We start from the raw sequence: 57,671 nt of genomic DNA on the forward strand, positions 1-57,671 counted from the left end.
CACAAGGACCTGCTTGGTCATCTAGTTCAGGTCGCTATCCAGATAGCCGCAACGGAGAAACTCACGCACGGTTACCGGGCAGTGATTAATACTGGCCCCGATGGGGGACAGACGGTAGACCATCTGCACCTGCATCTGCTCGGAGGGCGCGCCATGGGATGGCCGCCAGGTTGAGATCTGCAATGGCGCAGAAGCTCGTGAGCGATACAAATGTCTATCCGCTTGGCGAGGAGACTTAAGTGAATGACCTAAGCCTCGGCGGCTTCTAATTCTTCTTCTAGACCGTGACGGCGGAGCAGATTCGGAAGATTCTGGGAAAACGCCGAGCGGGGCATGACCATATCGCAGCCTGCTTCTGTCGCTTTGACTTTGAGGTCGCCCTGCAGATGTGACAGGAAACCGATCACCGAAGTTCCACGCTTCAACTTGGCCTTGATTTTGGGAATCAGGGTCAGAGGTTTTGCTCCCGCGTTGTTCAAGTCGAAGACGATCAGGGATGGCTTTTCATCCTCGGGAACGCCGCTGAGGCGGGCGACTATATCCTTGTCCGCCTTAAGAAATCCTACCTTGACGCCCAGTTTGCGGGCGGTTTCCTGAATCTTTGCCAGGAAGAAAAGGTCTTCAATGAAGAAGAAAATCCGCGTCGGAGCGTCGGGCCGGATGGGCGCTGGCGCCGGATCGGGAAGGATTGTCTCGTGGTGATAGCCGTTACCGTTCCCATTGCGAAATTCGATAGTTGAGGGGGGACCGTCGGCCAGATTGCCGTTCGCGACCCGGTAGCTGTGATCCATGGGGCCTACGAAAACCTGCTGACGCCGGGGCTTGCTCTTGCGCCGCGAACCGCTGCCCTGACCATTGCCGCCGTTATTTCCGCCACCATTGTTGTTCTTGCCGCTAAAGCGGCCCTGGTTTGAGGATTTCTGCTTCTGGGTGGGGGCTCCCTGGCCATTTGACTGGCCATTGGCTGGCGCGGTCGCTTGCCCATTGGGCTGCGGGGAAGGTTGACCCTTGATGGCATTGCTACCACTCTGGGCCTTACGTCTGCGTCTGCGGCGACGATGTCCCTGGGACGGTCCCTGCGGCGCTTGCCCCTCTTGCTGCGGCCCTGAGGCCGCCTGGGGCTGGTCTTGTTCTGTTGTCATGCGTGCACTTCCTGGTGCGTTGCGATTGTTGCAGCTTTCATCCGGCTTGAGTGCTGCTGGTTCTCGTTGAAAAACTACCGGCAAACTTAAACAGCCTATCTAGGCTCGGCCGTAGCCAAAGCTTCTGGAGAGGAAGCGAAATCGACATGCTTTGGGCGGTACCTTCAACCAAAAGGTTCAACTCGAAGGAATCTGTGGCCTTACCACAAGCGTTCGCCAGCAATCGTAAACGGGCGATAGGAGCTAAGGGTGAAGACGCTGTCGTTGAAGCGTTTCATTTTAGGTAGTGGCAGCGGGTAATCAAACTCAAGGATTTTCGGCCTGGGATACCGCTGGCTACATTCGCTCGACGAGCAAATCCAATATTACTCATAACCCGCAAATGTTGCAAGTGGACTTTCGGCCGGGAGATCCGGCCATTCTGAAATCGGGCTGGGGAAGTCTCCGTTAGGAAGACTTTAAGGTCCTCAGGCAGATGTAATGGCCAATCACTGGCCTCCCATGAACTACTACCTTGATCGAACTTCCGGGTGACGAGACTGGCTCGTTCTAGGGCGGAGTTCGTACCCGGCGGGCGGCTTGTCCTCTTAGGAACTTGCTCTTCCCGCACCGGGCTATATTTTGAGAGCGATCTTAAACTCGATCACTCCGGTGCATCGCTGGCAATCTCTTAGTAGCAATCGAAGCACCGCGAGACACGATCAATGGAATGAGCGGTTTACCTCCGCCAATTCCTCTGCACTCTTCATTTTCTGGAAAAGGAACCTGCCAAGTCTTCGTAAAACCATAGCTTTCCGTTGTGAAAGTCATTTCATGGTCGCTCGAGATTCACCTTTGGCAATGGGGGCAATAATGAGTACTTCTTCCTCCCAGCACTATTTTGCGAATCGGAGTGCCGCACACCAGGCAAGGTTGCCCCGTTCTCATGTAGACGCGGTGCTGCAGTTGGAAGAAACCACGCACCCCGTCCGCGTCGACATAGTCCGAAACTGAGGAACCGCCGAGCTTAATCGCTTCGCGCAGAACCGTTTGAATACTGACGTGTAGTCGCTCCAACTCGGCCTTACGAAGTCGGCCAGCGATCCGTTTCGGCCGAATTCCTGCACGGAATAGACTTTCGTCGGCATAGATGTTGCCCACGCCATGGAGCAGCTTCTGGTTCAGGAGTGCGGATTTAATTGGCAGATGGCGGCCCCGAAATAGCTTCTGGAAGTCGGCTAGCGCGATGCTCAGCGGCTCCTGACCGGGACCCTGGAAGCCTTGCGCGGTACTCTGATGCGAGGGTTCGACCGACTCGTTTTCCATCCGGAAGATGGCCAATCGGCCAAATCGACGCGGATCGACGAAGCGTAACTCCCGGCCCGACGACAGACCCAACACAGCATGGGTGTGAGCGGGAAGTGGAACCTCCGGCGAGCAGACCAGCAGCCGTCCAGTCATACCGAGGTGCACGATCCACTGCAGCAGGACGCCGCTTCTGGCATCGCCGTTTTCCAGGTCAAAGACGATGTGTTTGCCCACCCGTCGCACCTGAATAATCCGGCAGCCGGCAAGGTCCTGCTCCATCTCAGCAGCGGGCGTCTTGAAGGTTTGCGGTTTTGAACTCAACCAGACCGACTCAATCCGCTGACCGCGGACTCGGTCGTTCACGCCATTGGCGACGGTTTCTACTTCGGGCAGTTCCGGCATGAAATCCTATTTTCTCAAATGGGGCTCCGACCTTCTTATCTGCCCCAAAAAGAGCCACGCGCGCTTTGTCGTTGCCCGGCAGCCGTTATATCATCAGGCGGGCAACGGTCGGATTTTCGAGGATTGATCTGGAAGTTCATGCGAGCTAAAACAGCAGTGGTAGTCGGCGCTCAATGGGGCGACGAAGGTAAGGGAAAGATCGTCGACGTGCTCTCGGAGCGCTTTTCCGTTGTTGCCCGGTATGCGGGCGGCCACAACGCTGGACACACGGTCATCATTGGCGGGCAGAAATTTATCTTGCAGTTGGTGCCCTGCGGCGTGCTGCGCCCCAACTGCCGTGGCGTCATCGGCAACGGCGTTGTTCTGGATCCGGCGGCTTTCCTCAAGGAGATTGGCAAGCTGCGCGAGCTCGGGATTGACGTTGACCGGCAACTGTTCATCTCAAATCGCGCTCAGGTGATTCTGCCATACCACCGCATGATCGAACTCGCGGCGGAAAGCGCTCCAGGACGTCAAAAGATCGGCACCACCAGCCGGGGAATCGGACCGGCATATGAGGACAAGATGGCGCGCAGTGGCCTGCGCGTCGTGGACCTGCTGAATTCCTCGCTGCTCCGGACTCATATTCACAATGCCTGTCACGAGAAGAATGCCATCGCTCATGCGCTTTTTGGCACCGACCCTCTTGATCCGGCAAAAATGTACGAGGAGTATGCCCGCCTGGCCGGGCAGATCGCTCCGTTTGTCACGGACACGGAAGTGCTGCTCAATGCGGCCATTCGTGAAGGCCAAAGCGTCATGTTTGAGGGCGCGCAAGGAACCCTGCTCGACATCGATCATGGAACCTATCCTTTCGTCACCTCATCCTCCGCGACCGCCGGCGGCGCGGTGACCGGCACCGGAGTCGGCCCTACCAAGATCGGCACGGTAATCGGCGTGACCAAGGCCTATGTCACCCGCGTGGGGGAAGGCCCGTTCCCGACCGAGATCCACGACGAGGCTGGTGATTCCTTGCGGGCGCGCGGCCATGAATATGGCGCCGTCACTGGCCGCCCTCGACGCTGCGGCTGGCTCGATCTTCCTTTGCTACGCTACTCAAATCAAGTGAATGGAAGCGAGTGGCTGGTGGTGACGAAGCTCGACGTTTTGGATGAACTTGCGGAAATTCCGGTCTGCACTGGCTACAAGATCGGCGGCAAGCTCATTGATTCCATTCCTGCTGATGTCCGCGGCCTGGAGTCCATTGAGCCGGTCTATCGGACTCTGCCCGGCTGGCGTCAACCGACAGAAGGCATCACAGATTTCGATCGGCTGCCCGTGGCCGCCAAGGAATACCTTCGCTTTCTCGAGAGTGAATCCGGAGCAAGGATCGGGATGGTCTCTACTGGGCCCGATCGCGACCAGACGCTTACTTTACCCGAGTTCTTTGCGGCGTTTGAAGAGCTCCATGCGGCGGTGACAAGCTGATGCGTCGCGAAGATATCAGAAATGTAGTCGCCGGCCTCAGCAACGGAAGATTTATTGACGCCAAGCCGGCGGGGCAGGGAGCAGCATTGTTTCTATGGTGACCTTTACAGTTCGCATGCGTTTCTCTCATGATGATCGCGACAAAGTCGCCGAGATTCTTCGCAACCTCGCACACGCCTCCCGGCAGGAACCTGGCTGCGTAGCCTATGTCCCTCATCAGGTGGATGGCGACGCAGAGACCATCCTGATCTATGAGCAATACCGGGACCAGGCAGCTGTCGATGCTCACCGGGCGACTCCTCACTTCCAGCAATATGCGGTTGGGGGCCTTTATCAGCTCATGAAAGATCGAGCGATCGAGACGCTTGACGCGCTCGTTTGAGCAGAATGACAAAAGATCGCGGACTGGACCTGTCTGCGAAATCTCGAGGGCGGAGACCAAATTTTTTGATGCTTGAGCGCTTCAGGCAGAGAGTCTGTTCGACTTCGCCCGCGCTACCGGATTCCGGGGTCGGAGCAGGTTTTCTCATTGCTGGATCAGTTCGACTCGCGTTCTTCGCAGCCGAACGCCCTGTTCAAGACGACTGAAGATATTTGGGATACCCTACAGTTGAAGTGGGAGCCCCCTCTGCCGATGCGCCTCCGAGCTAAGGACCGATCGCCTGCAGTCTACTCGCGAATCTCTCTGGCGGCAGCATGTACCGTCCTTCCTGTGTTGTTGATCTTCGCCACGCCATCTCGCGCGGGAACTCCTGTGAATGCCGAACTGCCTAGCCTCCCTTTGGTTCCGAAGCGCGAGTCCCGCGCCGTCCACAAACAAATCGAGACGCTGGAGATGCAGTGGCGGCAGGCTCAGATCGACAACGACATCACGGTCATGGACCATTTACTTGCAGACGACTACGTCGGTATCTCGGCGAATGGCACAATCGAGACGAAATCGCAGGTAATTGCGCAGCGGAAAGCCGGAACCCTCAAGATCACACAACTCGATCTGGATGATCTGAAAGTGCGTCTTTACGGGGACACCGCCGTTGTGACTTCCAAAGCAGAACTGCAGGGAGTCAATGGCCAAAGCGATATCAGCGGAAAATATCGATACACTCGCGTTTACAACCGCCGACTCGGACAATGGAAGATCATCAGCTTTGAAGCCAGCCGTATCCACGATGCGGACGAACGGCCCGGTCGCCACCAATAGGCAGTGCCCCGGGCTTTCGACCCTGTAGCATCGACGATGACGGCTGCATCTCGATATTCGCCAAAGGAGGCCATCAAGCTGCTACGCCAGGTTGCGGAACTCCTATCCAGGCGGAGGGTCTTTCGTCGCCGGTTTCCTGCGAAATACGGCAGCGCTCAGCTTTACGTCACCCCCGAATGCGGACTCCGCTATCTTCGAGGGAATCTGGAATCGGTCGATCCCATGCTCCTGGATCTCGCTGCAGAGCTGGTTCAGCCGGGCGCTGTCGTGTGGGATGTCGGCGCGAACCTTGGACTCTTCTCCTTTGCTGCAGCCGGGCTCGCGGGCGTCGATGGCCAGATCTTCGCGCTTGAACCGGACACCTACCTGGTAGGCCTGTTGCGACGTTCGGCACGCTTGAAGAACGCTCATGCTGCGCCGGTAAACGTCATCCCCTGCGCGGTTGCGGATACGATGTCACTGGCTACCTTCCACATCGTGCAGCGGGCGCGGGCAGCCAACTACCTGGCCGGTCACGGAGCCTCCCAAACCGGTGGAGTTCGAGAAACTCAGCGGGTCCTGACCATTACTCTTGATTGGCTCGCCACCCAGATCCCCACACCGGACGTGATCAAAATCGACGTCGAAGGGGCCGACCTTCGCGTCCTCTACGGAGCGGAGGAGTTGTTGCGAGCGAAGAAACCAGACCTTGTCTGCGAAGTGTACGAGGCGATCGCCGACGATTTCACTGCCTTTTTGTCGGATCTTGGTTATACGCTTTTCGATGGGAACGTACCCCGGGAGACGAGGCGACCGATCAGCCGCGCCGTCTATTCCACCCTGGCGATCTCGAAGCACAAGGCGTCACTGCATCGCAAATCGATCTGATCGGCTCATGCTGCTCGATCTATTCAGAACGAGAGGCAGCAAGTATGGCGTCCGCGATTGCCGCCGCCTCGACGGCCGCCGGTACTTCGTGCACCCGAACGAGGTCAGCTCCCGCCAGGACCGATGCCGTGACCGCGGCGAGCGTCGCGTTGCTCCGATCGATGACCGCTGCATCGACCCTGCCATAGAGGGCCGCGAGAGTTCTGCCTAGAAAGGATTTGCGCGAAACCCCGCAGAGTAGCGGCTTTCCCAATTCCCGCAGTTCATCCAGACGCGCGAGTAGCGCGTAGTTGCTCTCATAAGCTTTGCCGAAGCCGATTCCGGGATCGAGGACGATCCGTTCGCTTCGAACCCCCGCGGTCATTGCGGCTTGGAGCCGACAGGACAAATCCGCTTTCACCATAGGCGCGACATCCTCGGCGCTCAGCCGGGGCAGCGTCTTCCATTCGTCTGGCCGGCCGCGTGTATGCATCAGGACCACACCGCACTGCAGGTCGGCGCAGGTCTCGGCCATCTCACTATCCCAGAGGAAGCCGCTGACATCGTTCACGATCTGCGCTCCTGCTGCGACCGCAACCCGGGCGGTCTTTGCCTTGTAGGTGTCGATCGAGATCAGTGCGTCGGGACGTGCTTCAAGCAAGGCTTGGATGACGGGCAGGACGCGATCGATCTCCTGCTCTGCGGAAAGCGCCTCGTGCTTGCCCGGGCGGGTCGACTCGCCGCCGACGTCGAGGATGCCGGCGCCTGCGTTCAACATCGTCAGCCCGCGTTCAACCGCTTTCTCTTGGTCGCCGGCCAAGCCGTCTCCGGAGAACGAGTCGGGGGTGATATTCAGAATTCCCATGACCGTGGTTTGCACGCCCAGCGAAAGCCTGCGGGTGCGTAGTTCCCAGGACGATGTAGCTCGCCGAGTGAATGCCATAGCGTGATTTTAGGGCAGGCGAAACCAGGGCGGCTTTCGATGAAAGATGGGCAATGCTACACTCCGGCCAACGATGAACCTCCGCAAACTGTTCCTGTTCGTCTTCATTTCTGCGCACATGGTTGCGGGGGCGCCCCACAAATCTGCAGCCGCGAGGAGCCGCACTTCTCTCGCCAAGGCCATTGACGTCATTCTCGAGGATCCTGCAATCTCCCGCGCTCACTGGGGCATCTCCGTTACGACTTTGGAAGGGAAACCCCTCTATGCTTTCAACGACGGCCAGTCGTTTGAACCAGCTTCGAATGCCAAGCTCTTTACCACCGCGGCTGCTTTCGCAGTCTTCTCGCCCGCTACCCGTTTCACAACTAAGGTGATCAGTCGCGGCTCCATCGATCCGCAAGGGACGCTCGATGGCGACATCATTCTAGAGGGTGCGGGCGATCCTTCGATCTCGGGGCGCTCCTGGCCTTATGCGGGAAAGACGGAACGTCCAGATCCGCCACTGCAGGCGCTCGACGCGTTAGCCGATCAAGTGGTGAAATCCGGCATGGTTCGCCGGGTGACCGGCCGAGTGGTCGGCGACGACCGCTGGTTTCCTTTCGAACGCTATGGCGCCGGCTGGGGATGGGACGATCTGCAATGGGAATATGGCGCGCCAGTCTCCGCGCTCAGTGTCAACGACAATGTCGTGTATCTGGATCTGATGCCAGGCGAGAAGCCGGGCGATCCCATCGCCGCCACCTGGAATCCTCCAGTTCCTTACTATGCTTTGGAAAACGGCGCCCTTACCGGGCCCGCTGCTCCGAAGCCTGAACTCGGTCTGGACCGCCAGCCCGGCTCTAAAATTGTTCGGCTCTATGGCGTTCTTCCGGTGAATAGCAAAGGCGTTCACCTTGCGCTAGCCATCGAGGATCCGGCGGAGTTTGCCGCCCTCGCCTTCCGCCAGATCCTGATCGATCATGGCATCGCAGTAGTCGGAGCCTCGGCTGCCGAGCATAGTTTTCCGTTTTCAACCACCGAGTTTCTTAAGGAGGTGAAGATGCCACTGCCCTCGAACCTGGCATCGGGCCGGCCGCTCGCGGCTCCGGTCGAGGCATCCGCAGAGCGCGTGCTGGCCACCTATGCCTCGCCTCCGCTGAGCCAGGACCTGATGGTGGTGAACAAGGTTAGCCAGAACCTGCATGCCGAGTTGATTCTTCACGATCTCGGCAGATCGGTTCTCAACGATGGATCGACTGCCGCCGGAGCGCGAGTGGTGCGCCAGTTCCTGATGCAAGCCGGGGTCGATCCCTCCGACTTCTTGTTCTTCGATGGATCGGGTTTGTCACCTCAGGACTTGATTACTCCACGGGCGGCAACCACTCTGCTCGTCTATGCCGCTCGCCAGCCTTGGGGAGGCGAGTTTCGTGCTACCTTGCCCATCGCCGGGGTGGATGGCACTCTAGCGGCGCGCTTTCAGCAGTCGCCGGTTAAGGCCAAGCTTCTGGCCAAAACCGGAACGCTCGCCGAAGTCAATACTCTGAGCGGCTATCTCACCACTCGCAGTGGCAAGACAGTCGTACTCTCGATCCTCTGTAATGATCATGACCCGGCCGGCGACGGAGCTCGCAAAGCCACCGACAGGATTATCGAGGCCATCTATGCGGCGCTTTGAGCTGACCCAAACGCGGGTTTGACCTCGTCAGCCTGATAAACTCCACAAAGAGAGCGAAGCGCATTGACCTATCCCCAATTGACCACCTCATCTAGCCATTCAGAATGACCATCAGACTTTTTAATACTCTCAGCTCGACCATCGAGGACTTAGTTCCAGCGGGCGCCAAGACTTTCGGCATGTATGCCTGTGGCCCTACCGTCTACGACTATGGCCATATCGGCAACTTCCGGACCTTCCTCCAGGTCGATGTTTTGCGGCGTTTTCTCAAGCAGCAGGGAATCACTGTTCGCCACGTCATGAATGTGACCGACGTGGACGACAAGATCATTCGCAACGCCGCGCTTGCAGGGCTTCCGATCGAGGAATATACGCCTCGCTTCGAACAGGCATTCTTTGAAGATCTGGATTCGCTCAACGTGGAGCGACCTGAGGTGATCGCGCGGGCCACGGAGAACATCGCGGAGATGGTTGCGTTGATCGATCGGCTGGCTGCCCAGGACCTGGCTTACCGGACCGAAGACGGTTCCTGGTACTTCCGGATCGCCGGATTTCCCGAATATGGAAAGCTCTCGAAGAAAGACTTCAATGGGATCAGCGACGGAGCCCGCGTGGATCTCGACGAATACGACAAGGATTCCGCCCGCGATTTCGCCTTGTGGAAGGCCCCGAAAGAGGGTGAGTATCGTTGGGAGACGCACCTCGGACCGGGGCGCCCTGGCTGGCACATCGAGTGCTCCGCCATGGCGATGAAGTTTCTCGGCGAAACCTTTGATCTGCACGCGGGTGGGGAAGACCTGATGTTTCCCCATCACGAGAACGAAATTGCCCAATCGGAATCAGCCACCCACAAGCAATTTGCGCGTCACTGGTTTCACGTGCGATTCCTGCTGGTCGAGGGGCGCAAGATGTCGAAGTCGGAGGGAAATTTCTATACCCTTCGCGATCTTCTGCTCAAGGGTTTCAAGGCCTCGGCGATCCGTTTCCTGTTGATTTCAGTGCCCTATGGCCAGCAGCTGAACTTTACCTTCGAAGGTCTTGCCGCGGAGACCGGCGCCGTCGATCGCCTTCGCACCTTTCACCAGCGGGTGAAGACGGCCGCAACCATCGAAGGAAGCAACCAGTCTCTCGCTGCCGAGGCCGAGCGGGCAGTCCATGGATTTTGTGCCGCGCTCTCCAACGACTTGAACACCGCCGAAGCTCGGGCGGCCATCTTCGAGCTGGTTCGCGCAGGCAATGCCGCTATCGATTCCGGCGCTCTTGGGGCTGAAGATGTGCCGCGTATCCTTGGGGCTCTCCAGCGCTTCGACGAAGTCTTTGCGGTACTTGAAGATCGTGATGAAGAGATCACCCGGACCGCCCTGGAATGGGCCGAGCGCGAGGGCCGCCTGGATCAGGCTGCTCCGGAGCTGCTTGCCACGATGTCCCTGGGAGACGCACAGATCGATGCTCTGGTCGAGGAGCGCACACTCGCCAAACGAAGCCGGAACTTCGCTCGCGCGGATGCGATTCGCAAGGAGTTGGCGGAAAAGGGAATCGTGCTGGAAGATTCAAAAGACGGCGTCCGGTGGAAGCGAAGATGAGGAAGCCAGGGTTCACTTCTCCGGACGCATGAGTCGATGTTCGTCAGGAGACGAATCGTGGAGGCAGATCCTCAAAGATTTCCGGAAGCGCTGCAGTCGCCGTGACCGATGAATCCATGACTTGCTTGAAAGTAGCTTGGAATTGCTGCATCTCGGGCCTGGTACCGACCGTAACCCGCACCCACGTGGGCATGATTGGCCAGACGCGCCCGATGTACACGTTTTTCGCCGCCATAGCGTCGATCACGATCTTTCCGGGACGGTTCGTCTGCACCATGAAGCAGTTGGTCACGGAGGGAATGAATTCGTAGTTGTTCGAGCTCAGCCAGGCGAAAGTCTCGTTGCGAACGTCAGTGATGATCTTCTTCCGCTCGGGGACGAGGTTCTTGTCTGCCAGGCTGGCACGGGCCGCCGCCACCGAGGTTACCGGCATTGAGTTCCACCCGTTGTAAGCTTGCACCTTGGCTACAAGGTCAGGCCGGCCGATGGCGAATCCACAGCGCAGACCGGCCATGCCGTAGACCTTGGAAAAGGTCCGCAGCACGATCACATCCTTGTCTGCCGCGGCCATATCGAGGCAGGGAGGTGCATCCGAGAGATGGATGTAGGCCTCATCGATCAGCAGGATCGAGTCCTTCGGCTTGTTGGCCAGCAGATATTCAATATCCGCGCGAGGCGTCGTGGTTCCCGTGGGATTGTTCGGATTGCAGATATAGAAGACGCCAGCGTCGGGGGCTTGCGCGAGCATCGCCTTCACGTCGTGGGAATGGTCCGCTTTGAGCGGAACTTTCACCACCTTGGCGCCGCTCATCTTGGAGGCCATCAAGCCCGCTTCATAGCCGGGGTCTGCGGTGACGAAGCTCTTCCCGGGTCCGGTATACGCGAGCACCGTGTAGTGAAGGGGTTCGCTCGATCCAGCGTAGACCATCACGTATTCGGGCTTCAGGCCTTCTTGCGCGGCGAAGTACTTCACCAGATCAACCTGCAGGTCCGTCCGGTAACGGCCGCCATTTCTTGTCATCTCTTCGCAGGCGGTACACGCCAGCGGGGAAGGTCCCATGGGGTTCTCATTCGCATCGATGTAGACGCCTCCGGCCAGATGCACCTTTGGCGCGCGGCGATTTTGCGCGGCTAAGCGGGCTTCGGTAAAGATCGGAATGGCGCCGGCCGCCGAAGCCGCTGCGGCAAAGCGCAAAAAGGAACGACGGGAAATGGCGGCCGGGGAAGGTAGATCTTCCGGAGGACAACACGACGTCTCGAGCTCATGATGAATGACGTTCATACGCTTACCTCACATGTGAATTAGGCGAAGCACAAGCGGGCGATGAGATCTTTGCGGACAGGAAAATGTCTCTTGTTTTGTAAGGCGGCGATCGAGGCAACAAGCAGGGAGCGTGGCGGAGGAGCCAGTCATGGCTCAATGTAGCTCTGCGCGGAAACCAAAACAAGGAAAATGGAGTATGTTCGCGCCTCTAGAAAGGAAAAGTCGATAGTGGGAATAAAAACGCTTGATCGGGACACACAAGGCCCAAGGAACTGATCAGGCAATTGGCCGGGCAGACCGGCCACTCTCTCGGCTTGACCGCTGCAGCAAGCTCACCGACGCATAGGCGCCGAGCCAGGATCCAACCGCGGCGAAACAAACGTACACCCAGTTTCGGGTGTAGCTGATCACTGCAAAGGCGGAGAGTAGATACCAGGCGCTGCTCCAGGTCGCGGCCTGCAGCCGGCGCCGTGCCGAGACAGCCGCTGTAAACATGACGTATACCGCGTCGGTCGCTGCAGTCGACGCGACCACCCCCAACGCCAGCCAAGGTTGAATTGGTTCAATTAACCCGATCTTGACCACAGTCTTACCCCCAGGGCGAAATAGTACACTTTCGTCGAGAATGGGCTATCCAAATTGATAGACAACCAAAACCCGACAGGCGTAGGATCCCATGTCGTGGCTGCCATGTACGGCCAAAGTGAATGCCAGCCATGTCGTAGGAACGACCCGGCAGCAGAACGCCGGCACCAACTGATTTCGGGAGAAGTCTAATGGCAAACGAACACGATCCACGCACGCACAACCAGCCCAGCCACGAAGCGCAGGTGAAGGGCGGTCAGCATTCGCATCAGGGAACGCAGCAGGGGTCTCACGAAACCACTACCGGCCAACACGACCAGGGCAGTGGCGGCAACAAATCCAAAAAAGAGGATGGACGCAGCCATAATCAGCCCAGCCATGAGGCCCAGGTTAAAGGCGGAGAGCATTCGCATTCCGGCAGCCAAAAGAAGTAATCGCCGGCAGGTGAGGGCTGGCGGCTCAGCCCCCACCTGCTGCTCTTGCGTTAAAGCCTATTCATCGTGCCTTCTCCGACTTGAACTACAATCAGCTCTTGAATCACATTCAGGAGATCACTTGCGTACTTCATTCTTCTCTGTTTTGGGTTTCTTTGCCTCATTTGGTTTGACTCTGGCGGTATCTGCGCAGCAATCGTCAACATCGATTCCCCCAACTCCGCCAACCGGCGCCCCCTGGAGCTATTACGGCCACACCGGACCATCCAACTGGGGAAGACTTGATCCGGCGTATTCGGCCTGCGCCAAGGGAAAGCTGCAATCGCCAATCGACATCCGGAATCCGAAACTGAATAAAGCCCTGCCGCCCATCGAATTCCATTACGTCAGTGGGCCCGTCAATCTGGTGAACACCGGCCACACCATTCGTGTCAACGTCACCCCCGGTGGGTACATCGTGGTTGGCGGCGCGCGTTACGAGCTGATCGAATTCCACTTCCATCACCCGGCGGAGGATCTCGTCAACGGAAAACTGAGCGACATGGTGATCGACCTCGTGCACAAGAATGCTGCGGGAGAATTGGCGATCATCGCCGTGCGTCTCAATGAAGGTCAAGACAATGGCGCGCTCGCGGCCCTTTGGCCGAGTTTGCCGAAGACAGCGGGAGCGACGACCTCGATTGACGCCACTTTCAATCCGCTCGGCCTGCTACCGAGCGATCGCAGCTATTGGAGCTATGTGGGGTCGATTACAGTGCCCCCTTGTACGGAAGGCGTTCACTGGCTTTCGATGCAAAACCCGGCCGATATTTCCCAGGATCAGCTTCAGACCTTTGGCAGACTTTATCCGGACAATGCCCATCCGCTGCAGGCGACCCACGGGAGAAAGATCGAAGCCAGCCAATAGACTTGAAGTTTTAGACGGCGTGGAGCCGTTCGTCGGGTACTTGTTGGCAACTTTGAAGTGACCAGGGAGGCGACTCCGCGCTACGCCTCAAAAGCATTGACAGTCGTAAATCTCTATGTCAACGTTGGTCGAGCAAACAGGACGCACTCCGCCTCCGTCCCACGCTTGCCAACGAGCCGTCGATGCGTTCTCTTCCTCTTATTCACTGGAGTCGAAAATTCGCTCAATGATGCCAAACCTCGCAGACTTCCTGCGGGCGCTGCCTGGGCGGCAAATCATCCAGGATTATTATTAAACTCGCCCCTCATGGACGAAACCTCTCCTTCAGCGAACTCTCCAATAAGCGGGAGAACTTCCACGCAGATGGCACCCACTGCCAATGTGTCGGCTAAGGCACATTCCCCTCGAATCCAACACCGTTATAGGAGCCCAGAGACGCTATGAAGACAGACATCCAGAAGATGGCACTCGGCGTATTTCTCTGTTCATTTTCGTTCTCAGGTCCTTTCATCTACGCACAGTCACTGGTAGAAGTGCCTCGCCTGGTTGGTCAGGCGGTGGATCATGGTTCCGTTCCCGCACAGCAGGAGTCGAACGTCACCGTTCATCTCAAGCTGCACAATGAGGCGGCATTTGGCGAGGCGGTGGAAGGTCTCTACGACCCTGCGTCTCCCAACTATCATCACTGGATGACGGAGAGCGATTTCGCGAAGTATGCTCCGTCCAGCGACGAGGTAGAGGCGGTAAAGGGCGAGTTGCGTTCGCGGGGCTTGTCGATCGTCAGCGTTGACCAGAATGGTTTCTCGGTCCGCGCGCATGGTACGGCCGTCAATCTGGAACGTGCCTTCCAGACGCAGCTGCATTTGCTCGAGTATCAAGGCAGGTCAATCACGGCGAATGTAACTCCGGCGAAGCTAACCGGAGCTGCGGGGGATCTCATCGCCGGTATTACCGGACTTACAAGCTATTCCCTCAAGCCGCAGTTCAAGCGTCCCTTAGACGTGCGGACCGGAAAGCCGCTGCCGGGCATTTCGCAGAAAGCAGGAAGCGCATTGGTCAACCTTGCCGCTGCTTACACGAACCAGTGCTTTGGCTCGCCATCCAGCGAGTATTTGACCACTGCGGGCGCAACTCTTCCGGTTGGCCTTTACTCCGGAAACACTTACCTGCCTGGAACGACATTGCAGTGCGGTTGGACGCCGGATCAGATACAAGACCACTATGGCCTCTACTCGGCTTACGTCAACGGAATCACCGGCGCCGGGCAGACCATCGCAATCCTTGACGGACCAACTAACTCCGACTACACGACGGATCTTACCAATTTCTCGGTCGCTACTGGATTACCAGCCATTACTCGTGCGAACTATCAGGTTATCTTTCCCGATGGAGTTCCTACCCCCTTCGCAGACCGTCAGTACGATGCCACCCCTGAAACGCAGATTGACATCGAGTGGTCGCACGCCATTGCACCCAAAGCTAAGATCGACTTGTTCATCCTGCCGACCGACGATTGGGAGGAGTTTGAGTACGCCATTCAATACATCGTCAATCACAAGCTTGCGAAGGTGATTTCCGTCAGCTATGGATTGCCGGAAGCGTTGTTCAGCCCGGCGATCTTGCGCGGTTTCGAACGGACCTTGAAGATCGCTGCGGCGGCGGGGGTTGCCGTGCAGTTCTCGAGCGGCGACGTTGGCGACCAAGGTCTCGGCTCCCCTGGTGCGGGCGGAGATCTCTACCCAGGAGCCTCGGAGTACGTCACATCAATCGGGGGAACCAGCATCGGAATACCTGGCCCGAATGGACCTGTTGACGTCGGCTGGGGCAACAATGCCACTATCCTTTCTACTACTCAAGACGGTCTTCTAGATCCGCCTTTTGCGACCGGCCTCGCGGGTGGCTCCGGCGGCGGCGAAAGTAGTCTCATTGCTAAACCTTCCTGGCAAAGCAAGCTGATGGGCACCGGCCGCGAGCAACCGGATATCTCCGCGCTGGGCGATCCGTACACCGGCGCAATCACTTTTGTAGCTGGCCAGGTGATTGTTTCTGCCGGCACCAGCTTGGCGGCGCCGATCTTTTCGAGCTTATGGCTTTTGGCCGATCAGGCGGCCGGAGAGTCTCTCGGGCAGGCTGCCCCGATGCTGCCGAAGCTGCTGGGCGCCATTCGCGATGTCGTTCCTCTGGGGTCGTCGAGTAATGTTACCGGGGCCATTATCGACAGCTCCGGCACGACCTCCTACTCCGCAGCTGCGTTGGTGCCTCCGCTCTTTTCCACTACTGATTTTTACAGCACTTTATGGGACCAGAGTGGAGATGGATCGGGAGCCTTCATCGATCTCACCTTTGGAACTGACTCCTCGCTTAAAGTGACAAAAGGTTGGGATGATGTCACCGGCTATGGAGTCCCAAAGGGCTATGCGTTCATCAAAATGGCCGCCTCGTTGAAATAGGTATTCCCGCCACTCAGACGTCGCTTGTCGCACCTTTCCGCGCAGGAAGAGAACTGCGGCGCCGACGAAAATAACTCGAGCCGAAGTACAGCGGCGGTATGAAAGCCAGGCCACTGTACCTCGGCTCTAGAGTATGTCACTGCTGCGCTTACGAAACAGCACCCGGCGACGCTCTCGCCAGTGCTCGTCGAGCGCTATCAGTGTCCATTCGATGGCTGGAGACAAGTAGCGCAGGACGGTCTCGTTCGATGGGTGGATGCGCAGAGCGGGCGCAACAAAATGAAGCAGCGGCGGCAAATCGGCGAGTTGGAGACCGGTAAAGTATCCGTAGCGATGCAGTGAATCCCGCCCTCCCGTTTGCATGCTGTCACCCTGTAGCTTGCGCACCCGGAGCCAGTAATCCAGCCCCTGCAGAGGGAGGTGCAGATCCTCATCCGCCTTCAACTCCAGCACCAGCAAGCGGCCGCCATGATCGACCGTGAGCATGTCGAGCATTCCCCGGTCGCCCGCCGCGAATGCGGGTACCTGCGCATAGATATGTTCACTCACGATCTGCGGCTCGATCTCGACCAGGTCGCGACGCAGCACCGACTCCAGCCAGCGTTCGGGTTGTAGCCGGTAGAGAGGGTCGCGCATATTTCCGCCGGAATGGCGGCTCTCGAGGAGCCTGCCGACCAATTGCGCGAACAGCTCTTCGGTCTCCGGCGTCAGCGCAGTTTCGTTTGCGCCCGCGCCAAAGGTGATCTCATTTCGTGGTGCGAAGGAATTGGCCGCCAGTCCCCGGCGTACGCGTGCAAACTCTAACCCGTGCAGCAGAAAGGCCACTTCAGCAGCATTGCGCGGCCATACTTCTACGTGGCCGCTGGCGGCTTGCGGCAGCATGCTGAAGACCCGGTCGATGGCCTCTCTGGCCCGCTCCAGCGCAGTCTGGCGGTCGAACGAGTGCACCAGCCTGACATCCAGGTTGCCCTGATCGGCAGGATCCAACTGCGTCAACTCGTCGCTGCGCTCGTCCAGTTCATAGAGTTCCCATTTAGCCAGCGAGGGGTTCATCCATGCCATCCTGGCTCGGGTCACCTCGCTCGTGCCATAAGGAACGATGACCTTCAGGCCTTCCACGAGCCGACGGCCCCCACTCTGTTCGCGGCAAAAAGCGAGCCATAGGGTTCCTAGCGTCAACACCCCATCGATGGTGGCCTGAGATTCGTCGCCACCCACGCCGATGACCGCCCAGGCACTGCCGCCGCGCGCCAGTATGCCGCGCGCGTAGGCAGGGCCGAAGCTGTGCTCCAGATCCATCGCATTTCGGATCCCTTCTGCGCTGTAGTCAGGGAAGCATCGGCCAAGAACCCTTTCTAGTATTTGGAGGTATTTGGTGCGCGCGGCGGTACGGGTTGTCGGTGTCCGCTGATCGCGATCCGAGACCATTTGCAGAAGCTGAGGCTTCACCTGACCGAAGCGTTTTACCTGCAGCCGCAAGCTGCCATTCTTCGCTTCCACGGCGGCTACGGTACGAACCAGGTTCTTCTCCTCCGACCAGAGGTGCAGAATACAGCGCCCATACTCCGCCGAGAGCGCATATTTGGCCACCGCCATGTCGAACAGGACGCGCCCGCCTTCAATGACCACCGCCCGCGGATGATCGACAAGGAATCCTTCAAGCAGCTGCGTGAGAGAAGCTGCGGAGGTCTCATTGACGATGGTCGGCACTCCGCCATCATCTTCGTCCTCCGGCAGCTAGGCAAGCAGATTCGGAACAGTTATCAAAACGGGGAACATCGTAGTGCCGAATCTACCATCCCAGACGCTTCTTCAATTCAAGGACGTGGGCGGTGTGGTGGCGGCTATGCCAGCTATAGTGCGCAACGACTTGATCCAGAGATTCCCGGCCCATCTCCGGATGCACATATCCGTGCTTCCAGCTCTCGGCATCGAGAGATCTCAGCAGGAAGACCCACCTCTGGTGGAGCGAATCGAGCAGCGCTAAGGAGACATGCACGGGAAGGCTTCGTGCGTCACTCAATTCAGCCCAGCGTGCCTCATCGTAGGGCTTGATCGTGGGCCAGCTTTCGGTAAGCGCCATGCGAAAACGCACGTATGCGTTGGTATGACTGTCCGCCACGTGGTGGACTAGCTGGCGGACAGTCCAACCGCCATCGCGGTACGGCGTCTCCAGTTGAGAATCGGACAGATTACCAACTGCGTCCTGCAACCTGGCAGGCAACGCTTCGAGTACGGCGATGGCTTCGGTCCGCTCTTCATCGGTTCGGTTGCTGCTCGCTTCGTACGCGCCGATTGGGTACCGAAGCTTGAAATCAGATGCGTCCAGCGCAGGAGTTCCACTCATGCGCTGGACAATACCACATTCTCTTTCTGGATATTTATGGTTTTTGGGGAGGCTCGCCAAAAACCAATCTTAGGCTTTCTCTAGGAGTGATGAGGCTCTAGGAGTGATGAGGCGCATGGTGATGATGACGGCGATGGCGACGATGATGGTGGGTCTGAGCAAAAACCGGTGCTGCGAAGATCAGGAGCAGGGAGAGAGCCAAAAACTTTTTCATAGCGCTAAGAATATCAATTGTCGAGGCCGCTCACCTGTGCAAGAGTTGGCGGCGCCATCCAAGCCGCCGCCCTCCTCCAGCATGACTGATGCCGGGGAAGCTAATGGGCTGAGCCTTCGTCGAAAATGACGAAGGCGGAGGGACCAACAAGAGCCGTGTGAGGTGGGAATTGCCGGCGTCGCTTTGCTCCAGCAAAGCAATCGCCCCCGGCCAGCGCAAGGAGTCTAACAGGCGCAAGGAAGAGATCAATACGCCCAAAGTTGTAGTCCTGAAGGGGCTACACTCGGCCTGAACACGATTTGGGCTGCCTACTTGGGACCCGCCGCCTGGGATCGCCTACAATCGAATTGTCGCCCCGTTCATCTAATTTTCAGAGGGATTTCATGTCCACAACCGTATCGACGCCTGCCAGTCATGCCGAATCCGCAAACAAACGCTACTTCTTTGACAAATTTGGCCTGACGGAACGCCTTCTGGAGCGTTGCCTCGGCGAAGCACTCTCCGCCGGAGGCGACTACGCCGATCTCTACTTCGAATCGATCGCGTCGACTTCGATCGGGGTGGACGAGTCGCTGGTGAAATCCGCGAGCCAAGGAGTAAGTGCAGGATGCGGCATCCGCGTGATCTCCGGTGAGCGCACCGGCTATGCCTACACTGACGACCTTTCTTCGGAACGGCTGCTACGCGCTGCCCGCACCGCATCATTGATCGCCAATGGTCCGACGAAGGAATTGGTCACAGGATTTAACGCGAATGAGAGCCAGAGACCAAGCCTGTATCCCATTCCGGCGGCGGACTCTGACGCATCGCTCGCCGCCAAGCTTTCGCTGGTGATGCGGGCCGACAAAGCCGCTCGCGCTTTCGATGCCCGGATTGTCCAGGTGCGAGCCAGCTACTCCGACGAGCTTCGCCGGATCCTAATTGCGGCCTCTGATGGCACCTTCGCCTCGGACACCCAGCCCTTGGCGCGATTGAATGTTTTTGTGATCGCGAAAGACGGCGCGCGGAACTCCAAGGGTACTTCCGGTGGTGGAGGCCGAGTTGAGCTCGACTTTTTTGAGGACACCAAATCGCCGGAGCACTTCGCCAACGAAGCAGCCAGGCAAGCCATCCTCCAGCTCAACGCAGTAGCTGCTCCTGCTGGCGAAATGGAGGTCGTCCTGGGGCCCGGCTGGCCTGGCGTCTTGCTTCATGAAGCAGTTGGCCACGGCCTCGAAGCCGACTTCAACCGCAAGAAAACCTCCGCATTTGCCGGCTTAATCGGCCAGAGTGTCGCCAGTTCGAAGGTCACGGTAGTCGACAACGGGACCATGCCCTCCCGTCGCGGCTCATTGAATGTCGACGACGAGGGCGCAGCCACCCAGGAGACAGTGCTGATCGAAAATGGTGTCCTTAAAGGCTACCTTAGCGATAAGCTCTCCGCGCGATTGATGGGCATCGCCTCGACTGGCAGCGGACGCCGAGAGAGCTATCAGCACATCCCCATGCCGCGCATGACCAACACCTACATGCTCAATGGCGAAGACGTTCCCGAAGATATTATCCGCAGCGTGAAGCGCGGGCTCTATGCGGTTAACTTCGGTGGCGGTCAGGTAGACATTACCAGCGGAAAATTTGTCTTCTCCGCGTCCGAAGCTTATCTGATCGAAGACGGCAAAATTACTGCTCCGGTGCGCGACGCAACGCTGATTGGTAACGGGCCGGAGGCGTTGAAATATGTCTCGATGGTCGGCAACGACCTGGCACTGGACGAAGGAATCGGCACCTGCGGCAAGGATGGTCAGAGTGTTCCGGTCGGGGTAGGCATGCCCACCATCAAGCTCGATCGGATGACCGTCGGAGGCACAGGAAACTAAGCCTTCGAACAGGTTCGTCTTCTGCCCTTGTTTATCTCCTTAGGTGGAAGCGTAGGCATGGGTATATTCGCCTTCTTCTTTCGGCGACTTCCAACGGCAAGCCGGTTCCGGTCCCTTCTAGCGCCCTTGGCGCCTGATCACCGCTCGATGACCTCCGCTTCATCTTGCCGTCTTATACTGAGAACGGCCCGACATCCCTCCATGGAGTCAGCAGCAATGATCACTCCTTTTCGAGTGTCCGTCTTGGTGCTGTCTGCGAGCTTCGCTTCTCCAGGGCACGCTCAGACGCTCCAGCCTCGGCCGCAAACTCCACCAGTCTCCGCTTCACAGAGCGATAAAGCCTCCCAGATCAAAGTCCAGGCGCCCGTGCTCTCGGCAGGCACGAGCCTCCAGGTTGAACTGCCTCGCTCCCTGCCTATGAAGAAGGGAGAACCGGTCGCAGCCACACTCCTCTACCCGCTCTATGTCGACGGAAGAATGGTGTTGCCCAAGGGCACGCCCGTTCACGGGGAAGTGACCTACCTGAATCCGGACCGGTCGATGCGCAACCACGCGCGTCTGCACGGGGATTTCACCCCATTTCATCAGCCGGAGGTGCGTTTTGACGACCTGGTTCTTTCCAATGGATCCAAGCTAACCATCGACGCCCCTGTAATCAGTAACGGTGCTCCCGTACTTGAGCTGTCAACTCCCGGAGTGCAGCCGCACCGATCGATCTTCGCTCGCGGATGGAGCGAGGCCAAGACACGTGCGAGGCAGCCGATCGACTTTTTTATTCAGCCGGGATTCGGTGACCGCGCAAAGCAGGTACTCTACCACCAACTGCCGTATCACCCAGAACAGATCCCCGCTCATACCGCGTGGACCTTCGAGCTGGCCCATCCGTTGACGCTCCCGGATGAGAACCTGGCGGCCTCAAATCAGCCGAACCCAGCCTGGCCGGCGGCAAGCAGTGCTGCCTCCGAAGTATGGTCCGTTCACGCGCTGCTCAAAGATCCAATCAGTTCAGCGACTTCGAAGGTCGGCGAGCCAGTGAAGGCGCTCGTCGTAGAACCGGTAGTCGATCGCAATCGGCAGATCGTTGTGCCTCAAGGTTCTATGTTGATCGGCAGAGTGAGCGTTGCGAAACCTGCGCAATCTTTAGGACGCAACGGCAAGCTTCGTTTCACCTTCCAGCAGATTCAATTCCCTCAAGGAGCGAATCGTTCCGTCGAAAGCTCGCTTGCCGGCGCGACCACCGACCAGCGTCAGGACCTTTCGATTGACGCCGAAGGGACCATCACCCCAAAGAGCAAAGCAAGTGTCGTGGTGCCGCTGGCGTTGACGTTCCTCGCAGGCCGGGCGCTTGATGACGACGGCAACCAGACTTTTCAGGCTGGTGTCGCCTCGAACGGATTCGGCATCATTGGCAGAATCGTAGGAACAGCAGCAGGCTCCCGCGAGCTTGCTGCTGGCATTGGGTATTATGCGGCCGCGCTGTCCATTTATGAAAACTGGCTGACTCCCGGGCGAGATGTCACCTTCCCGCTCGATACTCGAATTGAGATCCAGACCTCTCCCCTCCGAGCGCCCGTGCTGAAGAGCGCAAATACTTCGAACTAAACTTCAGCAACCGAGTCAGCGGTGGTTCAGCGGAATCGCGACCTCAAGTCGTGAGCAGACGGTTGCACAAGGATCCCGCACGCTGTTGTGTATCGGAATAGTTTTACTAGCGGAATTGCTTGATGTACGATCGACGTTGCTTGCGCGCAAAATGCCTTCCATCGAAGAGCTTCTTGGTCGGGCCGCGAGCCTATTCTGTGCCCCTGCGAGGAGCCTAGTCCTGATGAGAGAAGTCAGTTGGTGTTTGCATCAGGTTTTCAGACTGTTCACTGCGGTTTGCCTCACCGCCTTGATCGCCTCTTCCGCTGCCATGGCCGACGACCAGCCATGGAAAGCCAGCTGGATCACGCATCCGACCGCTCCATTGCGCGAGCCGCTCGTGCTCCACTTTCGTCGCGCTCTACAACTTGATAGAAAGCCTTCGCAATATGTTGTGCATGTCAGCGCGGACAATCGTTTCATCCTTTACGTGAATGGGCATCGAGTTGGGGATGGTCCCGCACGCGGGGATCTCGCCCATTGGCGCTATGAAACGTTCGATCTTGCACCCTATTTGAATGCTGGAATGAATTCTGTAACCGCCACGATATGGAACTTTGGGATCTACGCGCCGGTCGCTCAAATTACCGATCGCGCTGCCTTCCTCGTACACGGGGGCGGCCCTCTCGAAGCGGCGATTGATACCCCCAACGAATGGATGGTCGAGGTCGAACCCGGGCAGATCGCCGTTCCGCGAAGGCCGGAGGGTTTCGATGCTTATATGGCAAATGGACCGGGGGAAGAACTCGATGCAGAAAAGTACGACTGGCATTGGAATGATCCCAAGGTCACTGGCGGCGCATGGGTCGCTGCCGTCTCGCCTATGCGGGAAAACATCTACTCCTCCGCAGCGCGTGCAGGGCTATCCGGCGAAACCTTCGATAACTACTGGCAACTTATCCCCGATGCTCTTCCACATATGGCCTATGAGCCGACCGAGGCAGGGAAGGTGGTACGTTCGGACGATGCCGGGGCCAATAAATTCCCTGCACATGCCGTCAGCATCGCGGCCCACCGTCATGTCCATCTACTTCTCGATAGAAAGACGCTGACTACCGGCTACCCGGAACTTACAGTGTCTGGCGGGAAGGGAGCTAGCATTCAGCTTACTTACTCCGAAGCCCTCTATGACGAGAAGCAGCAGAAGGGAGACCGAGATGAAGTCGCGAACCGCAAGGCGGAAGGATTTCACGATCGCTTTCTTCCCGATGGAGGAGACCATCGAACCTTTGAACCGCTATGGTGGAGGACTTGGAGATATCTCGACCTTGACATCCAGACTGGCGATACAGCATTGACACTGGATGCTCTCAAGGCCGAATTTACCGCGTATCCATTCGAAGAGCGGGCCTCCTTTGAAGGAAAGAATGCGGAGGGGAAAGATCCCGACCTGGCGCCTATATGGGAGATCAGCTGGAGGACGGCCCGGCTCGACGCGCACGAAACCTACATGGATACTCCTTACTATGAGCAGCTTCAATACATAGGAGATACTCGCATCCAGGCACTTATCTCGTATGCTGTAGCCGGCGACGATCGTCTTGCCAGGCAGGCGCTGGCGGCCTTCGATAACTCGCGAATACCAGCGGGTATAACTCAGAGCCGCTATCCTACTTCGCAGCCGCAGATGATCCCGACCTTCTCGCTTCTATGGATCGGCATGTTACATGACTACTGGATGTATCGTCCTGATCCCGCTCCAGTGAAAGAACATTTGCCGGGTACGCGCACAGTACTCGATTGGTTCTCAGGCTATGAGCAGCCAGACGGACTATTGAAGGAACTTCCCTGGTGGAGCTTCGTCGATTGGGTCGTCGGTGGCAAGCTGCCCAATTACAGCGCCAATGGTGAATCCTGCACCACCACCCTCGAATACCTCGGAGCGCTGCGGGATGCCGCCGACCTCGAACGCGCAATAGGCGACCCAGACAGGGCAGAGCGTGATGCTAGCCGCGCCCAGCATGTGCGCACCGGCCTCTATGAAAAATGCTGGGACACTCATCGCAAGCTACTAGCGGACAATCCGGATCGAAAGAACTTTAGTCAGCAGACTAATGTCCTTGGCGTGCTCTTCGATGTCATTCCCCGAGAGGAGCAGCAGAGTGTTTTAAGGCAGATGATGAACATTGAGCCCGGCACTTCGCCGGCCGGCGTGCTCGGCTCTTCTTACTACTTTCGCTTCTATCTTGCCCGGGCGCTCGATCACGCTGGCATGGCAGATGACTATCTGGCGAGTCTGAAGCCATGGCGGGACTTGCTGCCGCTGCATTTCAGCACCTGGCCGGAGACGCCGGGCGATAGCCGATCGGATTCCCATGCATGGAGTGCGCATCCAGCGTATGACATGCTCACGCTCGTAGCAGGAATCCAACCGTCTTCTCCTGGTTTTGCATCGGTGAGGATTTCGCCAACCTTCGGGGAACTCACCACGATCTCGGCGAAGTTCCCCCATCCGCAAGGGATGATCAGCGTTCATTATGAGCGCAACGGGCAGGCGTTAACCGGGACCGTCACTCTGCCGCCAAATCTGAATGGATCCTTCGTCTGGCACGGCAGAGAACAGGCCCTGCATGCGGGTGCGAACCAGATCAAGGCCGATTAAGAGATATGCAACTTGCGCTCAGGGGTTTTGCCTGGAGACCCCTGCAGATCGGTCAGAACAGGGTGCCCTCCCAAGACACTCAGTCATCCTGCAGGGAACGTGTATTCGCAGCAAAAAAGCCGCTTCGTCGTATCATAGAAGTTGTATGGCTTTTCCCATCAAAGTATGCGCAATCTGCTCCGAAGAGTTTGAACTGAAGCCGGATAAGCCCGGATTTGCCAACCGCTGTCCCGAGTGCAGTGCCGCCGACGAGACAGGCAGCGCTGCCACGAAACAGCGCATGGATGCCGACGAACGAAAGGCTACGGCAGAAGCGAATGAGGCCAGAAGACAGGCAATTCGCGAGCTCCTTTACCGCAAAGACAGCTAGAAGCTCATGGACTCTTTGAGAAGGCGGTTCCGCGACCGGCTCTGGGCTGTCGGCGAATAAACGCTGTCTGCAAGCGTGACTTTCAGTTCTCGCTTGGTGAAGTCATTTTGGTATGCATCGGCTGAAGCTGATCCGAACCCCATTCTGCCGTCTAGTTCGTTGAACTCTATCGGGGTCGACGCCTGGCTCGAGCCCGTTGATACGCAGCAAAGGCTTGTCATTCCCAGAAAAAAAACTAAGGTACCGTGTCTCCAGGAAATGGAACACAACGAAAAGTGGTAGAAGCCCCATCCACTCACCAGCGGAGTAGCCAATGCTTAGCGTTATCAACATGTCAGCATCTGAACTAACCAGCAGCATGACCCCTCAACTGAGGGAGTTAATGAACATTCACACTCGGATGCAGCAATCGGTAGCAGAGCCTGAAAAGCTATCCGCGCTCATAAAGGATGCAGACGAATCCTTGAGAGCGGCACTAGAGATGATGTTACAGCATCGAAAGCAGCAAGAACCCGCAAGCGTAGAGAAGATTAGCTGCCCCCAGAAAATTGATTTAGAGGCAAGTCGTCTGGCTAGAGTTAAGAAAATCTGTCTTCGATTGCCTCGTGTGCAGGTGAAAATTACTGGAAAGCACGCCGCCTTTCTCGTTGACGGAAAAACATTTGCCTACTATCTCTCTGATTATCAGGGCGACGGAATCATCGGCGTGTGTTGCAGGACACGCTCTGGAGAGGCACCAGAGTTCAGGGGAAAGGTTGCTTCGCAATGGTTCACTCCTGCGAACCCTTCTCTGAAAGGCTGGACTGGTCTGCGCCTGGATCGTATGGCGTTGGATTGGGGCGAGGTCTCCGATCTCATTCGTGGTAGCTACTTCCGGTCGGCCCTCCTGGCGGTCTGATCTGCTTACATCTCGCAGTGGTCGGACTTGACCTAACAGTCACGACCACTGCGGAGCTTGCTCTGCTTTGGTTCGTGACCAGTCTTCCAATGCTCGCGAAGATTCGATTTCCCACGTCTTCTGACTATCTGCCGATCAGTTGAGCGGAGTTGGCTCGGGCAAAGGGAACACACAAGACAATACACACATTCTGTGGCATTGAACCGTGAACTCGTAAGGTCGTATCGCTAACTTGATGCTTTGATTCAATGATGATCATGTCACTCAGGTTTCTAGTTACCTAAGTGTTAATCCAGAAACAATAGCATTTACTAAGAAAAGTATTTGGCGGAATGTTGCTCAGGCCTAGGCGCCTAAATCAGGAGATATGCTAATGATGAGCATCACACCCCATCCGCAAGGCCCAAGAAGATTACCAATTACGAAGACGGTTGTTCGTATTGCTGGCGCAGTTCTTCTTGTTGCTTCCTCTAATATGCTGACCGCCCAGGTCGCACCGTCGTTGGGCGAAGCGCAAAGATTCGCGGTCCTGGCCGGTTCGACCGTAACAAACACCGGCGCCAGTGTGCTGGATGGAGATCTAGGTGTTTCCCCGGGCAAGGCGGTGACGGGCTTTCCTCCGGGAACTCTGGCGCGAGGTGCGATCCATGCTGCCGATGCAATGGCTGCTCAGGCCCAGACCGATACAACCACGGCCTATAACAACCTGGCAGCCGAAGCTTGCACTACTTCGTACGGCATCCCCACCGAACTCGGAGGGAAAACCCTCACTCCGGGTGTTTATTGCCTGGCAACATCAGGTACGGTGACCGGTACACTTACTCTCGATGCAGGCGGAAACCCCAATGCGGTCTGGGTTTTTAAAGTAGGAAGCACCGTGACAACGGCCGCCAGCTCCTCGGTCAATCTGATCAACAGTGCTCAGCAGCACAACGTCTTCTGGCAGGTGGGTAGTTCGGTGACATTAGGAACTGGATCAAAGTTCCAAGGCGAGGTATTAGCGCTCACCAGCATATCCTTTAACTCTGGAGCGAGCCTGTTAGGCCGGGCCTTGGCTCGGAATGGCGCAGTCACCTTGAATGACAACGCGGTGTCTTTCTGCGTCTGCATAGAACCCTACGATGCTATCGCCTCAAAGGTAGTGAAGACGATCACGGTAGCTCCCACGGTCAACAGCGTGAAGGGATCCGTATTTGGCGCAACGCTATCTCCGGACGCCAAGAGCATCTGGGTGGCGGGATACAACGGCACCACCAATCCTGGCTTTGTCTCTTTGGTAGATATCGAGAGCCAAGCTGTCACCAGCAAGATAGGCGTTGGAGCCGGTCCGGCCGATATTGCTTTCAGCGCGCCTGGTGGACGTGCATTTGTGACCAACCGTTACGGAGCGAGCGTATCGATGGTTCAGGTTTCGCCTCTGGTACTCAAACAGACGCTCGATCTGAGTCACGTACCGCTGCAGCTTCCCTTCGGCATCGTCGATGCTAATTCGCACATACTCATTACGACCATGGGGAACGATGGCCTGGTAGCGGATGTTGCCTCGAGCTCGCCCCTCACCATCCACGGAAGCATCGCCATACCTGGTCAGAGCGGGCGCCCAGCGACTCTTCCCGCGAATGGCACATACTATCCTGGCAAGGTAGCTATCCCTGTCTTTGTCTCCACTTCCAATCAAGGCACAGGTTATCCATCGCTAGTCATCGTGGACCCCACACAGGACAGCATTGTTGCCCGTGTCTCCTTAACATCGAGCGGCGCAGCGCCAGAGGCTGTAGTAGTCAGTCCCGACGGCAAGTACGCCTACGTGTCCTTGTTCGATTCCACCGGAGCCGCCGGAGGAGTATGGGTCGTCTCTCTTGAAAACCTGAGCACCAAGACCGTCATCATCACTTGCGACGCCGCTAACTACGGTGAAGCAATGTCTGCGGATGGCAAATATTTATTGGTAGCCGGTTTCCTTGAAAATCAGGTGGCTCTAATCGACACCGAGACGGACTCCGTAGACACAATCATCAAGGGTGGTCACAACCCGAATGCCATCGCGTTGACTAAAGACAACAGCGAGGCGTTCTTCACCAATCAGGGCGATGGCACCGTAACAGTTGTCTCGTTCGTACCTAGTCTGTAAGCCGTCGGACTGAATACCTAAAGAGCCCGCGAACTTGTTCGCGGGCTCTTTTATGCGCGGCACAGCCACATTCTATGGGGCGTATCCGCCGACCTCCAGGACGAAGACAGGTCGACCGCAAGGAGGGATGAACCGTTCTGTTCGATTTTGGACAGAAATCGTCGTTAGCGAACATCGCTTCCTTAAATCCCATTCGTGATTCAAAGGGTATCTGCCGTAAATGGGGCAAGTTAAGGCAGCACGCATTTTGGCCTTCAGCATGCAACCTGGATTTGAGTCGGATATGGGAGCACAGAGCTGATGGAGACCTTCGGGCAAGACATTCGTTACGCATTGCGCCAGTTGAACCGGACTCGCGGCTTTGCGGTAGTGGCAATCCTCACTCTGGCACTTGGAATCGGCGCCAACACTGCCATCTTCAGCATCATCGATTCGGTGCTGCTTGAGCCGCTTCCGTACCCGCAACAGGACCGCATCGTGCAGCTCAAGGCCGACGCTGCTTCCAGCAACTACCCAAAGGGGTGGATTCGCGAATATCAACGCCGTTCCCGAGCCCTTTCCAGCGTCTCCGCTTACACCTCGAATGCCGAGTACAACGTTACTGCGGCTGGCTCTGCGGCACGCGCCTTCGGGAGTGCGGTGAGTACGAATCTGTTTGAGACGCTGGAGGTCCGGCCAGCTTTGGGCCGTTTCTTCTCTTCCTCCGAGGCGTCTTTTGGGCAGGATGACGTGATCGTGTTATCGAACGGCTTCTGGCGGCAGCAGTTTGGAGCCGACCCCAACGTGATAGGCCATACGATCCTTCTGGACGGCGTTGATCGCCAGATCATTGGCGTCGCTCCGCCTCAGGTTTACTTCCCCAACTCTGAAACCCAGTTTTGGATCCCAATCGCATTTAAAGTCAATGACATCGACGATGCGTGGGCCGAGTTCAACTACCAGGCAATCGGCCGCCTGCGCGACGGGACGACGGCCAACCAGGCCCAGGCTGAGTTGCGCTCGCTGCATCGCTCAATGTTGACTCTCTTTCCCTGGATCATGCCCGATGACTGGGCGGCCAACATGACGGTGACGCCGCTACTTAATTCTGTCGTGGGCGACATTCGTCCTCGCCTCTTGCTTCTGTCTGGCGCCGTCGGTCTCGTCCTGCTGATCGCCTGCGCCAATGTCGCCAATCTGATGCTCGCCCGCGCCGCGACTCGACAGCGGGAGATGGCTCTCCGTTCCGCTCTTGGCGCGGATGCGGGGAGGCTTATCCGCCAGATGCTCACCGAAAGCGCCGTCCTTGCTGCGTTCTCGGGCGGTCTCGGCGTGATGTTTGCGGCCTTTGGTGTGAGCGCCCTTAAGATGGTCCTGCCCGCGGATACTCCTCGCCTGGCGAATCTAGCTCTGCACGGCGACGTTCTTCTCTTTGCCATCGCGGTCTCCTGCTGCACCGGCATCCTTTCGGGCATGGCTCCCGCATTGCAGGCGCAGCAAACCGATCTGCAGGGCGGACTTCGGACCAACGCGAGCAGCGTCCTCGGAACCGCGCAGCGCTTCCGCCTCTCCCGCTTGCTGGTGGTAGGGCAGATCGCACTTGCGGTCGTTGTGCTGACGGCGGCGGGAGTGATGCTTCGCAGTCTTTACCGGCTCGCTAATACCGACCCCGGCTTTCGCACCGAGCAAACGCTCACCGCACAGATTTCCCTGGATCGCGCCGCTTGCGCGAAGAAGAACGCCTGTTCCTCCTTCTTCCAGAGCTTGCTCGAGCGTACTCAGCTGCTTCCAGGCGTGGAATCGGCCGCACTGGTGGACCGCCTCCCGCTTACCGGCTTCGATTCGTGGTTTGTCTTTGACGCGGAAGGTCATCCCCGGAATCCTCGCCAGCTTGCCATGCAGGGGTCGGGCCGCATCGTTTCCAGCAGCTACTTCGAGCTCATGGGCATTCATCTATTGCATGGCCGCCTGCTTGACTCTGGCGATGCTTCCGGCTCCAGCCGCGCGGTCGTCATCAACGACGCAGCCGCCCGCCAGTTATGGCCAAACCAGGAGGCGCTCGGGAAGTATCTTGAACATGTTGCCGATGAGCCCTCCCCTACCGTTATCGACAAAAACAGTGCTCTCACCGTAGTCGGCGTGGTTGGCGGCACCCATCACGCAAGCCTCGACGAGGATGCCGGCTGGGAGATTTACCAGCCTCTCACCCCGCGCAATCAGAAGCCGGTGATGAATATCCTGCTGCGTTCGCGCCTCGGGTCCGCCGACCTTGCCGCCAATCTCCGCAACCTGGTCGCTCAAATGAATCCCACCGTACCTGTCACCAAAGTTCGCACTCTGCAAAGTGTAGTTACCTCTTCAACTGCCAACTCCCGTTCTCTGACGATGCTTCTGGTCGCATTCGGTTCGCTCGCACTGCTGGTAGGCAGCATCGGGGTTTACAGCCTCATCTCCTATACCGTCAGTTGGAGGACCCGCGAGATCGGCCTGCGGCTCGCAATCGGCGCCAATCGCCTGCAAATAGTCCGGCTTGTGCTGGGCCAAAGCGTGGGCCTGGCCCTGGCGGGATCTGCCCTCGGAGTTGCTGCGGCAAGCGCCACCACTCGCCTGATCAGCCGCTTCCTCTTTGAAACCAGTCCGCTCGACCCTCTCACCTATTTGCTTGTTCCTCTTTTGTTCTGTCTCGTCTCTCTGGTTGCCGCTTGGTTGCCAGCGCTCCGTGCCGCTGGCGTCGATCCCATGGTGGCGTTGCGCACTGAATAGCGAGGCTGGGCGGGACTCTTCGGAGACACAAATGTGCGGCCGGCATAATCCATCGCGCAATAGAATGCCCGAGTTGAATGTCCAACTCGGGCGTCATTTGCTCCAGAGAGTGATGTTGTCCATCAAGCCAGCAAGTTTTCCTTGGCTACCTCAATCAGCTCTTTGAGGGTGTTCGGACTAGCAAGGTCGAGCACTTCATCTCCTCGTCCGCTCAGAACCGCTCTCATCATGTAGAGACTGAAACCTTTCGCCTGGGCGCTCGTAATCGTTGGCGGTATGGATAGCTCTTGACGGTTCACGAGTACTTCTACTAGTGCCGGTCCGTCATGAGCCAATGCCTGTTGCAGCATGGGGCGAACCTGGTCGGCAGTTTCGGCACGAAGACCGAGCAGCCCCGCTGCTCGCCCGATGTCGGAGAAATCGGGATTTACCAGGTCGGTCCCGAACGCCAGAATTCCGGCCGCTTTCATCTCCAATTCCACAAAGCCTAAAGCGTTGTTCTGAAAGAGCACGATCTTGACCGGCAGGTTCATCTGCCGAAGCGTCAGGATTTCGCCCATGAGCATCGCCAGGCCGCCATCGCCGGACATCGAAATGACCTGCCTTCCCGGGAAGGCGCTCTGAGCGCCGAGTGCCTGACTTAGCGCGTTCGCCATGGAGCCATGATTGAAGGAGCCGAGCAAGCGGCGTTTGCCGTTCATCTGCAGATACCGCGCTGCCCATAAGACTGGAGTTCCTACATCGCAGGTGAAGATGGCGTCCTCGGCTGCGACCTCGTTCAATACCTTGGCAAGGTATTGCGGATGGATAGGCCTTTCGCCGGCTTCGCCCTTCGCCAGGTCGTCCAGGGTCTGGCGCATGTGCCGGTAATGTTGGATTGATTTATCGAGATGCGTACTCTCGCCTTTATCGTTCAACCTCGGTGAAACGGCGGCCAGGGTCGCCCGGACATCGCCCACCAGGCCTAGATCCAACTTGACCCGGCGTCCCAATTGTTCGCCTCGTATGTCGATCTGGATCACAGTCGCTTTCTGGGGCAGGAATGCTCTGTACGGAAAGTCGGTTCCCAGCATGAGCAAAACGTCAGCGTCCATGATCGCGTAAGCCCCGGACTCAAACCCCAGCAACCCGGTCAATCCCACATCAAATGGATTGTCATATTCGATGAACTCTTTGCCTCGTAACGAGTGCACGATGGGGGCCTTCAGCTTGGCGGCAACCTCCAGCAGTTCCGAGTGCGCGCCGGCACAGCCCGCACCGCCAAGAATGGTCACTTTTCGCCCTTGATTCAGCAGAGCCGCCAATTGCTCTATCTCTGCGGCAGATGGGAGGGTCACGGGATTGGGCCAGGATATTCGCGGGGGCGTCACCGAGGCTTCATGTCCGGCGAGATCGCCCGGAAGCACAACCACGGCGACTCCACGCATCGAAATCGCAGTCTGCATCGCTCTTTGCAGAACGAGCGGCATTTGCTCGGCGGTTGAGATTACCTCGACGTAATGGCTGCACTCCCGGTATAAAACCTCGGGATGGGTCTCTTGAAAGTAGTTGCTCCCTATTTCCGTCGACGGAATCTGTGCGGCAATCGCAAGCACCGGAACCCTGCTCCGATGGGCGTCATACAGGCCATTGATTAAGTGCAGATTACCGGGACCGCAGCTGCCGGCGCACACCGCCAGTTGACCGGTTAGATGAGCTTCAGCGCCGGCGGCAAAGGCACCCGCTTCTTCATTGCGAACGTGGCTCCATTCGATGTTCTTATTCCTTCGTATCACATCGGTGACGGCATTGAGGGAATCGCCCGGCACCCCATAGATCCGCTTCACCCCCGCCTGCGCTAGCGTTTCGATTAACAACTCGCCTAAAGTCATCCTGCTCATGGCCTTCCTTTCCGGTTTCCCGTAAACATTTCGTTGAGCTTGCCTAAGCTGCGGCTCTAGCAGCGCTGATCGAAGGCGGTGAAGACGATAAGTACCAACGACCTTTTGGATGCAAGCCATATTCGTTCGGGCGCATGCAGAATCGAGCAACGGCGCCTGCTTTCGCGAATCTAAGGCCTGGAGAGCGACAGATGGACACGAGGAATGGTCGATGGTAGTTCAAATCAAGTCGCCGTGTGAAGAAACAGCAATCTACCCGGCATCCCATCCCCCGCAGACTTGCAACGGCCCCTGGGTGCTGACCGCCACAATCCTGGCGTCAAGCATGGCATTCATCGATGGGACGGTCGTCAATGTAGCCCTTCCCGCCTTGCAGACAGCGCTTCATGCCTCAGTCACCGACATTCAGTGGGTGGTGGAGTCCTATGCACTCCTGCTCGCTTCGCTCTTGCTGCTCGGGGGCTCCCTCGGAGATTTATATGGCCGCCGAAAGGTCTTTGTTCTCGGCGTGGTCCTCTTCGCGATTGCGTCCGCCTGGTGCGGCCTCGCGCCATCCATCCATACGCTGGCTGTGGCGCGCGGGCTTCAGGGCATCGGAGCAGCATTCCTGGTCCCAGGCAGCCTGGCGTTGATCAGCACCTCGTTTGCAGAAAAGGAACGAGGCCGGGCCATCGGCACGTGGTCCGGCTTTACGGCGATTACCGCTGCCATTGGACCGGTGCTTGGCGGATGGCTCGTTCAGAATTTCTCCTGGCGTTGGGTCTTCTTCATTAATCTTCCGCTGGCCATCATTGTGGTGTTCCTGAGCTTGTGGAAGCTCCCGGAGAGCCGCAACCCGACCGCCAGTCGGAAGCTGGATTGGCAAGGCGCCATTCTCGCGACCGTTGGTCTGGGGGCCGTCACCTATGCCCTCATCGAAGCCTCATCAGGAAAGACTAGCGTCTGGATATGCGGCGGCGTGGGGCTGGTTGCGTCGAGCGCGTTTCTGATGGTTGAGGCACATTCGCCGGCGCCGATGATCTCCCTGGGTCTCTTCCGCTCGCGAAACTTCTCGGGCGCGAATCTGCTCACCCTCCTGCTTTACGGAGCACTCAGCGGGCTTTTGTTCTTCTTTCCTCTGGACCTCATCCAGGTTCAGGGCTACTCCGCGACCAAAGCCGGGGCTGCTCTGCTGCCGCTCATCCTGGTCATCTTCGTTCTCTCCCGCTGGTCTGGCGGTCTCGTCTCCCGGTATGGAGCCAGATTGCCTCTGACCGTCGGCCCCTTGATCGCAGCAGCCGGCTTCGCACTCTTCATCCCGCCAGGCATCGGTGGATCCTACTGGACGACATTCTTCCCGGCCGTCGTGGTTTTAGGTGCCGGCATGGCGATTAGCGTGGCTCCGCTCACGACCGCCGTGATGGAGTCAATCCCGGCCAGCGAAGCAGGAGTTGCGTCAGGTGTAAACAACGCTGTTTCGAGAATTGCCGGCCTGCTCTCGGTCGCGCTTTTTGGTCTTGTTCTCTCGGCGGGATTCAACCGCGCGCTGGATCGAACCCTGCGCAGCCCGGACATCTCAGCCGCTACCCGTCAGGAGATCGATCGTCAGCGGCCTCAACTCGCCGGCGCTCACACCACAGACCCTCGCATCCGGTTGGCGATTGGCCGCGCTTTCGTAGCCGGCTATCGGGAAGTCATTGGAATCTCGGTAGGGTTGGCGTTGCTGAGCGCTGTCAGTGCACAGATGATCGGGAAAAAGAAGTAGCCCTGTTGTATGGCACGCTCAGCTTGATGGAGCTGCGGGAGTGTAGCTCTTGAAGCCCGCATTGGCCATGCCCCGCTGCGCTTCGGGATTCTTCATGAATGTATCCCAAACGAACCCAGTGCGCGCATTTTCCGCCATGAGCATCATGATGCCTGCATCGATCCCTACGATATCGGTGTCGTACCACTTCTTTAGTGGATTAAAGGCGTCGACAAAGCCATAGCGGCCCCAGGCCTGCGGGTAGCGGCTCTTGATATTCTTGAGGACCCGCATCGTAGCCTCCGGCAGAAAGGGAAGTGAGCCTCCCGGAGCTGCGGGAACGACCGTTCCATCGATCGGCCCCATGGCGGGCGGACCGCCCCAGATCACGTAGCCTTTATCCGAATCGGAAGCCGTTATGCCCCACAGGTCGTCGCTGTAGTCGGGAAAATACTTGTTCAACTCCACGCAGAAGCGGCGATGGACCTCGGTGGCGACACTTGAGTTCTGAAAGTAGTCGGCATACTTGTCGCGCTTATGGCGGAAGTCGAACCACGCCTGGGAATACTGGTGCACAAACAACGGAGCAAACGAGCCAATATACTTCAGACCGTCATATTCGAACGTGGTGCGCTTCCACGCCGACCATGCCTCTGGCCGTAAAGGATGGGTAAACGAGCCCATGCCGAGCAGGTAGATCATCATCAATTCGCTGTAGTAATCCCACTTGTATGGCAGAAAGCCAAATTCTGGTGTCCACCCATGTGGCAGCAGCGCTGTGTCTTCCGAGAGCCAGGTCCAATCCACGCGATCGAAAATGGCGTGTGCGAGTTGAACGATATCGCGGTCCCGCGTAAAGTGCTGGCGGCAGGTAAGGATTCCGCAAAGCAACATGGCGGTGTCGACCGAAGACACTTCGGAGTCCCAGATCCTTTCACCGGTGTTGATGTTGGCGAAGTGGTAGAAAAATCCTCGGTGTGTCGGGAGCTTCTTCCACAGGAAATCCAATGTAGCAATGACCCGCAAGCGCGCATCTGCATAGGGAACGAAGCCACGTTTCTCGGCAATACAGATCGCCGAGAGGCCAAAGCCGGTTGACGCGATGCTGGCAACCACGCTGGTGTCGACGATGGTCGTATTGCAGCGGTCTTTGATCAGTCCGGTCTGCGGATTTGCCTGCTCCCAGAAGTACATAAAAATCTTATGTTCAAGGTCGTCCAGAAACTGATCATCCTCAGGCGAGAAGGTGGTAGTGAGAGGCGTCTTGGCATTCTTGTCCGCGGGTTGTGCTTGCGCCCAGGCAGTTGAGGCGCTCCAGCTTGTCAGGGGCAAGCCGATGGAGATGCCGGCCATTTGGCGCAGCAGCGTGCGCCGGGAATTGCGATGTATCTTCGTGACAGTCATTTTGCGAATTGGAGGCTGGTCGCCCCCTTTTTCCAACTCCTCTGCGTACTCATTCCTGCAATTTCCGGCCGTACATTTACTGGAGGCACGAATCCCCTATCCTTGTGAATAATAGATGCAGATGGTGGCGTGCTTAGAGCAACCCCAGGGCAGCGTCTCCGCCTGGTCATGCGTCCAACTGTCTGCCGGAGTCGAATGACGAGAAAGCAAGTACTGTTAACGATCATCGCAGTTGCCGCAGCCATTGTCATTGTGCTGGCGATGCGCGCCCACCGGCTCCGCTCGATCTCTGTCAATCGTCCGGTCACGATCGAGGGTGCAGTGATCCAGCGCGATGGAGATCCCAAGAAGGAACTCCCCATTACCGATGTTGAGGTCACCGCGTCAGATGGAGTCAAAACTGCTACCACCCGCTCTGAGGCGTCCGGATACTACAAGCTTGTCCTGGAAAAACAATTGCTTTCTCAGAGGCCTTTTGAGGTTACCTTCCAACATCCCGGGTACGAACCGCTGCATATGAACGTTCAGACCGGCAGACTGGAGACCCAGAAAGAACTCTACATTGCGGAGATGGTCCCTCTGCCTCGAAAGACCGTCTCCGGTTCAAACCGGGCAGAGACCGTGGTCTCCAATATCCGGGTAAGATACACCATCAATTCGCGGACCGAGACAAACGTAGGGAGCGCGGTCAAAACCTTTCAGGTCGTCAATCAAGGAAATGTACCTTGCAATCATCAATCGCCCTGTTCTCCGGACGGGAACTGGAAAGCCTCGATAGGTTCTGCGTCGCTCGATGCCGGAGCAGACAATTCCTTCGGCAATGTACGCGCCTCCTGTATTGCAGGACCGTGCCCTTTTACGCAGATCGACTCCGCCGGCTTTGTGCATGGCGGCCGCACCATCACCGCTTCTGCTCTGAATTGGTCGGACACCGCCACTTTCCTCATGGAGGCTGAAGTCTTCCACACCGCAATCAGTTCGGACGTCCGCGAGTTATACCCGGTCATCTTTGGACGCGCGCTGAACTTCACTCTGCCTCCGACTCAAGAAGGAGTGAGCCTTGAAGCCGAAATCGACGGATCTCTTATGGTGTTCCCGCTCGGCCCGAACCTGAATCTGAGTTGGGCCGACTGCACCGTCCGCACGGGTGCAGAAAAAGAAAAGACGACCGTTTATCGCTGTGAACTCAAGACCGGGTATCGCTTCTAGAGCGTGATAATAAAGCCCAACCTGAGATGGCGCTGGATAAACCAGGCGAATCATCCCTTCATCGGCGGCCTTGCTGTCGCCGCAGTTCGGCCTCGAAGGCCTGCTCTCGCTCCTTAATCGCTGCCCGATATCCTTCAGAATCGATCCAGACGCTCTGACCTGCGCCGGCTTTAGCTCGTTCCAGCTTTTCCAACATATCGAAATAACCTCCATGTGCGCCCAGAAATATATCGCAGGGCAGGCTCTTCAGAGTCAGAAACGTCTTGCGGTAATCCGCAGCCATCCCCGGGTAAGAAGCCGCAGTTGCCGGGCGCCTTTTCGTAGCAGGAGTATCTACCAGCCGGTAGCCCGGATTCACATTCCAACTGCCTACGATGACGACATCGCGTTGCTGGCCCTGGTCCGTTACCCGCATCGTCCAGGTTGTGCACCCGGGCGTATGCCCAGCGGTCTTATGCGCCACCAGGACTACGCCTCCCAGCCGTACAGCATCGCCATCGTGGAGCACCCGGTCCACTTTCGTTGACGGATAGCGGTCCTTCGGGTAAGCGAGGTCTTGTGCGCCCCCGCTCTCAACGGTCGCCACGTCTCCGTCCATCACCATATATTCGGCGCCGCTCCCATGCTGCCCTCGTGTCAGCCGCTTGACCTCTGCACTCCCCGCCGCATGGTCGAAGTGGGCGTGGCTGATCAGCAGGATCTTGATGTCGGTGAAGCGAAAGCCGAGCTGCTCCACGCTCCGCTCGATGAGCGGCACGGAACTCTCCAGGCTTGAATTGACCAGAATATCGCCATCTGGAGTCACCACAAGGTACGAGGCCAGGTCGCGGCTGCCGACGTAATAGAGGTGATCCGCAATGCGAAAGGGCGTCAGGGGCGTCGTCCATTCGGGATTGAGCGCCAGTCCGAAACGTCCCGTCATCATCAACGCAATCACAAGCAGACCAGCTCGAACCCAATGTATCGTCATGCTCTATCCTTATCTCCGCAATGATTACAGACCTCGCTGTGCAGCCAATTTAGATGGAAGGTCAGCCGATGGCGGAGCGAGGAACATCCTGTGTGCCGTTTGACCGCTGCTTCGTCATAAACTCCGATGATCGGGCGAAGCCGGAAAAGACAAGCTATGATCTCAGACACACATCTGGACGGCCTGTGCGGTCAGCCTGCAGGAGGCACGCGAGCCCACCAGAATCCAATTGCGAACCTACCTTCTTGAAAAGGAAACGATCCATGCTCAACCGCTTCACTTCGTTCCATAGGGTTCACCCGATTGCCGGAGCTTCCCTCGCCATCGCTCTGTTTGCGGCTGGCTGCAAGTCGTCTACTCCCGCGGAGTCGCCCGCGTCCTCACCAGCCGCCCAGCCTGCCGCAGCCACCCAGATCGGCGGCTCCGACGTCGTCAAGTTGCAGCGCAAGGCTACCGGCGACGGCAGCAAGCCCGAATTCCTGACGGCCACGATCCTGCCCGGCCGCGGCATGAACCTCTATCAGATCACCGCCAATATCCCGGGGAAAGGAGAGATCCCACTCTTCTTCGATCTGCCCGACCAGTTCAACAGTTCCAACGACGATGCCAACGGAGACGCGAGCTTTCTCGGCGGCGGCGCATTCCTGGCTCCTTATCCGAATCGCATTCGCGGCAAGATTTCCCCGGATGGGAAAACGTTGACAACCGAATGGCATGGAAAAACCCTGACCCTGCCCGCCAACTGGAAAGGCAAGAAAGACGGCGCTGAGCCGCATGCCATCCATGGGTTGATTCTCAAGAGCCAGGCGGAGTCTCTGAATACCGAAACGACCGCCGATGGCCAGACGGAGAGCGGCGTCATCCACGCTGGGGACTTTGGAGGCCGCTGGCTTTCGAAGACAGATTTGACCTTCACCATCGCCCTCACCGGCGGCGCCATCGATACCACCATCACCGCCAAGAATGTCGGGGATGAGCCCGAGCCAATGTCGATCGGCTGGCATCCCTACTTTGCTATCCCTAGCGGGGATCGAACGCAGGCGCGCCTCCATGTTCCGGCGGAGAAGCTAGCGCTGGTGAACAACTACGATGATGTCTTCCCCACCGGAAAGCTGGTCCCGGTCAAGAGCTATGAGGGAGGGAAGTACGACTACAACGCCCCCAATGGGAAACCGCTTGACGGCGACTTCCTGGATGACAACTTTTCTACCCTGAAGCGCACCGCCGGCAACGTGGATGTTCAACTCACGGACCCCGCAGCGGCCTATGGGATTCACATCCTCGGGGTCTCGCCTGAGATCAAGACCGTCCAGGTCTATGCTCCCCCCGCCAAGCAATTCACCGCAATCGAGGAACAATTTAACTTTGGGGATCCATTCGGCAAGGAATGGCACGGGATGGACACCGGCATGGTGACACTTAAGCCGGGGGACTCAGTGACGTGGCACACTAGGCTGGTGCTGTTTACCCCAGCAAAGTAGCAGGCTAACTTCAAATGACAGGCTGCCTGCTTCATCGCTCGAAGAGACGGGCGGCCTGATTCGTTGGATCATTGCCACTGGACGCCCGGATATAAGCTCGGCATACGATAGGCCCGATAGCTATTTGAACCAGTGATATGCATTTGCCACACGATGGTCGGACTCGAGGTCGGCGTCACCTCCTGGATGTAGGAATCCGAACCCACGCCCGCGAAGTCGGATTCGATGTTCCCGTTTGGCTGCGGGGCCGTGTCTCCGGCAAAGCCCGAATACAGATTTGGCGGAAAATAGTGGAAGACAAAGGAGGCAGTCTTGGCTTCCTCGTCGACCTGCATCACCATGGCAGTTGAGTAAAGGCAAGCGGGCGAATCCGTGTTCCCACAGGTGACGCCCTGGGGAAACAGGCGATCGTTACCATTATCCATAATGGCAAGTTGAAAGCTGCCGGTGCTGTTGGGGCTGGTAAAGATCGCGTTGTGCTGCGCGTAAAACCAGTCGGTGGGATCGGTCGCTCCCTGCAGGGCAAAATCTCCGCCTTCGCCTAGCCTCCAAACAATGTCGCCGGTTCCGGCGCCGTCACGGTAATCTACTTTGACGATCCAGTTCTGATGCCGAATGGAAACGATAAAATTGCCATCGTCTGGTGAGTAAGTCACCGAGTTCGTGTGCGTCCAATCAGGGAAGCTCATCGGGTGACGATTTACATCGAGGTGGTCAAACTCATTCCAGTACCAAACCGGTTGCCAGTTCGAATCCAGATCGATGACGACATCGCCTACCACATTAGTCACCCCGGGGTACCCGGGCAGGTTTGTAAAGGGCTTGATGGTGTTGGCAATCACTAACAAGTGGCCGTTGGGCAACTGGACGATGTCATGCGAAAACAACTGGAGCGTGACGTTAAAGCCCGCAGCAGCCATTCTAGTGTTCAGGTCGTCCATGGTGAGCTGCTGGATGGTCGTCCCTGAAAGATCGAATTCGCGGATCACATTGAGAGTGCCCGCCGGAGTCGGCCCGCCCACAGATGACTGTGACGCGGGAGCGATCATGCAGATGAAGTTCCCATTAGGAAGCAACCTTATCGGGTAAAGAATGGAGGCGGGTTGCCGGTCAGGAAATGGGTATTCCCAAATGGTATTTCCTTGGAGATCCGTCGCAAAGGCAAGTGACTGGGTCTCTCCTCCGATCATATCGACCAGCTCTATACCGGGTTGCGGTGTCATTCCAGAGGTAGGCGTCACCGTAGAACTGGGAATCAGACCTGAGGGCAGACTTCCGGTTGTGAACGTGTGATCGTAGTCGTTCTCGGTGGTGCCATCGGCAAACTGCGCAACCGCCCTCATGTGGTACGTAGTGTTGGCAATCATCCCTGCGACTAGGATGACGACCGAGTTTCCGTTCTCCGTGGTCTGCTGAGAAGAGGTGCTCAATCCATAACTCGTATCCGTTCCGAACTGGACTGACACCTGAGCGGCGCGATTCGGCGTGAACTCGTAGGAAGCGACCAAAGGGTTGCCCGTCGCACTGACATTCCCAGGTTGTACGCTGGTCGATTCCATCGTCATCGAACCACGTGACGACGAGCAACCTACCAGCATCGCGAAAGGCAGGGCTCCGGCCAGGACGTAGATAGCGCTGCAAGCACACAAGAGTGTGTAAGTGGGTCTCCTCAGGGAGATTGCCTCCAGGTGTAGTTAGTAGCGAAGACTTTTCTTGCTGGTACAGAGGGAGCAGACTTTTCTTGCTGGTACAGGGGCCGGATCTTTTTCTTTCTGGTAGAGCGCAAGTCTAGAGTACCTGTGAATTGTTCAAGATTCCAGAAAAGATTGTCGAGGTCGCTATCTGCTGAGCCCGTCAGTTGTGCGCGCCGAGCTTCCGGCTGAAGAAGTCGGCTGTAGGCGCATGGATTATCCAATTGCTATGCAGGCGAAAATCGTGGATCTCGTCGCTAAAGCCCGTGTTGTTTAAAGGACACTCCCTGGCCGTGTGCGCAGTCGCCAACTAGACCGTGTGGCCCAATGGGACTGCGATCATCACCCTGGATCAGCAACACCGGAGAGCGCCATGTCTCGACCAACGATCATGCGACGATTCCCGGGCGACGAGTTTCGTATGGAGTGAGCGGGAAGGATAACTGGAGCTTCCTTGCGTAACACGCGAGACCCTCCAATGCAGGGCGGCAGTTGTTAGAATCTGCTGAACTTGCACTGCAGGGACAATCCCAATGCCAGCTTCCCGAACTATCACTGTCCACCTGATCGGCCTGCTGTCTACCTGTGCTCTCGCGCAGCTACCGCAAACCCCTAGCCGTCCCACGCCGGTGATTTCCACGCAGCAAGCCGGTGTCAAGACAGCGGCAACACCGGCGCTGGCGGTTCATCCGCTTGAGGCCGCCGATCTCCAGGCCTTCTTCGATGGAATCGTGCCGCTGCAGTTGGAGCGTTCGGACATCGCTGGAGCCTCGGTGCTGGTCATGCAGGATGGAAAGGTGCTGCTGCGGAAGGGGTACGGCTACGCCGACGAAAAGAACAGGAAGGCAGTCGACCCCGAGACCACGATCTTCCGCCTGGCTTCGATCTCCAAGCTCTTCACCTGGATTTCGGTGATGCAATTGCAGGAGCAAGGGAAGCTTGATATTGATACCGACATCAACCGGTATTTGGATTTCAAGATTAAGCCTGCATTCGGAAAACCGATTACGCTGCGTAACCTGATGACGCACACGGGCGGCTTCGAAGAAGAGAGCCGGGATATCATCATCACGGACCCGAAACAGACAATTGCTCTGCGCGACTTCCTGATCCAGAACGAGCCGGCCAGGCTTTACGCTCCGGGAACCATCCCCGCCTACTCGAACTATGGCGTCGGTCTAGCTGGCTACATCGTGCAGCGGATCAGCGGCGAGCCTTTTGAAGAATACGTTCAGGACCACATCTTTATCCCGCTTGGGATGATCCATTCGACTTTCTACCAACCAGCTCCGAAATCACTGGCGGCATTACCCTCGGAGGGGTATCGCGGCAACACCGAGAAGCCTCCGCTGGGCTTTGAAATCTTTAATGCCCCCCCCGGCTGGAGGCGTCTCCTCTACCGCGAGCGACATGGGCCGTTTCGGCCAGGCGCTGCTGAACGGCGGAGAGCTCGGAGGGAAGCGCATCCTGAAGCCGGAAACATTGGCCGCGATGAGAACACCACAGTTTCGCGCCAGCGACCAGATGCCTCCTATCTGCATGGGCTTCTATGAGACCTGGCGCAGCGGAGTCAGGTGGATCGGCCATGAGGGCGATCTAATTGCCTTCCACAGCCTCTTCTTTCTCGATCCGTCCCGGAACATCATCCTGTTTCTCGCTTACAACTCTGCAGGCGCGGGAGACAAACCCCGTCCAGAGATCATCGACATGTTCTCTGATCGCTACTTTCCCATCGCCGGCGGTCAAAAGTTTTTGAGTCTGTCTCGCAAAGATCTCGATGCGATCCAGGGAACCTATCAGTCGACGCGGCGGGCGGACAGCACCCGGCTCAAGCTCGAGGCGCTTTTCTCGCAGCGAAGCGCCACCGTCGACAAGGATGGCGTGCTGCACGTCGAAGACACGAAGGACCTGCGGGGCCACACCATTCGCTGGAAGCCAATCGGCAAAGATCTATGGCAGGAAATCGATGGCCAACGCCGCCTTTTTGCCATCCGCGACAACCATGGAAGAGTCATTCGCCTCGCAGGCGATTTCGCCGGTGCGCAGGCGCAGCGAGTCTCCTGGTATGAAAATGGCGGATTCGTGTTGTTCGCTGTCGGGGCCAGCTTCGTTGTCTTGCTGGCCGTCGTGATCGCCGCGGTCAGCCGTTGGGTCCGCCGATTGTTTTTCCGTAACCGCCCGCGCCCAGCCCCGCAGCCGGGAACCCAATGGTTGCCATTCTCCGCCCAAGCAGCTGCCTGGGTGTGGTCGGTGCTGCTCATCTCCATCGCAACTTTTGTGGCCGTCAACGCGGACGACCTGATGCCTCCCACCCACGCCTGGGACAAATACTTCATCCTGATGAATATCGTCACCCTCGGGGCAATTCTGCTGGGCTTGTTCGTCCTGGTGGCCAGTGTGCAAGTATGGAGCCATCCCAGCTTGCGCTCTATTACCAAACTCAAATTTTCGCTGGTTGCGCTCTCCTGTCTGGTACTCAGCTGGTTTTCCATTCATTGGCATCTCATTGGGCCCCTCCGGATCTGACCTCCAAGGACCGCAGAAAGGCGGCCACATTTCCACTGCCGCACGGGAGCTTGTTTGACCCCCCTCCGAAAGGCACTTAACATAAACAAGAGGCCGTTCAACGCCGCGCGTTTATTCGCCGCCGGATCCAATCGAACGCAGGATCCATGGAAGTTGGGCGGGCGCCTCTGGAAGGCACAAGTTGAGCTCAACCGAAACTCTCGAAACCACTCCCAATTCCGAAATCACTCCTGCAATCGATGGAGCAGGGTCCCCTGATCCGCAGGCCGCTCACGACCACGAAGGTCACGACCATGCGGAACACGACCATCACCATCCGACGCCCTCGCTGAACCCGGAGTGCACCCGCGAGGTATCCGTCGATATTTCCGCCGAGGAAGTCTCGAAGCATTTCCGAAAGATTACGAAGCGTTATCAGAAGATGGCCCGCATTCCCGGGTTTCGCGCCGGAAAGGTGCCGGATTCGTTGATCCGCACTCGCTTTGCCGAGCAGATCCGTCAAGATGTAGTCGAAGAGATCTTGCCCGGGTACTTCCGTAGCACGATCGACGAGCAGCACTTGAAGCCCGTGTCGCAGCCTCAAGTGACAGATATTCATCTCGCCGAGGGAGAGCCGCTGAAGTTCAAGGCGATCTTTGAAGTTCTTCCCGAGTTTTCGATCGACGGCTATAAGGATGTCACCGTTGCCAAGCCGGAGGTCGAACTCTCCGAAGCCGAATACGATGCCGAACTGAAGCGCGTTCTCGATTCCCGTTCCACGATGGAGCCAGTTACCGAAGAGCGTGCGCTCGCCGATGGCGATTGGGCGGAGATTGACTTCCACGGGGAATCGGCAGCCCAAGAAGATGGATCGGAAGCCGGTGCGGACGCCATTCCTCTGACTGACCCGGTGGAAGGAAAGGGCGTCCTCGTCGAGGTTGCTGGCCCAAATACCCTTCCAGCATTCAATGAAGCCTTGCGCGGTGCCAAAACGGGACAAGAACTCAAGTTTGAGGTCGCCTACCCGGAGGACTTTGGCGAAAGGCGTCTAGCAGGCAAGACTATTTCCTATCAAATCGAGGTAAAAGGGATCAAAAAGAAGATCCTGCCTGAGCTCAACGATGACTTTGCGAAGGAACTCGGCGAGTTCGACACCATCGACGCGTTTACCGCTACCTTGCGTGAGCAGGCGTCCGCTGAAAAGAAGCGTCAGCTTGAAAACGCCGCAAAGGATGCCCTGGTTCAGGCTTTGGTCGAGCGTTTTCAGTTTGCCGTGCCGGAATCATTGGTGCAGCAGCAGGTGGATGCGCGACTCGACCGGGGTCTGCGTGCGTTGGCCTCGCAGGGGATGAAACCGGAAGACATGCGGAAGCTCGACTTCGAGCGGCTTCGCGTGGCGCAACGGGAATCAGCGCTCGCTGAGGTGAAGGGCAGCATCTTGCTCGACAAGATTGCCGAAGCGGAGCACACTGAGGTAACGGACGAGGAAGTAGAAGAGCAGCTTCAACTTATTTCAATTCAAAGCCGTGAGCCGCTGGAAGCGCTGCGGACACGTTTGACTGAGGATGGCAGTCTCGCTAGAATCCGTGAACAATTGAGAAGAGAAAAGACGAGGGCCAGCCTGTACGAGCGGATCGGCTCCTGACAGCTTAGAAGAGAAATCACAGCCGTTGGCCGTCAAGGCTGCCCACGACAACCGAATGGAAAGCGGAGCGAGCGACGAGACTCCGCGCAAGAAAAGGAACGCATGGCACTTGTACCTATGGTGGTTGAGCAGACGAGTCGAGGCGAGCGCGCCTATGACATCTACTCTCGTCTGCTTCGCGATAACATTATTTTTCTTGGCACTCCGATCGACGACCAGATCGCTAATCTGATCATTGCGCAGATGTTGTTCCTTTCCGGGGAGGATCCGGAGAAGGATATTCAGCTCTACATCAACTCCCCGGGAGGATCGATCACGGCTGGATTGGCGATCTACGACACAATGCAGTTCATCCGTAACGGCGTCGTGACCTATTGCATCGGGCAGGCGGCCAGCATGGGGGCCTTTCTACTCCTTGCCGGGACGCCGGGCAAGCGGTTCGCGCTGCCGAATTCCCGAATCCTGATCCATCAGCCGTCGATGGGCGGCCTTTCCGGGCAGGCTACGGATATCGATATCCATGCGCGCGAGATCTTGCGCATCCGGGAGATTACCAACCGGCTCATGTCCAAACATACCGGGCAGGCGCTCGACAGGATCGAGCGAGACGTTGAACGCGATTTCATCATGAATGCTCCGCAAGCCAAGGAATATGGGATCATTGATGAGATCATTGATCGGCCGCGTACCTAAGATCAGGGCTACGGTCGAGCACGCGCAGTTAAGTACAAGGGGTCAGCAGCATGAAACCGCGCACGGGTTCCGACGACACACTTCGCTGCTCGTTCTGCCATAAATCGCAGGATGCGGTCGCCAAGCTGATCTCTTCGCCAAGCGACTATCCGCGGGCCTACATCTGCGATGAATGCGTAGCGGTCTGCAACTCGATCCTCGAGGACGATCGCAGCGATGTTCAGCCTGGCGCGGCTCCAGCGCACCTGCCGAAGCCTCAAGAAGTAAAGGCTTTCTTGGATGAGTACGTCATCGGTCAGGACCAGACGAAGAAGAAACTCGCGGTTGCGGTCTACAACCACTACAAGCGCATCCAGATGAACCGCACCAAGGGGAATGAGGTCGAGCTTTCCAAGTCGAATATTCTCCTCGTCGGTCCAACGGGCAGCGGCAAGACACTCCTGGCTCATACCCTGGCGAAGATGCTCGACGTTCCTTTCGCCATCGTGGACGCGACCACCCTGACCGAAGCCGGATATGTTGGCGAGGATGTGGAGAACATCATCCTCAAACTGCTGCAGGCTGCGGATGGTGATGTGGCTCGTGCTCAGACCGGCATCATCTACATTGATGAGATCGACAAAATTGGGCGCAAGGACGAGAACCCGTCCATCACCCGGGATGTCTCCGGAGAAGGCGTGCAGCAGGCTCTTTTGAAGATCCTGGAGGGAACAGTTGCCAATGTCCCCCCCCAGGGAGGCCGCAAGCATCCTCATCAGGAATTCACTCCGGTCGACACCACGAATATTCTCTTCATCTGCGGTGGCGCGTTTGTCGGTCTTGAAAGGGTAATCGGCCGCCGCGTCGGTAAGAAGGCTCTCGGCTTCAAGGCACTGACAGACAAAGAGAAGGAATCGGCCGAAAGTGCGATCCCGCTCCGGGCTCAGCGCGACACCGAGCTGCTCCGTCAAGCCGAGCCCCAGGATCTCATCAAGTTTGGCCTGATCCCCGAATTCGTGGGACGGCTTCCCGTTATGGGAATCCTGGACGAGCTTGACGAAGCAGCGCTTATCGAGATTCTCAGCAAGCCGCGCAATGCTATTTTGAAGCAGTATCAGCGGCTCTTCGATTACGAGAGCGTTCACCTTCACTTCAATGAAGGAGCTATCCGCGCGATCGCTATCGAGGCGTTGAACCGCAAGGTTGGCGCCCGCGGACTGCGTATGATTCTTGAGGAATTGATGCTCGACCTGATGTACCATTTGCCCGGCAACAAGCGTATCAAGGACTTTGAAGTTACCGCCGAGATGGTGCAAAAGCGCGAGTTGGCTCTACCAATCCTTGAGAAAGCCGGGTAATCTAATCGCGATAGCGATTTCCCCGCACACCCTGCTATTGATCGGAGGAAAGCCGATCGTTCGTGGCTTTTTCTAGGGGCTTGCGTACTTGTATACTTGGCTTTCATCATTCACGCCTGATCGGTTGTTGTAACTTTGTTGAGCTCCCAACTTCGACCGGCTTTTGACTCGTACCTTCTTTGTGCGGAATGGGTTGTTGCCCCAAACGGTTGTCGGTGCGAGAGCTTTTTCACAATGTATAGACCCAAGTTCATGCTGAGCTGGCCTTTTCTGGGAAAGGGAATATAGCTCAAGCTGAAGGGTTTACCGTCATTGCGAGAACGGCCTAGTCCCGGCGCTGAGTCGGTACGCCGCCATCTTCATCCAATGTGAAGGACGAAAGGAAATACTGTGACATCGCTCAAAGAGACTCGCGACAGGAATGAACTTCGGAAGCTGCCCATGATGCCGATCCGGGACATGGTGATTTTTCCGTACATGATGACCCCCTTTGTGGTGGGCCGCGAGTCAAGTGTTCGAGCGCTGGAAGAGGCACTGACCGCTGACCGGAAGATTTTTCTGGCGACTCAGCACGACGCCAGCATCGATGAGCCCAAGGCGGGCGACATCTACACCGTGGGCACCATCGGCAACATCGTCCAGAGCGTGAAAATGCCGGACGGCAATATTAAGGTCCTCGTGGAAGGGCTGGAGCGCGCCAAAGCCGTCGAGATGAACGACGCCGATGGCTTCTTCGTGGCTACAGTTCGCACCGGTAAGGGTCTGTTGGAGATGACGCCGCAGATCGAACAGCTGATGCAGCGGGTGACGTCGTTGTTCGAGCAATACGTCAAGCTGCAACAATCGTTGAACTACGAAACGATGATTGCCGCCGTTCGCATGGATGAGCCAGCAAAGCTCTCGGACACGATCGCCGCCAACCTGCAACTGGAGATAGCGGAGAAACAGGAACTTCTCGACATCTTCGATCCGGCCGAGCGTCTTGCCCGGGTTGCCGACGTTCTCGATGTTGAGATCGAGAAGTTGAACATGGATCGGACCATCCAGTCGCGAGTGAAGCGGCAAATGGAGCGCGCACAAAAAGAGTACTACCTGAACGAAAAGATTAAGGCCATCCAGAAGGAGCTCGGCCGGGGCGAAAAGAGTGAATTTGATGAGCTGAAGAAGAAGATCGAGACTTCGGGCATGCCGAAGGACGTCTTCGAGAAGGCTATTCAGGAGCTCAAGAAGCTTGAAGCGATGCCTCCGATGTCGGCTGAGTCGACGGTGTCCCGCAACTACCTAGATTGGCTCCTCGCCGTGCCGTGGAAGAAGAAGTCCAAGGAAACACGTAGCATCGATCATGCTGAAAAGGTCTTGAACGAAGACCACTATGGTCTCGAAAAGATTAAAGAACGGATCCTCGAGTTTCTCGCCGTCCGTCAGTTGGTGAAGAATCCCAAAGGCTCGATCCTTTGCTTTGTCGGACCTCCAGGGGTCGGCAAAACCTCCCTCGGCATGTCGATTGCCAAGGCGACGGGGCGCAAATTCGTTCGTATGTCGCTCGGCGGAGTACGCGACGAGGCAGAAATTCGTGGTCACCGGCGCACATATATCGGCGCGTTACCCGGCCAGATTATTCAATCAATGAAGAAAGCGGGTACCAAAAACCCTGTTTTCATGCTGGATGAAGTCGACAAGATGGCTTCCGATTTCCGCGGCGATCCGGCTTCGGCGCTTCTCGAAGTCCTCGACCCGGAACAGAACACCAGCTTCCAAGACCACTACCTTGACGTTGAATACGACCTATCTCAGGTGCTCTTCGTGGCCACGGCCAACGTTCTGCATACGATCCCTGGTCCGCTTCAAGATCGTATGGAGATTCTTCGCCTGCATGGCTACACCGAGGTTGAGAAGCTCGAAATTGCCAAGCAATATTTGGTCAAAAAGCAGCGCGAAGCCACCGGTCTTAGCGAGAAGAACATCGTCTTCTCCGAAGATGGATTGGCGGCTATCATCCGCAGCTACACCCGTGAGGCTGGCGTCCGTAATCTCGAACGAGAGATCGGAAACGTGTGCCGGAAGGTGGTTCGCCGTGTCGTCAAGAATGGACTTAAGCACAAAGAGGAAATCACCGCCAGTAACCTGAAGGATTTCCTGGGCGTACCGAAGTTCCGCGATTCGGCGGTGCACGAGAAGAGCGAGATCGGCTTGGTTACGGGACTTGCCTGGACCGAAGTCGGGGGTAGCATCCTCTCGACCGAGGTTCAGGTGCTCGACGGTAAAGGCAAGCTCACGCTCACCGGACAGCTCGGCGATGTCATGCAGGAATCGGCCCAGGCCGCTCTTTCGTACATCCGCAGCCGCGCACAGCACCTTGGCCTGCCACGCGATTTCTATCGCAACGTGGATATCCACATCCATGTCCCCGAAGGCGCGATTCCCAAGGACGGCCCGTCGGCTGGCATTACTCTAGCAACCGCCCTGGCAAGTGCTTTGGTGAAAGTGCCGGTACGCCGGGATATCGCTATGACCGGCGAAGTGACCCTACGTGGCAAGGTCCTTCCCATCGGTGGCCTCAAAGAGAAGCTGCTCGCGGCTCATCGCGCCGGCATCTTCGAGGCGATCATGCCCGCGGAGAACGAGAAGGACCTTGCAGACTTTCCGGATATCTTAAAGAACTCCATGAAGCTTCATTGGGTCGAGCAGATGGACGATGTGCTCAAGATCGCCCTGGAAGGCCCGATCCCCGAGCTAAAAGAGGAGACACCGGTCGCGCTCACTGCCGTTGCGACTCCTCATCTTCCGGAGCAGCGGCCGCATCAGTAGTTCGCTCGCCACGAGGATGGCAGGCCGTTCTTAACAGATCGGGTACAGACATGAGGCGCTAATTGGCCTTATGTCTGTATGGCGATCTGCCCACCGTGGTTCGGCTTTCTATCAATTCATTGGCTGTACTACCCATCGCAATCTAATCGGAAGATCCTGGGCAAGCCCGAATTCCTTGCTGGCTGGACGCAGTTCAAGCGAGAGGCAGCCTTCTCTGATAGGCTTGCAGCGAACCCTCAACACAGGAGTTTCGCCGTGAACTTGCGCATTTGTCTGTCCAGCTTTAGCCGTTCCAGCGTTAGCCTTTCCAGTCTTGTCTTATGTTGTGCCCTTGCGTCTCCTTTATGCGGCCGGGCCCAGATGCCGGCATCGTCCTCCGTCACGACCAGCGCGTCGCCCTCCGCAGTCTACGGCAAGCTGATGTCCGGGATGGAAAAAGAAATCACCAGCGCAGCAGAGGCTATGCCTGAGGACAAGTACAGCTTTGCTCCCAGTCAAGGTGAGTTCAAGGGCGTACGCACGTTTGGAGAGCAAGTGAAGCACCTCGCGGAATCGAACTATGAGTTCTTCGATGGCTGGAATGTCGGGGCGCCAGTAGACGACGCTGCAATCGAAAAGCTCACCTCCAAGGCCGAGATTCTCAAGGCGCTGAGCGATTCTTATGCCTATGCCCATAAAGCGACTGACACGATCACCACCGCAAATGCATTCGAGTCGCTGGGCAAAGATAAAGGAACCCGAGCTGGTACGGCAGCGTTTTGCATTGCGCACGCGATGGATCACTACGGACAAATGGTCGTATACCTGCGCTTGAATGGGATCATTCCCCCGGCTAGCCGTAAGAGCGGTATGTAATCGGCTTCAGATAGGTCGAGCCGGCGACGAGCGAACGGCCCGACGCCGGCTCGACTCTCGGACGATAAGCTTCGGCTCGACCAGCAAGGTTTGAGGGGCTCCTGCTTCTTTCCGCTTCAGTAGGCTCAACGTTAGTTTGGCTGCATTTCGACCGAGGGTAGCGCTCTCTTGATCGACGCTCGAGAGGGGAACGCGGAGCAACTCCGCGTAGTTGGCGTTGCCGCACCCTACCAATGCCACATCATCGGGAATGCGGAGACCTCCTTCAAGGATCGCTTTCATGGCCCCGAGCGCGACCGGATCGTTGTAGCAAAAGACTCCGTCGGGCCGCGGCTTCAGCTTGAGCAGTTGTTTCATGCCGTCGTACCCACGTCGCTCCGCCCCGTCGTCGCCCCGGGGATAGCTGACGGTATATTCGGTGGGCATCCTGATTCCATGTTTGGCCAGGGTTGCGGAGTATCCTGCTTGTCGGTCCACCGCGGTGCTGACGATTGAGCCTCCGATGTGGGCGATGGTGCGGCATCCGATATCAATCAGGTGCTCAGTCGCGAGCGATGCAGCGGCTTGGTCGTCGATTCCGACAAAGTTTGCCGCGACATGGGCAAACCTTCGGTCCAGCAGAACACACGGAGTTTGTTGCGACTCGATGGTGGTAAAGCTATCGGCATCTGCACGCACTGAAGCAAGAATCACTGCATCGACCCGCCGCGCGAGCATCTGTTCAACTTCCTTGCGCTCCAAAGCCGGATCATCCTCCGAGAAGGAGAGGATCAGGCTGTAGCCATGAGAGCGCAACACCGAAGAAAGGCCCTTAGCGACCGTAGCAAAGAACGGATGGGTCAGATCCGGAACAATTAGACCGATCAGGCACATACGTCCGGTGACCAGGGCCCGTGCTGCCAGATTGGGGCGGTAATTGAGTTCCTTCATGCGCCGCAGTACTCGACGACGAGTTTCCGCCCCGATGTCGGAATGGTTGTGGAGCACCTTGGATACCGTGACCACAGACACTCCGAGGTCCTTGGCTATATCCTTCATGGTTGTCGCCATAATCCGGATTATGTCACGTCCTGTTGCGTTGGCAGAAAGAACACAAGCTGCGCGACCTGAATTGGAAAGCCGATTTAAGATTCTTGCAACGGCGGTCTATGGCCGGCATCGGAGTTCAATCGTGAGCAGAGGAATGAATGCGGAAATTGTTGATCGATGCGCACCAGCATTTCTGGAAATACGACCCGTTGGAGTACGGTTGGATCGACGAGACCCTCTCGGCTCTGCGGTACGACTTTCTGCCAGAGAATCTTCTTCCTGATCTGGGAGCAGCCGGAGTTGGCGGAACGGTTGCGGTTCAGGCGCGACAAACACTTGAGGAGACCGACTGGCTGCTTCAGCTCGCCAAGGAACACGCGTTTATCTACGGTGTTGTCGGCTGGGCGCCGATCGCTGATCGTGTCGATTTTCCCCGGCAACTGGAGAGGCTATCCCATGCCTCCAAGCTCAAAGGCCTGCGGCATGTCGTACAGGGTGAACCCGACGGCTTTCTCGCCGACAGTGACTTCAACGCGGGGATCGCTGCATTACAGCCGAGCGGTCTGGTCTACGACATCCTCATCGTCGAGCGGCAGCTGCCCGAAGCCATTGCCTTTGTCGATCGTCATCCAAATCAGATCTTTGTTCTCGACCATCTCGCCAAGCCCCTTATCGCCAAGGGAGAGCTTTCGCCGTGGTCAAGCAACATCATGGAGCTGGCCCGGCGCGAGAATGTCTTCTGCAAGATCTCCGGGATAGTGACCGAGGCGAACTGGGGAAGCTGGACAGCCGAGACCCTCGCCCCCTACATTGATATCGTGCTACGCGCCTTCTCACCGCGGCGAGTGATGGTCGGATCCGACTGGCCTGTGTGTACGGTAGCCAGCAGCTACGCGAAGTGGTTCGCGACCCTCCACCGCTTGCTTGAAGACTTATCTGATTCGGAGCGGGAGCGCATTTTGAACGGCACGGCGCTTGAAGTCTATCGGATACAAGAAGACAATCGATTCGATAAAACGCACCATTTGGAAGGAGCTCGATGAAAGCAGCGGTCCTACAAGCGCCCGGGGAAATGATCATTGAAGATCGCCCGGAGCCGGCGCCGAGAGACGGCGATGTGTTGTTGAAGGTCGACATGATCGGACTCTGCGGCAGTGATTTAAACTCCTACCGCGGCAAGAATCCGATGGTGAGCTTCCCGCGCGTTCCCGGGCATGAAGTCTCGGCTACGGTTGTCGAGGCTACCGGCGCCCTAAAGGCGGGAGATCAGGTGACGATGTCTCCCTATACCAGCTGCGGCAAGTGCGCGGCTTGCCGGCGTGGCCGGCCGAATGCCTGCCAGAATAATCAGACTCTAGGGGTGCAACGAGACGGAGGTCTGACCGAGTATCTTGCCGTTCCCGCGGAGAAGCTCTATACCGCGCGCCTCAGTTTGAAAGAGCTTTGCCTGGTTGAGCCCCTGACGGTTGGCTTTCATGCCGCTGCAAGAGGAAGGGTGACGGTCAACGACGTGGTGGCCGTCATCGGCTGCGGCGGCGTCGGTCTGGGGGCGGTGGCTGCCTCAGGTTTTTGCGGCGCCCGTACAATCGCGATCGATGTCGACGACGCCAAGCTGGAGATCGCTCGGAAGGCTGGAGCGACTGATCTGATCAATACAAATCGACACGATCTGCACACAAAGCTCAGTGAGCTTACGGATGGCATGGGCCCCGACGTGATTATCGAGGCAATCGGCTTACCCAGTACTTTCCGCGCGGCGGTGGAAGAAGTGGCTTTCACCGGGAGGGTCGTCTACATCGGGTACGCCAAAGAACCAGTCGCCTACGAGACTCGCCTCTTCGTGCAGAAGGAACTGGACATCTTAGGTTCACGCAACGCTCTTCCTGAGGATTTTCGTGCAGTAATCTCCATGCTGGAAGAGCATCGGTTTCCCGTCGAGGACGCGGTGAGTACGATTGTGCCTCTGGATGAAGTTCCGAAAGCGCTCGCTGCCTGGAGCGCGGATCCGGCGAGTTTCACTAAAATCATGATTCAAGTCAGTTAGATGGCCATTTGAGTATCGAGAGGAAGTAGAAGCTGATGGCACAGATCTATGTCTCACCTAGCGCGGCCAGTGCATTGCCCGACGATGGCACGCGTCCAGCGATGCTGCCGCCGGGTCTGCTGGTTCCATTTTTTCTGGTGACCGCGCTTTTCTTCCTTTGGGCGATCCCGAACAACATGAACGATGTGCTCATTCCGCAGTTCATGAAGTCGTTTGAGCTTTCTCGCTTTCAGGCCGTGCTGGTGCAGTCGGCGTTCTATATGGGATATTTTCTACTCGCCATGCCGGCAGCGTTGTTGATGAAGCGGATCGGCTACAAGGCCGGGATCATCATCGGCTTGTTGCTTTTCAGTGTCGGCACGCTCCTCTTCTGGCCAGCAGCGGTGGTCCAGAGCTACAACTTCTTCCTGCTGGCGCTGTTTGTCATCGCAAGTGGCCTCGCCTTCCTGGAGACCGCCGCCAACCCTTTCATCGCCCAGCTCGGCGATCCGCGCAGCTCCGAGCGGCGACTCAACTTTTCCCAAGCGTTTAATCCGCTGGGCGCGATTACTGCGGCATTCATCGGCACTAAATTCATTTTTTCCGGCATCAAGCTATCTCCGGCTCAGGTCACGGCAATGCAGGCGGCGAACACTTACAAGTCCTACTTGCAGCAGGAGACGCTGCGAGTCAAGGGGCCATACATCGTGCTAAGCATCATCACCCTGGTTTGGGCTGGGCTTATCCTGCGCACGAAGTTCCCTGACATTCAAAGTGAGCACGAACATGCCGGAGAAGACGCAAGTTTCCGCCACCTCATAAGTCAGCGGCATTTTGTATTAGGGGTACTCGCGCAGTTTCTATACGTGGGAGCCCAGGTAGGTACCTGGAGCTACTTCATTACCTACGTGGAAGACTACACTCTGCAGCCGGAGCGAGTCGCAGGCTATTTTCTTACCGGCACCCTCGCTGCATTCGGCATCGGCCGATTCGCCTCAGCCGGGTTGATGAAGTACGTAAAGCCGAACATGTTGATGGGCATCTTCAGCGTGATCAATGTTGGATTGCTGATGATTGCGGTCTTTCATCCAGGATGGGCGGGCTTGTGGGCGGTCTTCTTTACTAGTCTTTTCATGTCCCTTATGTTCCCAACGATCTTCGCGCTGGGCATCAAGAATCTTGGTCCTAGCACGAAGATAGGTGGTTCGGTAATTATCATGTCGATTGTTGGCGGAGCGGTGCTTCCGCTCATCATGGGTCTTATTTCGGTGCATTTCCACAATCTGGCACTCGCCTATCTGGTACCGATGGCGGCCTTCGCCGCGATTGGCTATTACTCGTTCTACGGCTCGGAAGTAAGGGACCCGGTCCCCGGCGACCGATAGCTCCTCGTTCCCGTCTTTATCAGCGTTGTTCTCGACGGCCGCTCTTGACGAACGTCAACATCGGCATTTGAGTTCAGTCTCTTGCATGCTCGCCGGTGTAGTATGACGAGAAAGTTCTCACCGGGGTGATTGCATGCGAGGTTTCAATCGAAACAACTTCAACCGTCGCAACCTGCTCAAGTCTTCCGCGGCCTTGCTGGCAGGTAGTGCTCTTGGGCGGTCTTGGTTCATAGCGGAAGCAGAACCGGCGATCAAGAACGTTAACCTCGCTTCCAGTCCATCAACACTGAAGATTACAGATATGCGCTATGCCGTGGTCGTTAAGCCCGGACCTAGCCCCTGCGTGATTATTCGTCTCGACACCAACCAGGGCGTGTACGGGCTTGGCGAAGTACGCGACATCGCCGGCCCTCAATATGCACTGGTTCTGAAAAGCCGCATCATTGGCGAAAATCCACTCAATGTCGATTACCTTTTTCAGAAGATTGCCCAGTTCGGGGGTGGTTCCCGCCAGGCCGGAGGCGTATGCGCAGTCGAGATGGCGCTATGGGACATCGCCGGCAAGGTCTACAACTGCCCGGTCTACCAGATGCTTGGCGGCAAATGGCGCGACGGCATCCGCATCTACGCCGACACGACCGAGTCGAAGGACCCGCAGGAGTATGGCAGGCGAGCCAGGGAACGCAAGGCGATGGGGCTGACCTGGATGAAGATGGATCTTGGTATCGATACCTTGGAGGGAATTCCGAATACCGTCATGCAGCCTGCGGGACAAAGCACCTGGGAGTTCCGCAACCAGCCTCACCCGTTCATGGCCGCCGAAGTTACTGATAAGGGAATCGACCGGCTCTGCGAGTACGTGGCTGCAGTGCGAGACGCGATCGGCTACGACATGCCGCTATCGATGGACCACCTCGGCCATATCGGCGTCAAGTCGGTCATCAAGCTGGGCAAAGCTTACGAGAAGTTCAATCTCGAGTGGATGGAAGACGTAATCCCCTGGTATTACACCGATCTGCTGAAGGAGATCACCCAGGCAAGCCCAACACCCACCCTTACGGGCGAGGACATCTACGAGATCAAGGACTTCGAAACGCTCTGCAGCAATCATGCCGTGGATAAGATCCATCCCGATCTCGAGACTTCCGGCGGGATCCTCCGCACCCACAAGATCGGCGACATGGCCTATGGATATGGAGTGCCGATGGCGATGCACTTCGCGGGAACGCCGGTGGGCTGCATGGCGAACGTGCACTGCGCGGCGGCCACCCGAAACTTCCTGGCGCTCGAGAACCATTCGCTCGATGTACCGTTCTGGCAGGATCTAGTTACCGGCATCGAGAAGCCCATTATCAACAAGGGATTCATTAAGGTACCGGACGCTCCAGGCCTCGGCATTACCCTGGTTGACGAAGTAGTCAAACAGCATCTGAAGCCGGGCACCGGCTATTTCGAGCCGACACCGATGTGGGATGAAAAGCAATCCTGGGATGATGCGCTCTTCAGCTAAGGCAATGCCTGAGGGCGGAGCCATGACCGTCTGCCCAGCGCACCTTCTCTAAGCCGTGAATGGCCATTCGCAAGGATAGCCAGAGCCGTTAACGCGTTAGTCGATCACAGGCCGTTCCAGGCTTCGCCGGCCATCCGCAGAGTTCGACAAGTTGAGGAGAATCCATGAAAAGTGTTCTTCAAGCCGTCCTGCTTCTTTGCATGATCTTGTCCGCAGTACCTGGATTTTCTCAGGTAAAGATGACTAAAGAACAGATGATGTTCTATACGTCCGATTGGAAAGGTGACCGCTTTCCCGACGGACGGCCCAAGATACCCGATGATCTCATCAAGCGCTCGCTCGATGTATCGATTGAGGACGTTTGGGATTATTTGCGTAGCCGCGGTTATAAGTGCCAGTTCGATGGCGGATGGCAGGCCCTCCACATCGAAAAACCCTTTGCAGGACGGGCGCTGACCGCGCAATATATGCCGTTGCGTCCCGATATGGCGAGTGCCATCGCTGCCGAGGGGAAGGCGGAGGGGCGGGTTAGCGGTAACAATAGCTGGCCTATCAAT

42 protein-coding genes and 1 pseudogene (2 of these 43 only partly in view) are annotated in these 57,671 nt (G+C 57.3%); 31 read left to right on the top strand and 12 right to left on the bottom strand.

From position 1 onward, the window contains the following. Positions 1-174, top strand: the 3' end of a protein-coding gene (locus ACPOL_RS17845) for a histidine triad nucleotide-binding protein (RefSeq protein ID WP_114208258.1). 174 nt of this gene lie to the left of the window's left edge; only the last 174 of its 348 coding nucleotides appear in the window; its start codon lies beyond the left edge, outside the window; its stop codon occupies positions 172-174. Between the two features lie 74 nt (positions 175-248). On the opposite strand, the gene ACPOL_RS34195 is transcribed toward ACPOL_RS17845, so the two are convergent. After that, a complete protein-coding gene (locus ACPOL_RS34195; protein WP_201758875.1) occupies positions 249-1,142 on the bottom strand; it encodes a response regulator in 894 nt (297 codons plus the stop codon). Between the two features lie 828 nt (positions 1,143-1,970). Continuing rightward, the gene (locus ACPOL_RS17855; protein ID WP_114208259.1) at positions 1,971-2,831 is read right to left on the bottom strand and encodes a DNA-formamidopyrimidine glycosylase; all 861 of its coding nucleotides are present in this window, start codon (positions 2,829-2,831) and stop codon (positions 1,971-1,973) included. Between the two features lie 138 nt (positions 2,832-2,969). Here ACPOL_RS17855 and ACPOL_RS17860 point away from each other — a divergent pair, with 138 nt between their 5' ends. From ACPOL_RS17860 to ACPOL_RS17875, 4 genes are all read left to right on the top strand, one after another. Then, positions 2,970-4,298: an adenylosuccinate synthase gene (locus tag ACPOL_RS17860; RefSeq protein WP_114210892.1), complete on the top strand. Its 1,329-nt coding sequence runs from the start codon at positions 2,970-2,972 to the stop codon at positions 4,296-4,298. 94 nt (positions 4,299-4,392) lie between these two features. Next, positions 4,393-4,680, top strand: coding sequence for a putative quinol monooxygenase (locus ACPOL_RS17865; RefSeq protein WP_114208260.1), 288 nt, complete (start codon positions 4,393-4,395; stop codon positions 4,678-4,680). Positions 4,681-4,932: 252 nt separating this feature from the next. Then, positions 4,933-5,499 carry a nuclear transport factor 2 family protein gene (locus ACPOL_RS17870; protein WP_150133054.1) on the top strand — a complete coding sequence of 189 codons (567 nt, stop codon included), beginning with the start codon at positions 4,933-4,935 and terminating at the stop codon, positions 5,497-5,499. Positions 5,500-5,535: 36 nt separating this feature from the next. Further along, positions 5,536-6,366 (top strand): FkbM family methyltransferase, encoded by an 831-nt coding sequence (locus tag ACPOL_RS17875; RefSeq protein WP_114208262.1) that lies wholly within the window; start codon positions 5,536-5,538, stop codon positions 6,364-6,366. 19 nt (positions 6,367-6,385) lie between these two features. On the opposite strand, the gene folP is transcribed toward ACPOL_RS17875, so the two are convergent. Continuing rightward, positions 6,386-7,288 (bottom strand): dihydropteroate synthase, encoded by a 903-nt coding sequence (folP, locus tag ACPOL_RS17880; protein WP_114208263.1) that lies wholly within the window; start codon positions 7,286-7,288, stop codon positions 6,386-6,388. A 46-nt stretch (positions 7,289-7,334) separates the two neighbouring features. Here folP and dacB point away from each other — a divergent pair, with 46 nt between their 5' ends. Next, on the top strand, positions 7,335-8,942 hold the full coding sequence (dacB, locus tag ACPOL_RS17885) for a D-alanyl-D-alanine carboxypeptidase/D-alanyl-D-alanine endopeptidase (RefSeq protein ID WP_114208264.1): 1,608 nt from the start codon (positions 7,335-7,337) through the stop codon (positions 8,940-8,942). A gap of 104 nt (positions 8,943-9,046) precedes the next feature. Next, a complete protein-coding gene (gene cysS, locus ACPOL_RS17890; RefSeq protein ID WP_114208265.1) occupies positions 9,047-10,525 on the top strand; it encodes a cysteine--tRNA ligase in 1,479 nt (492 codons plus the stop codon). A gap of 43 nt (positions 10,526-10,568) precedes the next feature. Here the strand turns inward: cysS and ACPOL_RS17895 are convergent, their stop codons facing one another. Together ACPOL_RS17895 and ACPOL_RS17900 are read right to left on the bottom strand one after the other, a co-directional pair. Beyond that, a complete protein-coding gene (locus ACPOL_RS17895) occupies positions 10,569-11,807 on the bottom strand; it encodes a pyridoxal phosphate-dependent aminotransferase (protein ID WP_114208266.1) in 1,239 nt (412 codons plus the stop codon). A 258-nt stretch (positions 11,808-12,065) separates the two neighbouring features. Further along, a complete protein-coding gene (locus tag ACPOL_RS17900) occupies positions 12,066-12,374 on the bottom strand; it encodes a hypothetical protein (protein WP_236656856.1) in 309 nt (102 codons plus the stop codon). Positions 12,375-12,565: 191 nt separating this feature from the next. Between ACPOL_RS17900 and ACPOL_RS33200 the strand changes: the two genes are divergently transcribed. The 3 genes from ACPOL_RS33200 to ACPOL_RS17910 all read left to right on the top strand — a co-directional run bounded on the left by ACPOL_RS33200 (position 12,566) and on the right by ACPOL_RS17910 (position 16,165). Then, on the top strand, positions 12,566-12,808 hold the full coding sequence (locus ACPOL_RS33200) for a hypothetical protein (protein ID WP_150133055.1): 243 nt from the start codon (positions 12,566-12,568) through the stop codon (positions 12,806-12,808). Between the two features lie 121 nt (positions 12,809-12,929). Next, entirely contained in the window at positions 12,930-13,715 is a 786-nt protein-coding gene (locus tag ACPOL_RS17905) for a carbonic anhydrase (RefSeq protein ID WP_161557425.1), read from the top strand. 440 nt (positions 13,716-14,155) lie between these two features. Beyond that, positions 14,156-16,165, top strand: a complete 2,010-nt coding sequence (locus ACPOL_RS17910; RefSeq protein WP_114208268.1) for a S53 family peptidase — start codon at positions 14,156-14,158, stop codon at positions 16,163-16,165. Positions 16,166-16,291: 126 nt separating this feature from the next. On the opposite strand, the gene ACPOL_RS17915 is transcribed toward ACPOL_RS17910, so the two are convergent. Further along, complete coding sequence (locus ACPOL_RS17915; RefSeq protein ID WP_114208269.1) at positions 16,292-17,875, bottom strand: hypothetical protein; 1,584 nt, start codon at positions 17,873-17,875, stop codon at positions 16,292-16,294. Positions 17,876-17,957: 82 nt separating this feature from the next. Beyond that, the gene (locus tag ACPOL_RS17920) at positions 17,958-18,512 is read right to left on the bottom strand and encodes a YfiT family bacillithiol transferase (protein WP_114208270.1); all 555 of its coding nucleotides are present in this window, start codon (positions 18,510-18,512) and stop codon (positions 17,958-17,960) included. Positions 18,513-19,109: 597 nt separating this feature from the next. On the opposite strand from ACPOL_RS17920, the gene tldD reads away from it, so the two are divergent. The 7 genes from tldD to ACPOL_RS17965 all read left to right on the top strand — a co-directional run bounded on the left by tldD (position 19,110) and on the right by ACPOL_RS17965 (position 30,966). Next, positions 19,110-20,582 (top strand): metalloprotease TldD, encoded by a 1,473-nt coding sequence (gene tldD, locus ACPOL_RS17930; protein ID WP_114208272.1) that lies wholly within the window; start codon positions 19,110-19,112, stop codon positions 20,580-20,582. Between the two features lie 216 nt (positions 20,583-20,798). Then, positions 20,799-22,184 carry a hypothetical protein gene (locus tag ACPOL_RS17935; protein ID WP_114208273.1) on the top strand — a complete coding sequence of 462 codons (1,386 nt, stop codon included), beginning with the start codon at positions 20,799-20,801 and terminating at the stop codon, positions 22,182-22,184. A gap of 223 nt (positions 22,185-22,407) precedes the next feature. Beyond that, the gene (locus ACPOL_RS17940) at positions 22,408-24,825 is read left to right on the top strand and encodes an alpha-L-rhamnosidase-related protein (RefSeq protein WP_161557426.1); all 2,418 of its coding nucleotides are present in this window, start codon (positions 22,408-22,410) and stop codon (positions 24,823-24,825) included. A gap of 145 nt (positions 24,826-24,970) precedes the next feature. Next, a complete protein-coding gene (locus ACPOL_RS17945; protein WP_114208275.1) occupies positions 24,971-25,195 on the top strand; it encodes a hypothetical protein in 225 nt (74 codons plus the stop codon). Between the two features lie 313 nt (positions 25,196-25,508). Continuing rightward, positions 25,509-26,093 (top strand): MmcQ/YjbR family DNA-binding protein, encoded by a 585-nt coding sequence (locus ACPOL_RS17955; protein ID WP_114208277.1) that lies wholly within the window; start codon positions 25,509-25,511, stop codon positions 26,091-26,093. Between the two features lie 373 nt (positions 26,094-26,466). Continuing rightward, on the top strand, positions 26,467-28,224 hold the full coding sequence (locus ACPOL_RS17960; protein ID WP_201758877.1) for an ice-binding family protein: 1,758 nt from the start codon (positions 26,467-26,469) through the stop codon (positions 28,222-28,224). 300 nt (positions 28,225-28,524) lie between these two features. Further along, the gene (locus ACPOL_RS17965; protein ID WP_114208278.1) at positions 28,525-30,966 is read left to right on the top strand and encodes an ABC transporter permease; all 2,442 of its coding nucleotides are present in this window, start codon (positions 28,525-28,527) and stop codon (positions 30,964-30,966) included. Between the two features lie 122 nt (positions 30,967-31,088). Here ACPOL_RS17965 and poxB read toward each other — a convergent pair whose 3' ends face one another. Then, the gene (poxB, locus tag ACPOL_RS17970; protein WP_114208279.1) at positions 31,089-32,846 is read right to left on the bottom strand and encodes a ubiquinone-dependent pyruvate dehydrogenase; all 1,758 of its coding nucleotides are present in this window, start codon (positions 32,844-32,846) and stop codon (positions 31,089-31,091) included. A gap of 211 nt (positions 32,847-33,057) precedes the next feature. On the opposite strand from poxB, the gene ACPOL_RS17975 reads away from it, so the two are divergent. Further along, on the top strand, positions 33,058-34,590 hold the full coding sequence (locus ACPOL_RS17975) for an MFS transporter (protein ID WP_114210895.1): 1,533 nt from the start codon (positions 33,058-33,060) through the stop codon (positions 34,588-34,590). Positions 34,591-34,608: 18 nt separating this feature from the next. Here ACPOL_RS17975 and ACPOL_RS17980 read toward each other — a convergent pair whose 3' ends face one another. Further along, the gene (locus ACPOL_RS17980; RefSeq protein ID WP_114208280.1) at positions 34,609-35,973 is read right to left on the bottom strand and encodes a glucoamylase family protein; all 1,365 of its coding nucleotides are present in this window, start codon (positions 35,971-35,973) and stop codon (positions 34,609-34,611) included. A gap of 195 nt (positions 35,974-36,168) precedes the next feature. Between ACPOL_RS17980 and ACPOL_RS17985 the strand changes: the two genes are divergently transcribed. Next, positions 36,169-37,182 (top strand): carboxypeptidase regulatory-like domain-containing protein, encoded by a 1,014-nt coding sequence (locus tag ACPOL_RS17985; protein WP_114208281.1) that lies wholly within the window; start codon positions 36,169-36,171, stop codon positions 37,180-37,182. A 58-nt stretch (positions 37,183-37,240) separates the two neighbouring features. On the opposite strand, the gene bla is transcribed toward ACPOL_RS17985, so the two are convergent. Beyond that, positions 37,241-38,152 (bottom strand): subclass B3 metallo-beta-lactamase, encoded by a 912-nt coding sequence (gene bla / locus ACPOL_RS17990; RefSeq protein WP_236656857.1) that lies wholly within the window; start codon positions 38,150-38,152, stop codon positions 37,241-37,243. Positions 38,153-38,415: 263 nt separating this feature from the next. On the opposite strand from bla, the gene ACPOL_RS17995 reads away from it, so the two are divergent. Beyond that, the gene (locus tag ACPOL_RS17995) at positions 38,416-39,633 is read left to right on the top strand and encodes an aldose 1-epimerase (protein WP_114208282.1); all 1,218 of its coding nucleotides are present in this window, start codon (positions 38,416-38,418) and stop codon (positions 39,631-39,633) included. Positions 39,634-39,701: 68 nt separating this feature from the next. Here the strand turns inward: ACPOL_RS17995 and ACPOL_RS18000 are convergent, their stop codons facing one another. After that, the gene (locus ACPOL_RS18000; RefSeq protein WP_236656858.1) at positions 39,702-41,282 is read right to left on the bottom strand and encodes an aryl-sulfate sulfotransferase; all 1,581 of its coding nucleotides are present in this window, start codon (positions 41,280-41,282) and stop codon (positions 39,702-39,704) included. A gap of 824 nt (positions 41,283-42,106) precedes the next feature. On the opposite strand from ACPOL_RS18000, the pseudogene ACPOL_RS34905 reads away from it, so the two are divergent. The 6 genes and pseudogenes from ACPOL_RS34905 to ACPOL_RS33635 all read left to right on the top strand — a co-directional run bounded on the left by ACPOL_RS34905 (position 42,107) and on the right by ACPOL_RS33635 (position 51,167). Continuing rightward, positions 42,107-43,850: pseudogene (locus ACPOL_RS34905) on the top strand (serine hydrolase domain-containing protein). 181 nt (positions 43,851-44,031) lie between these two features. Further along, a complete protein-coding gene (gene tig, locus ACPOL_RS18015; protein ID WP_114208285.1) occupies positions 44,032-45,474 on the top strand; it encodes a trigger factor in 1,443 nt (480 codons plus the stop codon). A 15-nt stretch (positions 45,475-45,489) separates the two neighbouring features. Beyond that, positions 45,490-46,167 (top strand): ATP-dependent Clp endopeptidase proteolytic subunit ClpP, encoded by a 678-nt coding sequence (gene clpP, locus ACPOL_RS18020; RefSeq protein WP_414633379.1) that lies wholly within the window; start codon positions 45,490-45,492, stop codon positions 46,165-46,167. 50 nt (positions 46,168-46,217) lie between these two features. Next, positions 46,218-47,504 carry an ATP-dependent Clp protease ATP-binding subunit ClpX gene (clpX, locus tag ACPOL_RS18025; protein WP_114208287.1) on the top strand — a complete coding sequence of 429 codons (1,287 nt, stop codon included), beginning with the start codon at positions 46,218-46,220 and terminating at the stop codon, positions 47,502-47,504. A gap of 441 nt (positions 47,505-47,945) precedes the next feature. Continuing rightward, a complete protein-coding gene (gene lon, locus ACPOL_RS18030; RefSeq protein WP_114210898.1) occupies positions 47,946-50,312 on the top strand; it encodes an endopeptidase La in 2,367 nt (788 codons plus the stop codon). Between the two features lie 360 nt (positions 50,313-50,672). After that, a complete protein-coding gene (locus ACPOL_RS33635) occupies positions 50,673-51,167 on the top strand; it encodes a DinB family protein (protein ID WP_161557427.1) in 495 nt (164 codons plus the stop codon). Between the two features lie 6 nt (positions 51,168-51,173). Here the strand turns inward: ACPOL_RS33635 and ACPOL_RS18040 are convergent, their stop codons facing one another. After that, positions 51,174-52,205, bottom strand: coding sequence for a LacI family DNA-binding transcriptional regulator (locus tag ACPOL_RS18040; protein ID WP_236656859.1), 1,032 nt, complete (start codon positions 52,203-52,205; stop codon positions 51,174-51,176). A gap of 149 nt (positions 52,206-52,354) precedes the next feature. Between ACPOL_RS18040 and ACPOL_RS18045 the strand changes: the two genes are divergently transcribed. The 5 genes from ACPOL_RS18045 to ACPOL_RS18065 form a co-directional block, all read left to right on the top strand. Then, positions 52,355-53,239, top strand: a complete 885-nt coding sequence (locus ACPOL_RS18045; protein ID WP_114208290.1) for an amidohydrolase family protein — start codon at positions 52,355-52,357, stop codon at positions 53,237-53,239. Next, a complete protein-coding gene (locus tag ACPOL_RS18050; RefSeq protein ID WP_114208291.1) occupies positions 53,236-54,240 on the top strand; it encodes a zinc-binding alcohol dehydrogenase family protein in 1,005 nt (334 codons plus the stop codon). The genes ACPOL_RS18045 and ACPOL_RS18050 overlap by 4 nt, the downstream gene beginning before the upstream one ends. Before the next feature lie 35 nt (positions 54,241-54,275). After that, a complete protein-coding gene (gene fucP, locus ACPOL_RS18055) occupies positions 54,276-55,604 on the top strand; it encodes an L-fucose:H+ symporter permease (RefSeq protein WP_114208292.1) in 1,329 nt (442 codons plus the stop codon). A gap of 133 nt (positions 55,605-55,737) precedes the next feature. After that, positions 55,738-57,114: a mandelate racemase/muconate lactonizing enzyme family protein gene (locus tag ACPOL_RS18060; protein WP_114208293.1), complete on the top strand. Its 1,377-nt coding sequence runs from the start codon at positions 55,738-55,740 to the stop codon at positions 57,112-57,114. 164 nt (positions 57,115-57,278) lie between these two features. After that, positions 57,279-57,671: the 5' portion of an RraA family protein gene (locus ACPOL_RS18065; RefSeq protein ID WP_114208294.1), read on the top strand. It continues 540 nt past the right edge of the window; the window shows 393 of its 933 coding nt (coding positions 1-393); it begins with the start codon at positions 57,279-57,281; the stop codon falls past the right edge of the window.

Source organism: Acidisarcina polymorpha, from assembly GCF_003330725.1.
GTDB lineage: Bacteria > Acidobacteriota > Terriglobia > Terriglobales > Acidobacteriaceae > Acidisarcina > Acidisarcina polymorpha.

Coding starts and splice junctions, on each gene's coding strand:
- ACPOL_RS34195 (WP_201758875.1), bottom strand. CDS start 1,142: ATGACAACAGAACAAGACCAGCCCCAGGCGGCCTCAGGGCCGCAGCAA.
- ACPOL_RS17855 (WP_114208259.1), bottom strand. CDS start 2,831: ATGCCGGAACTGCCCGAAGTAGAAACCGTCGCCAATGGCGTGAACGAC.
- ACPOL_RS17860 (WP_114210892.1), top strand. CDS start 2,970: ATGCGAGCTAAAACAGCAGTGGTAGTCGGCGCTCAATGGGGCGACGAA.
- ACPOL_RS17865 (WP_114208260.1), top strand. CDS start 4,393: ATGGTGACCTTTACAGTTCGCATGCGTTTCTCTCATGATGATCGCGAC.
- ACPOL_RS17870 (WP_150133054.1), top strand. CDS start 4,933: ATGCGCCTCCGAGCTAAGGACCGATCGCCTGCAGTCTACTCGCGAATC.
- ACPOL_RS17875 (WP_114208262.1), top strand. CDS start 5,536: ATGACGGCTGCATCTCGATATTCGCCAAAGGAGGCCATCAAGCTGCTA.
- folP (WP_114208263.1), bottom strand. CDS start 7,288: ATGGCATTCACTCGGCGAGCTACATCGTCCTGGGAACTACGCACCCGC.
- dacB (WP_114208264.1), top strand. CDS start 7,335: ATGGGCAATGCTACACTCCGGCCAACGATGAACCTCCGCAAACTGTTC.
- cysS (WP_114208265.1), top strand. CDS start 9,047: ATGACCATCAGACTTTTTAATACTCTCAGCTCGACCATCGAGGACTTA.
- ACPOL_RS17895 (WP_114208266.1), bottom strand. CDS start 11,807: ATGAACGTCATTCATCATGAGCTCGAGACGTCGTGTTGTCCTCCGGAA.
- ACPOL_RS33200 (WP_150133055.1), top strand. CDS start 12,566: ATGGCAAACGAACACGATCCACGCACGCACAACCAGCCCAGCCACGAA.
- ACPOL_RS17910 (WP_114208268.1), top strand. CDS start 14,156: ATGAAGACAGACATCCAGAAGATGGCACTCGGCGTATTTCTCTGTTCA.
- ACPOL_RS17920 (WP_114208270.1), bottom strand. CDS start 18,512: ATGAGTGGAACTCCTGCGCTGGACGCATCTGATTTCAAGCTTCGGTAC.
- tldD (WP_114208272.1), top strand. CDS start 19,110: ATGTCCACAACCGTATCGACGCCTGCCAGTCATGCCGAATCCGCAAAC.
- ACPOL_RS17935 (WP_114208273.1), top strand. CDS start 20,799: ATGATCACTCCTTTTCGAGTGTCCGTCTTGGTGCTGTCTGCGAGCTTC.
- ACPOL_RS17940 (WP_161557426.1), top strand. CDS start 22,408: ATGAGAGAAGTCAGTTGGTGTTTGCATCAGGTTTTCAGACTGTTCACT.
- ACPOL_RS17945 (WP_114208275.1), top strand. CDS start 24,971: ATGGCTTTTCCCATCAAAGTATGCGCAATCTGCTCCGAAGAGTTTGAA.
- ACPOL_RS17955 (WP_114208277.1), top strand. CDS start 25,509: ATGCTTAGCGTTATCAACATGTCAGCATCTGAACTAACCAGCAGCATG.
- ACPOL_RS17960 (WP_201758877.1), top strand. CDS start 26,467: ATGATGAGCATCACACCCCATCCGCAAGGCCCAAGAAGATTACCAATT.
- ACPOL_RS17965 (WP_114208278.1), top strand. CDS start 28,525: ATGGAGACCTTCGGGCAAGACATTCGTTACGCATTGCGCCAGTTGAAC.
- poxB (WP_114208279.1), bottom strand. CDS start 32,846: ATGAGCAGGATGACTTTAGGCGAGTTGTTAATCGAAACGCTAGCGCAG.
- ACPOL_RS17975 (WP_114210895.1), top strand. CDS start 33,058: ATGGTAGTTCAAATCAAGTCGCCGTGTGAAGAAACAGCAATCTACCCG.
- ACPOL_RS17980 (WP_114208280.1), bottom strand. CDS start 35,973: ATGACTGTCACGAAGATACATCGCAATTCCCGGCGCACGCTGCTGCGC.
- ACPOL_RS17985 (WP_114208281.1), top strand. CDS start 36,169: ATGACGAGAAAGCAAGTACTGTTAACGATCATCGCAGTTGCCGCAGCC.
- bla (WP_236656857.1), bottom strand. CDS start 38,152: ATGACGATACATTGGGTTCGAGCTGGTCTGCTTGTGATTGCGTTGATG.
- ACPOL_RS17995 (WP_114208282.1), top strand. CDS start 38,416: ATGCTCAACCGCTTCACTTCGTTCCATAGGGTTCACCCGATTGCCGGA.
- clpX (WP_114208287.1), top strand. CDS start 46,218: ATGAAACCGCGCACGGGTTCCGACGACACACTTCGCTGCTCGTTCTGC.
- lon (WP_114210898.1), top strand. CDS start 47,946: ATGATGCCGATCCGGGACATGGTGATTTTTCCGTACATGATGACCCCC.
- ACPOL_RS33635 (WP_161557427.1), top strand. CDS start 50,673: ATGCCGGCATCGTCCTCCGTCACGACCAGCGCGTCGCCCTCCGCAGTC.
- ACPOL_RS18040 (WP_236656859.1), bottom strand. CDS start 52,205: ATGAAGGATATAGCCAAGGACCTCGGAGTGTCTGTGGTCACGGTATCC.
- ACPOL_RS18045 (WP_114208290.1), top strand. CDS start 52,355: ATGCGGAAATTGTTGATCGATGCGCACCAGCATTTCTGGAAATACGAC.
- ACPOL_RS18050 (WP_114208291.1), top strand. CDS start 53,236: ATGAAAGCAGCGGTCCTACAAGCGCCCGGGGAAATGATCATTGAAGAT.
- fucP (WP_114208292.1), top strand. CDS start 54,276: ATGGCACAGATCTATGTCTCACCTAGCGCGGCCAGTGCATTGCCCGAC.
- ACPOL_RS18060 (WP_114208293.1), top strand. CDS start 55,738: ATGCGAGGTTTCAATCGAAACAACTTCAACCGTCGCAACCTGCTCAAG.